Annotated in this window: 47 protein-coding genes and 3 rRNA genes (2 of these 50 only partly in view); 38 read left to right on the forward strand and 12 right to left on the reverse strand. The window is 69.4% G+C overall.

Annotation, left to right across the window (positions count from 1 at the left end):
• Together KV097_RS02945 and secA are read left to right on the forward strand one after the other, a co-directional pair.
• Window positions 1–990: the 3' portion of a DNA glycosylase AlkZ-like family protein gene (locus KV097_RS02945; RefSeq protein ID WP_308289314.1), read on the forward strand. Its footprint begins 255 nt before the window's first position; the window shows 990 of its 1,245 coding nt (coding positions 256–1,245); its start codon lies off the left edge, out of view; it ends in the stop codon at window positions 988–990.
• Between the two features lie 142 nt (window positions 991–1,132).
• Window positions 1,133–3,859 (forward strand): preprotein translocase subunit SecA, encoded by a 2,727-nt coding sequence (gene secA, locus KV097_RS02950; protein ID WP_220365133.1) that lies wholly within the window; start codon window positions 1,133–1,135, stop codon window positions 3,857–3,859.
• Window positions 3,860–4,104: 245 nt separating this feature from the next.
• Here secA and KV097_RS02955 read toward each other — a convergent pair whose 3' ends face one another.
• Window positions 4,105–4,722, reverse strand: a complete 618-nt coding sequence (locus KV097_RS02955) for an Rv3235 family protein (RefSeq protein ID WP_220365034.1) — start codon at window positions 4,720–4,722, stop codon at window positions 4,105–4,107.
• Window positions 4,719–5,561, reverse strand: coding sequence for a LysM domain-containing protein (locus KV097_RS02960; protein ID WP_220365035.1), 843 nt, complete (start codon window positions 5,559–5,561; stop codon window positions 4,719–4,721). The genes KV097_RS02955 and KV097_RS02960 overlap by 4 nt, the downstream gene beginning before the upstream one ends.
• Before the next feature lie 98 nt (window positions 5,562–5,659).
• Here KV097_RS02960 and KV097_RS02965 point away from each other — a divergent pair, with 98 nt between their 5' ends.
• Complete coding sequence (locus KV097_RS02965; protein WP_220341868.1) at window positions 5,660–6,169, forward strand: hypothetical protein; 510 nt, start codon at window positions 5,660–5,662, stop codon at window positions 6,167–6,169.
• Here the strand turns inward: KV097_RS02965 and KV097_RS02970 are convergent.
• Window positions 6,153–6,425 (reverse strand): AlpA family transcriptional regulator, encoded by a 273-nt coding sequence (locus KV097_RS02970; protein ID WP_220341867.1) that lies wholly within the window; start codon window positions 6,423–6,425, stop codon window positions 6,153–6,155. The two genes, KV097_RS02965 and KV097_RS02970, sit on opposite strands and share 17 nt — an antisense overlap.
• A gap of 102 nt (window positions 6,426–6,527) precedes the next feature.
• Between KV097_RS02970 and KV097_RS02975 the strand changes: the two genes are divergently transcribed.
• Genes KV097_RS02975 through KV097_RS02990 form a run of 4 tightly spaced genes read left to right on the forward strand, consistent with a single transcriptional unit; the run spans window position 6,528 to window position 10,254 of the window.
• The gene (locus KV097_RS02975; protein ID WP_220365036.1) at window positions 6,528–7,229 is read left to right on the forward strand and encodes an SAF domain-containing protein; all 702 of its coding nucleotides are present in this window, start codon (window positions 6,528–6,530) and stop codon (window positions 7,227–7,229) included.
• Window positions 7,226–8,461 (forward strand): hypothetical protein, encoded by a 1,236-nt coding sequence (locus KV097_RS02980; protein ID WP_220365037.1) that lies wholly within the window; start codon window positions 7,226–7,228, stop codon window positions 8,459–8,461. The genes KV097_RS02975 and KV097_RS02980 overlap by 4 nt, the downstream gene beginning before the upstream one ends.
• 9 nt (window positions 8,462–8,470) lie before the next feature.
• Complete coding sequence (locus tag KV097_RS02985; RefSeq protein WP_220341864.1) at window positions 8,471–9,928, forward strand: wax ester/triacylglycerol synthase family O-acyltransferase; 1,458 nt, start codon at window positions 8,471–8,473, stop codon at window positions 9,926–9,928.
• On the forward strand, window positions 9,925–10,254 hold the full coding sequence (locus tag KV097_RS02990; RefSeq protein WP_220345221.1) for a hypothetical protein: 330 nt from the start codon (window positions 9,925–9,927) through the stop codon (window positions 10,252–10,254). Before KV097_RS02985 ends, KV097_RS02990 begins: the two co-directional genes overlap by 4 nt.
• A 6-nt stretch (window positions 10,255–10,260) precedes the next feature.
• Here KV097_RS02990 and KV097_RS02995 read toward each other — a convergent pair whose 3' ends face one another.
• Entirely contained in the window at window positions 10,261–11,235 is a 975-nt protein-coding gene (locus KV097_RS02995; RefSeq protein ID WP_220365038.1) for a ThuA domain-containing protein, read from the reverse strand.
• Between the two features lie 303 nt (window positions 11,236–11,538).
• Between KV097_RS02995 and KV097_RS03000 the strand changes: the two genes are divergently transcribed.
• Window positions 11,539–13,884 carry a PQQ-dependent sugar dehydrogenase gene (locus tag KV097_RS03000; protein ID WP_220365039.1) on the forward strand — a complete coding sequence of 782 codons (2,346 nt, stop codon included), beginning with the start codon at window positions 11,539–11,541 and terminating at the stop codon, window positions 13,882–13,884.
• A 39-nt stretch (window positions 13,885–13,923) separates the two neighbouring features.
• Here the strand turns inward: KV097_RS03000 and KV097_RS03005 are convergent, their stop codons facing one another.
• Window positions 13,924–14,955 (reverse strand): LacI family DNA-binding transcriptional regulator, encoded by a 1,032-nt coding sequence (locus KV097_RS03005; protein WP_220365040.1) that lies wholly within the window; start codon window positions 14,953–14,955, stop codon window positions 13,924–13,926.
• A gap of 138 nt (window positions 14,956–15,093) precedes the next feature.
• Between KV097_RS03005 and KV097_RS03010 the strand changes: the two genes are divergently transcribed.
• The 9 genes from KV097_RS03010 to KV097_RS03050 are packed head-to-tail and all read left to right on the forward strand — an operon-like array spanning window position 15,094 to window position 24,136.
• A complete protein-coding gene (locus tag KV097_RS03010) occupies window positions 15,094–16,317 on the forward strand; it encodes an amino acid ABC transporter substrate-binding protein (protein WP_220345217.1) in 1,224 nt (407 codons plus the stop codon).
• A gap of 7 nt (window positions 16,318–16,324) precedes the next feature.
• Complete coding sequence (locus KV097_RS03015) at window positions 16,325–17,209, forward strand: branched-chain amino acid ABC transporter permease (protein WP_220341858.1); 885 nt, start codon at window positions 16,325–16,327, stop codon at window positions 17,207–17,209.
• On the forward strand, window positions 17,193–18,293 hold the full coding sequence (locus KV097_RS03020) for a branched-chain amino acid ABC transporter permease (RefSeq protein WP_255559067.1): 1,101 nt from the start codon (window positions 17,193–17,195) through the stop codon (window positions 18,291–18,293). The genes KV097_RS03015 and KV097_RS03020 overlap by 17 nt, the downstream gene beginning before the upstream one ends.
• Window positions 18,290–19,045, forward strand: coding sequence for an ABC transporter ATP-binding protein (locus KV097_RS03025; protein WP_220365041.1), 756 nt, complete (start codon window positions 18,290–18,292; stop codon window positions 19,043–19,045). Before KV097_RS03020 ends, KV097_RS03025 begins: the two co-directional genes overlap by 4 nt.
• Window positions 19,038–19,817 carry an ABC transporter ATP-binding protein gene (locus KV097_RS03030; protein ID WP_220341856.1) on the forward strand — a complete coding sequence of 260 codons (780 nt, stop codon included), beginning with the start codon at window positions 19,038–19,040 and terminating at the stop codon, window positions 19,815–19,817. The genes KV097_RS03025 and KV097_RS03030 overlap by 8 nt, the downstream gene beginning before the upstream one ends.
• 5 nt (window positions 19,818–19,822) lie before the next feature.
• Window positions 19,823–20,971 (forward strand): Gfo/Idh/MocA family protein, encoded by a 1,149-nt coding sequence (locus tag KV097_RS03035; RefSeq protein WP_220365042.1) that lies wholly within the window; start codon window positions 19,823–19,825, stop codon window positions 20,969–20,971.
• Window positions 20,968–22,137 carry a dihydrodipicolinate synthase family protein gene (locus KV097_RS03040; protein WP_220365043.1) on the forward strand — a complete coding sequence of 390 codons (1,170 nt, stop codon included), beginning with the start codon at window positions 20,968–20,970 and terminating at the stop codon, window positions 22,135–22,137. Before KV097_RS03035 ends, KV097_RS03040 begins: the two co-directional genes overlap by 4 nt.
• Window positions 22,134–23,030 carry a sugar phosphate isomerase/epimerase gene (locus KV097_RS03045; protein WP_220365044.1) on the forward strand — a complete coding sequence of 299 codons (897 nt, stop codon included), beginning with the start codon at window positions 22,134–22,136 and terminating at the stop codon, window positions 23,028–23,030. Before KV097_RS03040 ends, KV097_RS03045 begins: the two co-directional genes overlap by 4 nt.
• A complete protein-coding gene (locus KV097_RS03050; RefSeq protein WP_220365045.1) occupies window positions 23,027–24,136 on the forward strand; it encodes a glycerate kinase in 1,110 nt (369 codons plus the stop codon). The genes KV097_RS03045 and KV097_RS03050 overlap by 4 nt, the downstream gene beginning before the upstream one ends.
• A gap of 25 nt (window positions 24,137–24,161) precedes the next feature.
• On the opposite strand, the gene KV097_RS03055 is transcribed toward KV097_RS03050, so the two are convergent.
• Entirely contained in the window at window positions 24,162–24,659 is a 498-nt protein-coding gene (locus KV097_RS03055; protein WP_220365046.1) for a DUF2505 domain-containing protein, read from the reverse strand.
• Window positions 24,660–24,744: 85 nt separating this feature from the next.
• On the opposite strand from KV097_RS03055, the gene KV097_RS03060 reads away from it, so the two are divergent.
• The gene (locus KV097_RS03060; protein WP_255559068.1) at window positions 24,745–29,520 is read left to right on the forward strand and encodes an NAD-glutamate dehydrogenase; all 4,776 of its coding nucleotides are present in this window, start codon (window positions 24,745–24,747) and stop codon (window positions 29,518–29,520) included.
• 57 nt (window positions 29,521–29,577) lie between these two features.
• Here KV097_RS03060 and KV097_RS03065 read toward each other — a convergent pair whose 3' ends face one another.
• From KV097_RS03065 to KV097_RS03080, 4 genes are read right to left on the reverse strand one after another with little or no spacing between them, the layout of a single operon-like run.
• Entirely contained in the window at window positions 29,578–31,917 is a 2,340-nt protein-coding gene (locus KV097_RS03065; protein WP_220365047.1) for a hypothetical protein, read from the reverse strand.
• 45 nt (window positions 31,918–31,962) lie between these two features.
• On the reverse strand, window positions 31,963–32,721 hold the full coding sequence (locus tag KV097_RS03070) for an amino acid ABC transporter ATP-binding protein (protein WP_220341849.1): 759 nt from the start codon (window positions 32,719–32,721) through the stop codon (window positions 31,963–31,965).
• Window positions 32,721–33,542, reverse strand: a complete 822-nt coding sequence (locus tag KV097_RS03075) for an amino acid ABC transporter permease (protein WP_220345211.1) — start codon at window positions 33,540–33,542, stop codon at window positions 32,721–32,723. The genes KV097_RS03070 and KV097_RS03075 overlap by 1 nt, the downstream gene beginning before the upstream one ends.
• A gap of 42 nt (window positions 33,543–33,584) precedes the next feature.
• Window positions 33,585–34,415 carry a transporter substrate-binding domain-containing protein gene (locus KV097_RS03080; RefSeq protein ID WP_220345210.1) on the reverse strand — a complete coding sequence of 277 codons (831 nt, stop codon included), beginning with the start codon at window positions 34,413–34,415 and terminating at the stop codon, window positions 33,585–33,587.
• A gap of 200 nt (window positions 34,416–34,615) precedes the next feature.
• Between KV097_RS03080 and KV097_RS03085 the strand changes: the two genes are divergently transcribed.
• The 4 genes from KV097_RS03085 (at window position 34,616) to KV097_RS03100 (ending at window position 40,185) form a co-directional block, all read left to right on the forward strand.
• The gene (locus KV097_RS03085; RefSeq protein WP_220365048.1) at window positions 34,616–35,536 is read left to right on the forward strand and encodes an NAD(P)H-binding protein; all 921 of its coding nucleotides are present in this window, start codon (window positions 34,616–34,618) and stop codon (window positions 35,534–35,536) included.
• A complete protein-coding gene (locus KV097_RS19635) occupies window positions 35,533–36,294 on the forward strand; it encodes a CPBP family intramembrane glutamic endopeptidase (RefSeq protein WP_220345208.1) in 762 nt (253 codons plus the stop codon). The genes KV097_RS03085 and KV097_RS19635 overlap by 4 nt, the downstream gene beginning before the upstream one ends.
• A gap of 124 nt (window positions 36,295–36,418) precedes the next feature.
• Window positions 36,419–39,409 carry a M14 family metallopeptidase gene (locus KV097_RS03095; RefSeq protein ID WP_220365049.1) on the forward strand — a complete coding sequence of 997 codons (2,991 nt, stop codon included), beginning with the start codon at window positions 36,419–36,421 and terminating at the stop codon, window positions 39,407–39,409.
• A gap of 62 nt (window positions 39,410–39,471) precedes the next feature.
• Window positions 39,472–40,185 (forward strand): hypothetical protein, encoded by a 714-nt coding sequence (locus KV097_RS03100; RefSeq protein WP_220345206.1) that lies wholly within the window; start codon window positions 39,472–39,474, stop codon window positions 40,183–40,185.
• A 45-nt stretch (window positions 40,186–40,230) separates the two neighbouring features.
• On the opposite strand, the gene KV097_RS03105 is transcribed toward KV097_RS03100, so the two are convergent.
• Window positions 40,231–41,517: a serine hydrolase gene (locus tag KV097_RS03105; protein WP_220365050.1), complete on the reverse strand. Its 1,287-nt coding sequence runs from the start codon at window positions 41,515–41,517 to the stop codon at window positions 40,231–40,233.
• A gap of 71 nt (window positions 41,518–41,588) precedes the next feature.
• Here KV097_RS03105 and KV097_RS03110 point away from each other — a divergent pair, with 71 nt between their 5' ends.
• The 11 genes from KV097_RS03110 (at window position 41,589) to rrf (ending at window position 52,495) form a co-directional block, all read left to right on the forward strand.
• A complete protein-coding gene (locus KV097_RS03110; RefSeq protein WP_220341841.1) occupies window positions 41,589–42,128 on the forward strand; it encodes a PadR family transcriptional regulator in 540 nt (179 codons plus the stop codon).
• Between the two features lie 110 nt (window positions 42,129–42,238).
• Window positions 42,239–43,462 carry a CpaF family protein gene (locus tag KV097_RS03115; RefSeq protein ID WP_220365051.1) on the forward strand — a complete coding sequence of 408 codons (1,224 nt, stop codon included), beginning with the start codon at window positions 42,239–42,241 and terminating at the stop codon, window positions 43,460–43,462.
• Entirely contained in the window at window positions 43,462–44,316 is an 855-nt protein-coding gene (locus KV097_RS03120) for a type II secretion system F family protein (protein WP_220365052.1), read from the forward strand. The genes KV097_RS03115 and KV097_RS03120 overlap by 1 nt, the downstream gene beginning before the upstream one ends.
• Window positions 44,313–45,245: a type II secretion system F family protein gene (locus tag KV097_RS03125; protein WP_220365053.1), complete on the forward strand. Its 933-nt coding sequence runs from the start codon at window positions 44,313–44,315 to the stop codon at window positions 45,243–45,245. Before KV097_RS03120 ends, KV097_RS03125 begins: the two co-directional genes overlap by 4 nt.
• Before the next feature lie 17 nt (window positions 45,246–45,262).
• Window positions 45,263–45,472: a hypothetical protein gene (locus KV097_RS03130; protein ID WP_220341837.1), complete on the forward strand. Its 210-nt coding sequence runs from the start codon at window positions 45,263–45,265 to the stop codon at window positions 45,470–45,472.
• A complete protein-coding gene (locus KV097_RS03135) occupies window positions 45,469–45,873 on the forward strand; it encodes a TadE/TadG family type IV pilus assembly protein (protein ID WP_220341836.1) in 405 nt (134 codons plus the stop codon). Before KV097_RS03130 ends, KV097_RS03135 begins: the two co-directional genes overlap by 4 nt.
• Before the next feature lie 47 nt (window positions 45,874–45,920).
• Window positions 45,921–46,325: a hypothetical protein gene (locus KV097_RS03140; protein WP_308289315.1), complete on the forward strand. Its 405-nt coding sequence runs from the start codon at window positions 45,921–45,923 to the stop codon at window positions 46,323–46,325.
• A complete protein-coding gene (locus KV097_RS03145; RefSeq protein WP_220365055.1) occupies window positions 46,322–46,744 on the forward strand; it encodes a pilus assembly protein TadG-related protein in 423 nt (140 codons plus the stop codon). The genes KV097_RS03140 and KV097_RS03145 overlap by 4 nt, the downstream gene beginning before the upstream one ends.
• Window positions 46,745–47,251: 507 nt before the next feature.
• A 16S ribosomal RNA gene (locus KV097_RS03150) occupies window positions 47,252–48,770 on the forward strand.
• Between the two features lie 387 nt (window positions 48,771–49,157).
• A 23S ribosomal RNA gene (locus KV097_RS03155) occupies window positions 49,158–52,279 on the forward strand.
• A gap of 99 nt (window positions 52,280–52,378) precedes the next feature.
• Window positions 52,379–52,495 (forward strand): 5S ribosomal RNA (gene rrf / locus KV097_RS03160).
• Together the 16S, 23S and 5S rRNA genes form the textbook arrangement of a ribosomal RNA operon.
• A gap of 280 nt (window positions 52,496–52,775) precedes the next feature.
• Here rrf and KV097_RS03165 read toward each other — a convergent pair.
• Window positions 52,776–53,876: a DUF1015 family protein gene (locus KV097_RS03165; RefSeq protein WP_220341833.1), complete on the reverse strand. Its 1,101-nt coding sequence runs from the start codon at window positions 53,874–53,876 to the stop codon at window positions 52,776–52,778.
• A gap of 43 nt (window positions 53,877–53,919) precedes the next feature.
• Here KV097_RS03165 and KV097_RS03170 point away from each other — a divergent pair, with 43 nt between their 5' ends.
• The 5 genes in view from KV097_RS03170 to recN are tightly spaced (at most 28 nt apart) and all read left to right on the forward strand, a layout consistent with a single transcriptional unit that may run on beyond the window.
• The gene (locus KV097_RS03170; protein WP_220365056.1) at window positions 53,920–55,044 is read left to right on the forward strand and encodes an HAD-IIA family hydrolase; all 1,125 of its coding nucleotides are present in this window, start codon (window positions 53,920–53,922) and stop codon (window positions 55,042–55,044) included.
• 28 nt (window positions 55,045–55,072) lie between these two features.
• Window positions 55,073–55,336: a hypothetical protein gene (locus KV097_RS03175; protein WP_220365057.1), complete on the forward strand. Its 264-nt coding sequence runs from the start codon at window positions 55,073–55,075 to the stop codon at window positions 55,334–55,336.
• Window positions 55,333–56,166, forward strand: coding sequence for a TlyA family RNA methyltransferase (locus tag KV097_RS03180; RefSeq protein ID WP_220365058.1), 834 nt, complete (start codon window positions 55,333–55,335; stop codon window positions 56,164–56,166). The genes KV097_RS03175 and KV097_RS03180 overlap by 4 nt, the downstream gene beginning before the upstream one ends.
• The gene (locus tag KV097_RS03185) at window positions 56,163–57,140 is read left to right on the forward strand and encodes an NAD kinase (RefSeq protein WP_220341829.1); all 978 of its coding nucleotides are present in this window, start codon (window positions 56,163–56,165) and stop codon (window positions 57,138–57,140) included. The genes KV097_RS03180 and KV097_RS03185 overlap by 4 nt, the downstream gene beginning before the upstream one ends.
• A gap of 7 nt (window positions 57,141–57,147) precedes the next feature.
• Window positions 57,148–57,671, forward strand: the start of a protein-coding gene (recN, locus tag KV097_RS03190; protein WP_220341828.1) for a DNA repair protein RecN. 1,180 nt of this gene lie beyond the right edge of the window; only the first 524 of its 1,704 coding nucleotides appear in the window; the start codon lies at window positions 57,148–57,150; its stop codon lies off the right edge, out of view.

The raw sequence follows: 57,671 nt of genomic DNA on the forward strand, positions 1-57,671 counted from the left end.
GAGTACTGGGCGCACGTCGCGGCGTACATGCCGGTCGAGCTCTGGCCGACGATGCAGCACCGGATGCGCCGCTATCGCGACCGCGGCCACGCCTGGGGTGGAGACAAGGGCCGGCCGGAGATCGCGGACGACCTGCTGCGGGAGGTCGGGACCCGCGGTGCCGTCACGGCGCGCGACCTCGACCCGGCCACCCAGCGGAGCCGGGACAACTGGGGGTGGAACTGGTCGGAGACCAAGTACGCCCTCGAATACCTCTTCCTGGCCGGCGAACTGACGGTCGCTCGACGCAACACCGCCTTCGAGCGGGTCTACGACCTGCCCGAGCGGGTCCTTCCGCGGGCGGTCCTGGACCTGCCTGAGCCCGATCCCGCCGAGGCGGCCCGCGCACTGTTGCGCAGAGCGGCCGCATCGTCGGGGGTGGCGACGGAGGCGAGCCTGCGCGACTACTACCGGATGGGTGTGGCCGAGACCCGCACGGCGGTCCACGAGCTCGTCGAGGAGGGCACGCTGGAGCCGGTCACGGTCCAGGGCTGGCGGCGACCGGCGTACCGGCACACCGCCGCGACCACGCCCCGCTCGATTCGTGCCGCTGCTCTGCTGAGCCCGTTCGACCCGCTGGTCTGGGAGCGTGCCCGCACGGAGGACCTCTTCGGGTTCCGCTACCGGATCGAGATCTACGTGCCCGCGCACAAGCGGGTGCACGGCTACTACGTCCTGCCGTTCCTCCTCGACGACGCGATCGTCGCCCGGGTCGACCTCAAGGCGGACCGGGCCACGGGACGTCTGCTCGTCCGATCGGCCTGGGCTGAGCCCGGCGCGCCGCGTGACCGGGTGGCGGCAGCGCTGGCCGAGCAGCTGTGGTCGGCGGCGGGCTGGCTCGGTCTCGACACGGTCGAGGTGGAGCCGAAGGGGGATCTGGCCGGGGTCCTGGCAGGGGTCGTCGACCGGGCGGTGCCCGGCAGCGGCGGCGTCGAACCTGCCGCGGTGTGACGGCGATCTCCGACACGGTTACGGTTGGCGCCTCCTGTCGCCTAGGATGGTCGAGGTTCTGCTGTCGGTGGCCGCTCTGTCCGGGCCCCCGTCGACGGCTCGGCGAGCAAGTTCTCAGGAGTGCGATTCCGTGCCCAAGGTGATCGACAAGATCCTGCGCATGGGCGAGGGCAAGATCCTTCGCCAGCTGCAGGCCATCGTCAAGCAGGTCAACGCCCTCGAGGACGACTTCGTCGCGATGAGCGACGACGAGCTCCGTGCGATGACCGACGAGTTCAAGGAGCGCCTGGCCGGCGGGGAGTCTCTCGACGACCTCATGCCTGAGGCGTTCGCGACCGTGCGCGAGGCCGCGAGCCGCGTCCTCGGCCAGCGTCACTTCGACGTCCAGATCATGGGCGGCGCCGCCCTTCACCTGGGCAACATCGCGGAGATGAAGACCGGTGAGGGCAAGACCCTCGTCGCCACCCTTCCCAGCTATCTCAACGCGCTGTCGGGCAAGGGCGTGCACGTCGTCACGGTCAACGACTACCTCGCGAAGTACCACGCCGAGTGGATGGGTCGCGTCTACAACTTCCTCGGTCTGACCACCGACGTGATCCTGCCGTCGATGACGCCGGCGCAGCGGCGCGTCGCGTATGCGGCCGACATCACCTACGCGACCAACAACGAGCTGGGCTTCGACTACCTCCGCGACAACATGGCCGACTCGATCGACGAGTGCGTCCAGCGCGGGCACAGCTTCGCGATCGTCGACGAGGTCGACTCGATCCTCATCGACGAGGCGCGGACCCCGCTGATCATCTCCGGTCCCACCCAGGACGAGGTCAAGTGGTACGGCGAGTTCTCGTCGATCGTCGCCCCGATGGAGCGTGACGTCGACTACGAGGTCGACGAGAAGAAGCGCACGGTCTCCGTGCTCGAGCCGTCGATCACCAAGGTCGAGGACTACCTCGGCATCGACAACCTGTACGACGCCGTCAACACGCCGCTGATCTCGTTCCTCAACAACGCGATCAAGGCCAAGGAGCTGTTCAAGCGCGACAAGGACTACGTCGTGATGGACGGCGAGGTGCTCATCGTCGACGAGCACACCGGTCGCATCCTGGAGGGTCGTCGCTACAACGAGGGACTCCACCAGGCGATCGAGGCCAAGGAGAACGTGAGGATCCGCGAGGAATACCAGACCCTCGCGACGATCACCCTGCAGAACTACTTCCGCCTCTACGAGAAGCTCTCCGGCATGACCGGCACGGCGATGACCGAGGCGTCTGAGTTCGACAAGATCTACAAGCTCGGTGTCGTCCCGATCCCGACCAACAAGCCGATCGCCCGTGTCGACGAGCGTGACCTGGTCTACCGCACCGAGGACGCCAAGTTCGACGCGGTCGTCGACGACATCGCCGAGCGCCACGAGATCGGTCAGCCGATCCTCGTCGGCACGACGAGCGTCGAGAAGTCCGAGCGGCTGTCCTCGATGCTCAAGAAGCGCGGCATCGCGCACAAGGTCCTCAACGCCAAGCAGCACGAGCGTGAGGCGTCGGTCGTCGCGGTCGCCGGTCACAAGGGTGCGGTCACGGTCGCGACCAACATGGCCGGTCGAGGCACCGACATCATGCTCGGCGGTTCGGTGGAGTTCCTCGCCGACCAGGCGCTGCGGGCCAAGGGCCTCGACCCGGTCGAGACGCCCGAGGAGTACGAGGCGGCCTGGCCCGACACCCTGGCCGAGGTCGAGAAGCAGGTCCAGGAGGACCACGACGAGGTCGTCTCGCTCGGCGGTCTGGCGGTCATCGGCACCGAGCGGCACGAGTCCCGGCGCATCGACAATCAGCTGCGCGGTCGTTCGGGTCGGCAGGGAGACCCGGGGTCGACCCGCTTCTACCTGTCGCTCCAGGACGACCTGATGCGTCTGTTCAAGGCCGACTGGGTCGACTTCATCCTCACCACGATGAAGGTCCCCGACGACGTCCCGATCGAGAACAAGCGCGTCACCAACGCCATCGCGTCGGCACAGTCGCAGGTCGAGGGCCAGAACTTCGAGACACGCAAGAACATCCTCAAGTACGACGACGTGATGAACCGTCAGCGTGAGGTCATCTACGCCGAGCGTCGTCGCGTGCTCGAGGGCGCGGACCTCAGCGACTGGGTCCGCGAGATGATCACGGACACCATCGCCGGCTACGTCAACGGCGCGACGCAGGGCTTCCCCGACGAGTGGGACCTCGAGGCGCTGTGGACGGCGCTCAAGACGCTGTTCCCGATCTCGGTGACCATCGCCGGCCTCGAGGACGAGCACGGTGGCCGCTCGGGTCTGACCCGCGACATCCTCGTCGAGTCGATCACGACCGACGCACGGACGGCGTACGAGGCCCGCGAGAAGGAGCTCGGCTCGGAGGTCACGCGCGAGCTCGAGCGTCGTGTGGTCCTCTCGGTGGTGGATCGCAAGTGGCGCGAGCACCTCTACGAGATGGACTACCTGCGCGAGGGCATCGGACTGCGCGCCTACAGCCAGCGCGATCCCCTCGTCGAGTACCAGCGCGAGGGCCACGAGTTCTTCACGGTGATGATGGACGCGATCAAGGAGGAGTCGGTCGGCTTCCTCTTCAACGTCGACGTCCAGGTCGAGCCGGAGCAGGACGGCGACGTCGAGGTGTCCGCCAAGGGCCTCGAGGACAACGTCCCGCAGCAGCTCACCTACAGCGGACCCGACGACGTGGCCGGTGGCAGTGGCGTCGAGGTCGAGACCCGCGACGAGGAGGACGACGACCCGTTGGCGCCGAGCGAGAACGAGAGGGTCCGCCAGAACAACGCCAAGAACAGGGCGCGCCAGAAGGCCAAGGCGCAGCGGAAGTCGCGCAAGCGCAACCGCTGACCGCACCACGACGAAGGACTCGACATCGCAGCCACGAGGTGGTCGCGATGCCGAGTCCTTCGTCGTCGGTGCGGAGGTCGGCGCGGAGGTCGGCTGTGGCGGGCGGCTCGTTCCTCGCCGACCACCTGTGCCTCACTCCTCACACCCAGCGCCTCACACCCAGCCCAGTGCCTTTCGTGCCGGGTGCTGCGGGGCTCGGCTGCGGCGGGCGGCTCGTTCCTCGCCGACCACCTCTGCCTCACTCCTCACACCCAGCACAGTGCCGTGCAGACCCACGTCGGATCACGACGGTCGGTGTCGTGCTCCAGTCGTGCCGCCACGGCGCGTGAGCGCCCGTCTCTCACGACGCGGGCGGTGACCTCGGCGACGTCGTCGCGTGGCTTGTAGACGCGGACGCTCGCCACGCGTGCCGCCGACGGCACGCGGGGGTCACGGCCCCGGACGCGGCTGAGGACGGTGAGCCGGTGCTGCATCTCCTCGTACACGTCCGGACGGACGACCCGCGTCAGCTGCTGGAGAGACCGCGTGCCGGCCGTGACCTCGAGCACCGCCTGGACGAACCGGCCCGCGCGCTGCTCGAGCTCGCGGTCGGGAGCCGGCACGAGACTGAGGCGTGGCCGAGTCTCGGCAACCGGGGAGGCGGGCGGCTCGGCCGAGAGCGCCAGCGAGCCCTCGACCAGCGGCAGGGACCACTGGACGGCCCGCTCACGCACGCGTGTCTCCTGGACACCCTTCTGGTTGGCGGTGCCGTCCTCGGTGACGGTGCGTCGACGGGCGCGTCGGCTCCCGCGGTGGGTCGCTGGTGGGACGGTGTGCAGGCTCGTCGCGTTGGCGTCGCGTGTGTGAGTGGTGTCGGTGGTCATCGGGGTTCTCCTTCGTCGAGTGCGGCGGGTGAGGAGGGGGTGTCGGGTGCGGGGGCGCGACCTGGTCGCCGAAGAACGAGCCCGACCCGTAGTGCGTCCGGGTCGGCGCCGATGAGCGATCGGTTCGCGGCGTACCAGCGGCGCCACGACCGGTCGATCCGTCGCGGACCGGCGACGTCTCCGGCGGAGCGAAGCTCGTCGGCGGCGATGCTCCACAACGTCTCGCCGGCACGGACGCGGCGACCCGAGGGCTCCGCGGTCGATCGCACGGAGGTCGAGGGCGAGTCGATGCCACGAGCGGGAGGGGGAGCGCCCTCGGATGCCCTGCGGATGGTCGGTGCACCCTGTGGCGGTTCACCCTGTGGCCACGCAGGTCGCGGCGCCGCGAGGCGCCCGGGTCGGTCGGGCAACGGCAGCCCCTGGAACGCCGAAGTGGGTGGCCGGACAGCAGCGCCCGAGGCAGACGAGGCACCGGATGCTCCGGGTGACCCCGGGGTCGTGGTTGCGGCGGAGGCAGGCGGGGCCACCAGCACCACCGTCGCCGCCACCGCCGCGACGACCGGCCGCCAGGACGGCGGTGACCAGGCCAGCAGCCTCCGCGGAACCGGCCTTCGGATGACGCGACAGATCAGCGCGACCCCGCTGAGGAACGTGAGCCAGGCTGTCGCGGCGACCGCCAGCAGCACGGCGACGGCGCCGAGCAGGGTCTCCAGGCGAGGAGGGTACGGCGCTGTCGCGGATGCCAGCTGGGTGCAGGCCGCCGGGACCCGTCCGATCAGGAGCACGACGGCCGTCGCGGGCAGGAGGGCGGTCAGTCCAGCAAACGGTCGGGTCTTCATCGGCACCTCCTCTTGATGACGTTTGCCTACGTTTGCGTATGTCTAAGCACACGGTCAACCGTTCGTCCACAGGTTCGTCGGGCGCTAGAGTGCGGCACATGCGGTGGGACGAACGGTTCGACGCGCTCGAGACCGACCTGGCCCTGCAGGCCGACGGCGAGAGTCAGGCGGAGCGCGACCGGCAGATCGAGGACCTCGCCGTGGAGCGGTCGGCCGCCGTCTCCTGGGCAGACCGGTGTCTCGGGCGCGAGATCGTGCTCAGCGTCACGGCGGTCGGTCTGGTTCGAGGTGAGCTCGCGATGGCGACCGCGGACTGGGTGCTCCTGCACCACGACGTCACGACCGACTGGGTGGTCTCGATGGATGCTGTGCTCAGCGTGACGGCGGGGACGGGAGCGCCCCTGACCGCGCGCGGGGAGGTGCAGCGGCGTACGACCTGGCGGCAGGCGTGGGCGACGTTCGTCCGCGACCGCGACGTCGTCGTCGTGGTGCTGGTCGACGGCAGCACCGTGCGAGGCACCCCGACACGAGCGGGCAGCGACTACGCGGAGATCGGCGGCGAGCTGGTGCCGTACACGGCGGTCGCGGCGGTCAGGTGTCCGCGCTGACGTCCTCACCGTCGCGCGACTCGTCGCCCTCCACGAACGGGTGCGCGGCGATGTGGTCTCGCGCGGCGGCGTACTGGTCGGCGATGTAGCGCTCGAGCACGTCGGCCTCGACCCGCCACACCCCTCGGCCGCCGACGCGGATCGCGGCCAGGTCTCCGCGCCGGACCAGCGCGTAGACCTGCCGCTCGGAGACGTTGAGCACCTCGGCCACGTCCGACAGCCGCAGGAACCGGGGTGACTCGGATCCGAGAGGCATGCGTCGATTCTGCCAGCAGCACCGCCCCGAGGTCGCGGCCGCACCGTCGATCTGTGGACAGAGGGTGGACGGATCGGACTCCTTTGCGGCATCAATAGGCGCATGCCCACGCTCCTGCCGGGGTCGTCAGCCTCGGCGACGCCGCACACCGACGCCCGCCGCCTTCACCGACCCCGCTGGACCCACCCCCGTGCGGTGACCGGGGCCGCGCTTGTCGCCGTCTGCATGCTGCTGGGCGGTCTGCTCGTCACCAACGTCGCCAAGACCACGGAGGTGTGGGCGGTCTCGGCCGACGTTCGCGCCGGCGAGCCCGTGCGACCAGGAGACCTCGAGCGGGTCGATGTCCGGCTCGATCGGGTTGCCGCCGGGGCCTACCTGGACGAGCCGGACACCGATTCGCTGTCTGACCGGCTCTCGGGGGCGGCATGGGCACGCGACCTCGCGGCCGGCGAGCTCGTTCCGGTCGCGGCCGTGGCGGGCGAGACCGTGGTGAGTGGCGTTGAGGTGCCATTGCAGGTCACCGGGACCGCGATGCCCGCCGACCTCGGCCCCGGCCACCGGGTTGACGTCTGGGTCGCCGCAGAGCAGCCGAGCGCCGGGACGAGGTCGGAGGCCGCCCGCCGCGTCATCGACGACGTCGCGGTAGTCGCGGTGCACGGTGACGGCAGCGCCTTCGGCGAGGGTTCGGTGCGGAGCGTGGTCGTCCTCGTCGAGGACGAACGCGGCGAGGTGCTCCCGCGGGCGCTGGCGGCGCTCGCGGGAGGGAGCGCCACGCTCGTACGGCGGATGGGGCCGTCCGCGTGAGCGTTCCCGTCCTGATCGCCGCGGGTGGCGAACCCTGGGAGGCCGACCTGGTGGCCGCTGCCGTCGAGGCGGACGGGATCGAGGTCGTACGCCGCTGCGTGGACGTGGCCGACGCCGTGGCGACAGCGGCGAGCGGCGCGGTCGGTGTCGCGCTCGTGTCCCTCGGTCTCGCCGGGCTGGACGCCGACGCCGTCCGCCGCGTCACGGGCACCGACGTCCTCGTGGTCGCGGTCGTCGACGACGCAGCCTCGAGTCCCGACGCCGAGCGTCGTGCCGCCGCACTCGGCATCGACTCCGTGCTGCCGTGGACGCGTCTCTCGACGGTCGCGCACCTTGCCGCGACAGCGCGCACCCCGGGTGCCGAGCACGGGCTCCGGCCCGCACCGTCACGGCGGGACGACGCGATCCGACCCGCAGCCGGTGTCCCTCGCGACGGCGTCGTGACGGCCGTGTGGGGACCGGCGGGTGCGCCGGGGCGGAGCACGGTCGCTCGCGGGCTCGCCGCGGAGATGGCCGCCACGGGGAGACGGACGGTGCTGGTCGACGCCGACGTCGACGGCGGCACGCAGGCCGTGGCGCTCGCACTGCTCGACGAGGTGAGCGGTCTGCTCGCATCCACGCGCGAGGCCAACGCGGGCACGCTCACCCCGGCTGCCCTGACCGCATCTCTGCGCTGGATCGGTCCCGACCTGGCCGTCCTCACCGGCCTGCCACGCGCTGACCGGTGGCCGAGCCTGCGGGCCGCGGCGTACGAGGCGGTGCTCGAGACCGCACGGGAGCTCGCCGACGAGGTGGTCGTCGACCTCGGGTTCGCGGTGGACGACGTCGAGGAGCAGGCGTTCGACTCAGCCGCACCGCGGCGGACGGCCGTCACCCGGCACACGCTCGTGGTCGCCGACCGTGTGCTCGTCGTGGGCAACCCCGATCCGGTGGGTCTGGCACGGCTGGCCCGGGCGGTTCTCGACATCCGCACACGGTTCAAGATCGAGCCGGAGATCGTCGTCAACCGGATGCGTGCCACGCTCGGCTGGAGTGCTCGCGAGGTCGCCGACGCGGTCGAGCGCTTCACGACGTTGCGACCCTCCACCTTCCTCCCAGACGACCCGGCGGCGATCGACCGCTGTCTCGTGCACGGCTACACGCCGGTCGAGGGAGCACCGGAGTCAGCGTTCCGGACGGCGTTGTCCACATTGAGCGGCGGCATCGCCGCCCGCCGCCCCGAACTGGCGTAACCTCTACTCGTGCCCCGACGTCTCGATGCCCTCGATGCGGCGTTCCTCGACGAGGAGACCTCCACGACGCCGCGCCAGGTGATGACGCTTGCGGTGATCGAGCCGGGCGAGCGCACCTTCGACTACGACACGCTCGTGCGGGTCGTCAACGAACGCATCGGCCTGGTCCCTCGCTACCGACAAAGGGTGGCGACCGTCCCGGGTCATGTGGGGCCGCCGGTGTGGGTGGACGACGAAGCGTTCGACCTGACCTACCACGTGCGACGCTCCGGCCTCCCCGCCCCGGGCACGAGTGCCGCCCTGCGCGAGCTCGTCAGCCGGTTGATCGCACGGCGTCTCGACGTGTCGCGACCCCTGTGGGAGGCCTACGTCATCGAGGGCCTCGAGGACGGCCGAGTCGCGGTGCTGATCAAGTCGCACCAGGCGCTGGTCGACGGGTCCGTGACGGTGGACCTCGCTCAGGTGCTGCTCGACGAGACCCCCCGCGACCGTGACGTGCCACCCGACGGTTGGGTCCCCCGTGCCGGTCCAGGCAGCATGTCGCTGGTCGCGAGGTCGGTCATTGACACCGCGCTGAGTCCTCGGCGCGCCGCGAGCCGTGTCACGGCGGGGTTCGACCGCCTCCAGTCCGCGGTCGGCAAGGTCGTGCAGACGCTGCCGGTCGTCGGTCCGGTCGCCGCGGACGCCGCAGGGCCGTTCAACCGACGGCTCAGCCAACACCGCCGCTACGTCACCGTGAGCACGCGGCTCGACGACTACCGCCTGGTCCGCGACGCGCACGGCGGCACGGTCAACGACGTCATGCTGAGCACGATCGCCGGCGGCATCCGTGGATGGATGCTCAACCAGGCCATGCCGGTCAGCGACAGCACGCGACTCCGGGCGATGGTCCCGATGTCGGTCGCCGCCCCGGACGGCGCTCCCACCTCGTACGGTTCCACCGTCCGCGGTCACCTGGTGTCGCTGCCCGTCGGCGAGACCAACCCGGTCGTCCGCCTGCACCAGGTCTCGTACGCGCTCAAGGCGCACAGGGAGACCGGCGTGGCGGTCGCTGCGAACACGCTGGCGGAGCTCCCGGGCTTCGCCCCGACGACCTTCCACGCGGTCGGTGCGCGTGTCGCGGAGACGCAGGACCACCACCCGTACGACCTGGTCGTCACCAACGTGCCCGGGCCCCAGGAGCAGATGTTCATCGCCGGATCCCCGATCGTCCAGACCTATCCGGGGATCCCCCTCATCCCGGGTCGGACGCTGTCGATCGGGGTGACGTCCTACGCCGGCGGCGTCTACTACGGGATGGTGGCCGACCGCGCCGCGGTGGCCGAGCCCGACGTCCTCGGACAGTGCGTCGAGGACGCCCTCGCCGAGCTGGTCGAGACCGCCAGCCCTACCCGCGTGCGCGCACCGCGAGGCGGCGCGCCCGGGCGTCGTGACCGTGCGGCCAGCCCCGGCGAGGGCTCCGCGTGACTCGGCGGGCCTATCTCGCCGTTCGGGCTGCGGACCTGCGGTCCCTCGCCGACACCGGCGAGCTCCCTGGCGACGCGTACGCCTGCGTGGTGGCTGCCAGCGACGACGAGCAGGACGAGTACGACGCGATGGCGGTGGCCGGTGAGATCGCGGAGGAGCGCTGGGGGTCGGTGCTCGTGATCGCGATGCAGGCCGCTGCCGGGCCTGACGGCGAGGTGACCGGTCCGGTCGCGCTGCGCGACGTCGCCGCGATCCACGTCGGCGACGAATTGGCGTGGTATGCAACGCAGGAGCTCGACGCCGTGCTGGAGCAGATCGGCGCCTGACGTCCATCACGCCCGGCAGAAGGGCTTCTTGCCCATCGTGCTGAGAAGCCCGTTGACGACGTGGGTCTTGAACAGGCGTGCCTGCTCGTCGGCGTCCCCATTGCCGTCACCGTCACGCCAGAGCGCGACCTCGTGGCCGAGCGAGGTCACCCAGGCGCGTCCCCCGTCGTAGTACTGGCACCACGTGACCGGGTGCTGGTCGGGATGCCCCGGGTGCCCGTTGAAGCCCTTCCCGCCGCCCTCGAGCGTGTCGGGGTCGACCTCGGCGAGGATGCGGACCCCCGTCGGGAAGGGCGCGAGGTTGTAGAACTCGTCCTTGAGCACGAACCGCTTCGGGAGGTCGGCGACGGAGACGTCGCGACGGCTCGTCTTCTCGACGTGGCCGTTGCGTGACGGCCCGTGGTCATAGAAGGCGGCGCCGCCGAGAAGGCCCTGGAAGTACGGCCAGTGGTACTCGGCGCCCAGAGTGTTGTGCACCGCGACGAACCCGCCGCCGGCACGCACGTACTGCATCAGGGAGGTCTGCGCCGCGTCGTCGAGGATGTCACGCGAGTTGCTGAGGAACACGACAGCGTCGTAGCGGAGCAGCTTGCCGGGGGAGTCGAGCTGGAGCACGTCGTCGGTCCAGTCGACGCTCAGACCGTGCTCCGTACCCCAGCGGCGCATCGCCTGCTGGGCGACGTGGGCGTCGGTCAGCGGTGGGTTCATCCCGGGGGCGAGGCGACGGCCGAGGTGTGCGTGCCGTGAGACGCCGGTGGCGCTGTAGACGAGCACCCGGTCGACGCCATCGGTCTTGAAGGCGGTCTCCCAGTCGTGGTAGCACCCGGGATCGGTGCCGCGACAGACGCCGTAGTCGGCGCGGCTGTCGTCGTCGACCGCCCAGCGCGGCCCGCCCCGGTCGGCGGTCGAGGGCCAGGCAGCGAGCACGGTGGCACCCACGAGCAGGGCGGCGGCGCCCGCCAGGACAGTTCTGATCCTCATGACATCTCCCTCGACGCGGCGGAGCCTCCCGCGACACAGCGGGCGGCGCAAGCGCTTCCAGGAGCGCCAGGGCCCGTACGATCCTCCTCGCCGCCGTCCTCCGTCAAGGCCCGCTTGCGGGCGCCTGGGTCAGCCGGAAACCTATCTTGACGTGACGTACGTCATACGCCTACCGTTCACGAAAGCGTTTACGAAAGCGCTTCCAGCACGTCTCTCGGGGATCCGGGCCGTCAGGACGCACATTCCTGCCGCCGGCTCTCGGGCTGTCCGAGAAACCCTCTGACGACACGGACGGTGGATGGAATGACCCAGCGAAGGTGGAGTCTCCTCGCCGCGGCCGCACTGGTCGCAGCGACGATGACCACGACCACGACAGCCGCGGGCGCGGGCGCGGCAGATCCCGCACCTCCCGCACCTCTCACCGACCCCCTCCCTGAGCCGGTCATGGCCGACTTCGGACTGGTGGTCAAGGAGGTGGCCCAGTTCCCCAAGTCGGAGCCGACGCCAGCCCCGACCGACCCGCGCCTCATGCGGCAGGCGCGCATCAACTATCTCGGCGAGATCCCCGACGGCTCTCGGCGCCTCTCCGTCCCCGATCTCAACGGCACGCTCTATCACCTCGCGCGCGGCAGGGGGAAGCGCGGCACGATCGGCCCGCCGACGCCGTACCTCGACGTCAAGGCGGAGGTCGGTCCCGACTTCTTCTCCGGTGCGGGCATGGGCAGCGGGTTCGGCTTCGTCACCTATCACCCCGAGTTCCGCAAGAACGGGAAGTTCTACACCGTCCACACCGAGGCGTTCGGTGCGCTCACCACCAAGACGCCGGACCTGACGCCTCAGCCCAACACCGCCTTCCACGGGGTCATCACGGAGTGGACGGCCGCGGATCCCAAGGCGCGCACCTTCAGCGGCACGCACCGCGAGGTGTTGCGTCTCGGCTTCGCGACCCGGATCCACGGGATCCAGCAGATCGAGTTCAACCCGACCGCCGAACGCGGTGACGAGGACTACGGCTTGCTGTACGTCGCGGCCGGCGACGGAGGCGTCGGCGTCAACGGCGACGAGCCGCAGCGACTGGCGACACCCCAGGGCAAGCTGCTGCGGATCGACCCCGCGGGCTCCGACAGCGACAACGGGAAGTACGGCATCCCGCCCAGCAACCCGTTCGTCGGGACGCCGGGCGCGATCGGCGAGATCTGGGCGTACGGCTTCCGCGACCCGCACCGGTTCAGCTGGGATACCGGTGGCCGGCATCGGCTGCTCCTCGGCCACATCGGCGAGAAGGATGTCGAGGCGATCTATGATCTCCGCGCCGGTGACAACGCGGGCTGGAGCGAGCGCGAGGGATCGTTCCTGTTCGACAAGTCCGACCGCTGCAACCTCTACCCGCTGCCGGAGAACGACGCCGAGAACGGCTACACCTACCCGGTCGCTCAGTACGACCACAACCCGCCGCCGGGCTTCCCGTGCGGTGCCGACGTCGGACACGCCGTGAGCGGCGGCTTCGTCTATCGAGGCGGGGACGTCCCCAAGCTGCGGGACAAGTACCTCTTCGCCGACCTCGTGGACGGTCGGGTGATGTACACCGAGAACCGCGAGATGCGGCGTGGCAAGCCGTCGGCCCAGATCCACGAGCTCACGCTGTTCGACGAGCGTGGCAACGAGGTGACGACGCCGGTGCTGGCGGGCGACCGTCGTGTCGACCTGCGGCTCGGTCGTGACGGCGACGACGAGCTCTATCTGCTCGCCAAGGCGAACGGCAAGATCTGGAAGATCGTCGGGACCAAGAAGATCACGCGTGATCGTGACGTGCACCCGGCCTTGTCGCCGTACCTGGTCTCGCACTACGACTTCGAGCGCCCTCGCGGTGATGTCGAGCGTGACCGTGGTCCGTCCGGCACGGACATCGACCTGATCAACGGCGGCTCCGACATGCGGGTCAAGGACGGCGCGTTCCGGGGCAGCAGGCGCTCGCTCCAGATCCGCAACGCCGATCCCGTGACCGGTCGGCTGGCGTGGAAGGCGGGCGTGTACGACGACGACGCCGACGGTGTGGAGTCCTTGTCGCGCTTCAACGGAGTCAAGGGAACCACGGTGATGGGCTGGTTCAAGATGACCGGCGAGAACCCGTCGCTCAACACCAACACCCCCGCCCCGGACGACCGCTACAACGCCGTCGGGCTGGCCGGCGTGCTGGCCGGGAACTCCGACGGCCACGGCGTCCGTGCCCTCCTCGAGCTTATCGACGTCGGAGGCGAGCTCCGGCTCGTCGCCCTCGGACGCCGCGTCGACACCGGGGCGTCGCAGACGTTCGCCGCGTCGGAGGACTGGCGCACCCTGCTCCCGCATGGTGAGTGGGTCCACCTCGCCGCGACGTTCGACTACGCCAACGGCACGATGGCGCTCTACAAGAACGGCAGGCCGATCCCGGGCTTCTACACCCGGACCGACGATCCCTGGAGCAACAGCGCACTGGGGGAGGAGACGACGTCGGCGACCAACCCCCGCGGCATCAAGATCGGTGGCAGCTTCCCGCAGGACGGCTCCGAGCGGAATCCGTGCAACTGCCGCATGGACAGCCTCATGTTCCTCGACAGCTCCCTGACGAAGCTGGAGGTGAACCAGCAGTTCCGTCGCGTCGAGCGGTGACGTGACCGGGAGGGCGGCGGTCGACCCGCCGCCCTCCCGTCATGCCCGCGCCGGACCGGTCGAGCTCCGGACCATCAGCTCGTGGCCGGTGTGGCGACGTCGAGGGCGTGACGACGGATCCTTGAGCGCCATCTCGAGCGCCGCTGCTCCCATGTCGGTCATCGGCAGGCGTACCGTCGTCAGGCTCGGGGCGAGGTCGGCCGCGACCGAGACGTCGTCGAACCCGGCCACCGACATCTCCGACGGTACGGCGACGCCGCGGGTGCGCAGGACGGCGAGGACCCCGATGGCCATCGCGTCGTTGAGGGCGATGATCGCGGTTGTCTCAGGGTGCTGCGTGACGATCTGCTCGGCGGCGTACGCGCCTCCGTCACGGGTGAACTCGGCCTCGACCAGGGAAAGCTCATCGAGCTCGATGCCGTTCTCGGCGAGGGCGCGCTCGATCCCCGCGAGGCGGTCCACCACGGTGGTGAGGTTCACGGTGCCGGCGGCGATCGCGATCCGGCGGTGCCCCAGGCCGACCAGGTGCCCGGCGAGTGCAGCCCCCGCGTCCTCGTTGTCGGGGAGCACGGCGTCGGCGCGCAGGGCGTGCCGGCCGATCACGGCGACACGGCCGCCATTGGCCTGGAAGGCGGCAAGCTCGCGCTCGGCAGCGGCCTCGACTCCGTCACCGACGTAGCCGGAACCGGCGACGATGATGGCCCGCACGTTGTTCGCGATCAGGCTGCGGATCTGGCGGAGCTCGTTCTCCGGGTCGCGTGCGGAGTGGCAGATCTGGACCGTGATGCCCTTGTCGTAGGCCACCGAGATGACGCCTGCGGCGATCTCGGAGAAGTACGGGTCGTCGATCTGGTGCACGATCAGCCCGACCACCGACGCCGACCCGCCCGCGAGGGAGCGTGCGTGAGCGTTGACGACGTACCCGAGGGCGTCGGCGACCTGGTGGACCCGCTCGGCCACGCCCGGACTCACGCCCTCGCGGCCGGCCAGTGCCCGCGAGGCGGTCGCGAGCGACACTCCCGCGCGCTCTGCCACGTCGACGAGCCGCGGCGCGGATCGAACTCTCGCCATCCGGATGTCCCCCTCAGAAACGACCAGTGCTGTGACTCTTGCCACACGCGTTCACCCATGTCTATCCTACGAAAGCGCTTACGAAAGCGCTTACGGCGGCCCCCCGGGACACGCGGACCTCGAATCGTAGGAGCGTCAATGTCGACGAAGACAACGAGCATCATCCGAATCGGCGCCTTGCTCGGCGCCGCGACCCTCGCGCTCACGGCCTGCGGCGGGGATGGAGACTCCGGCGGCGACGAGGACGGCCCGATCACCATCGGCGTCTCGCTCCCTCTCACCGGTGACTTCGCCGAGCCCGGCAAGGGCGTCCAGCGCGGGTACGAGGCCTGGGCCGCCGACGTCAACGACGCCGGTGGACTCCTCGGGCGCAAGGTCGAGCTCAAGATCCTCGACGACCAGTCGAATGCCGACCGCGTCGTCGCGGACTACGAGTCCCTGATCGCGCAGGACGAGGTCGACCTCGTGTTCGGTCCGTTCTCCACCCGCCTCGTCGTGCCCGCGGCCCGCGTCGCCGACGAGTACGGGATGCTGTTCGTCGAGCCCGCCGGCGCGGCGCCCGAGGTGTTCGAGCAGGGATTCGACAACCTCTTCTACGCGGCCCCTGCCGTCGCGGACGACCACTACAACTACCTGGCGGAGTGGATCGAGGCCCTGCCTGCGGACAAGCGGCCCAAGACCGCGGCGTACGCGGCGATGGACGACCCCTTCGCGATGGGCACCGCGTACGGCCTCAAGGACAAGATGGAGGCCGCGGGCGTCAAGACCGTCGTCGACGAGAAGTATCCGCCGAACACCACCGACTTCAGCAGCATCGCGGCCAAGATCGAGAGCTCCAACGCCGACATGGTCGTCGGGGGCACGCAGTACCAGGACGCGGTCAACCTGATCGTGGCCCTGCAGCAGCTCGACTACCAGCCCAAGCTGGCCGCGTTCTCGACCGCGCCGACGAATCCCGAGTTCCCCGAGGCGATCGGTGCGAAGACGGAGGGCATCCTGTCGCCCACCGGTTACACGGAGCAGGCGGCGATCCCCACCAACAAGGAGTTCGTCGCGAGCTACACCGAGCGCAACGGCACCCCGCCCGGCGAGGACGAGGCCAACGCCTACACCACCGGCCAGGTCGTGGCTGCCGCCGTCGAGGCGGTCGGCTGCGCGGAGCAGGGCGACTGCCAGAAGGAGCTCATCGACTGGCTCCGTGACAACGAGGTCGACACGGTGGTCGGACCGTTGAGCTGGGACGAGGCGGGCAGGCCCCAGGGCGCCCACATGATCCAGCAGTACGTCGACGGCCAGATCAAGATCGTCCTCCCCGAGGACGTCAAGGAAGCCGACATCGTCTTCCCGAAGCCGGCCTGGTGACGTCCTGATGGATGGCGCCCTCATCTTCCAGAGCCTGGTGCTCGGTGTGCTGCTGGGAGGGCTCTACGCCCTCCTGGCGGCCGGGCTCACGCTCTACTTCGGGATCATGCGTGTGGTGATGATCGCGCACTCGGCGTTCCTCATCCTCGCTGCCTACCTCGCGTGGTACTTCCACCGGGAGACCGGCATCGACCCGCTGTTCTCCCTCTTCATCACCGTCCCGCTGTTCTTCGGTGTCGGCGTGCTCATGCAGCGGCTGCTCGTGGCCCGGCTCCGCCCGGTCACGCTCACGATGATGTCGGTCCTGCTGACGTTCGCGATCGCCCTCACGATCGAGGGCCTGCTCGGGTTCGCGTTCTCGGGCACCCAGCGCCGGATCCAGCTCGACTACAGCGGTGCGAGCCTCGAGCTCTTCGGTGCCCGCTTCGCGGTCGTCAAGCTGATCACGTTCGGGCTCGCCGTCGCCTCGCTCGCCGCGCTGTACGTGATCATGAAGCACACCCGCTTCGGCCAGTCGCTGCGCGCGACCATCCAGCACAGGGACGCCGCCCAGCTGGTCGGCATCAAGACCGACCGGGTCGCCGGCTACGGCTTCGGCCTCGGTCTGGCCACGGCGGCGATCGGCGGCACGGCGCTGTCGCTCGACGCCACCATCTACCCGTCGTTGCACTGGCACTGGATCGGCCCGCTGATGGCGATCATCGTGGTCGGCGGGCTGGGGAGCATCCCCGGGGCCGCGATCGCCGCGATGGTGCTCGGGATCGGCCAGAGCCTGCTGCAGATCCCGATGGGCACGACGTGGGCGCAGACCATCTTCTACGTGGCGCTCTTCGCCACGCTGATGCTGCGTCCGCAAGGATTCTTCGGAGGTCGTCTTGCCCAGCGTTTCTAAGCCCAGCGCTTCTAAGGCCGACGCTTCTCGGGCCCGTGTCTCTCGGACCCTCGTCGCCAAGGCCCTCGCGTTCGCCGCGTGCGCCACGGCGCTGCTGACCTTCCCGGGATGGGCGGCCAACCCCTACATCCTGTCGGCCGGCATCGTCGTGCTCAGCTATGCGGTCCTCTCGACCTCCTGGAACTTCGTCGGTGGCTTCACCGGCTACATCTCGCTCGGCCACGCCGCGTTCTTCGGGCTCGGCGCGTACGGGACGGCACTGCTGATCACCCGGCTCGAGATGCCGAGCTTCGTCGCGTGGGCGCTGGCCGGGGTCGGAGTCGCTCTCTTCGCCGTCCCGGTCGGCTGGGCAGCGCTGCGGGTGCGGGGCGCGTCGTTCGTGATCGTGTCGATCGCGCTCGTGCTGATCATGCTCCTGGTCTTCCAGAGCTGGAGCTCGCTGACCGGTGGCTCCAACGGCCTCGTGGTCCCGCGACCGTTCCCCGACATGCTCCGGCCGCAGCACCACGAGACGTTCTTCTACCTCTTCGTGGCGCTCCTCGCGGTCACGCTCCTCGCCTGGTGGCTGATCGACCGCAGCCGGTTCGGCATGGGCCTGAAGGCGATCCGCGAGGACGAGGACAAGGCGGAGGCGCTCGGCGTCCCGACCTACGCCTACAAGCTCGTCGTCTACGTCGTGTCGGCGTTCTTCACCGCGCTCGGGGGCGGCATGTACGCGCTGTGGTTCGGCGACCTCGACCCGGTGTTCCAGTTCTCGATCCTGATCGGCTCGTACATGGTGCTCATGGCGCTGCTCGGCGGCGTCCGTCAGCTGTACGGCCCGCTCCTCGGGGCGCTCATCGTCGGCACCGCGCTGGAGTACTTCAAGCTCGAGTTCGGGGACACGCAGTTCCACCTCGTCGCCACGGGGCTCCTCCTGGCCGTCGTGGTCCTCTTCATGCCCGACGGGATCATCCCCGCCGGCATGAAGCTCGTCGACCGCTTCACGCCGGAGCGCAGCTCGATCCGGGAGATGACCGCCGCGGAGCTGCTCGAGCGGGACGACGACGAGCGGCCGTACCCCCGAGAGAAGGCGACGCGATGACCACCACTGCCGCACCTCCCCGCGAGAGCCTCGCCACGGTCTCGCTCAGCAAGGCGTTCGGAGGCGTCAAGGCCGTCGACGACGCCACCGTCACGTTCCACGAGGGCAAGGTGAACGCCCTCATCGGTCCCAACGGGTCCGGCAAGACGACGTTCTTCAACTGCGTCACGGGCATGATCCGACCGGACTCGGGGGCGGTGACCTACCGCGGGAGCGACGTCACCGGCCGTTCGCCGCACCGGATCGCCCGCGCCGGGATCGGACGCAGCTTCCAGCTGTGCCGGATCTTCCCCCGCATGACCGTCCTCGAGAACGTCCTGGTCGCCCACCGCACCCACGGGCTCCGTTCGTTGCTCAAGGGCGCGCGCGACACCGACGAGATCGAGCGGGCCCGGCACTGGCTGCGGCGGGTCGGCATCGACCACCTCGAGCACTCCGAGGCCGCCGACGTCTCGTACGGCCAGCAGAAGCTCCTCGAGCTCGCCGGCGTCCTGATGGCCGAGCCGGACCTGATCATGCTCGACGAGCCGGCGGGCGGGGTGAACCCGGCGCTGATCGGCCGGATCGGCACCCTCATCCGCGAGCTCAACGCGGAGGGGCGGACGTTCGTCGTCGTCGAGCACAACATGGAGATGGTGATGAGCCTGAGCGACCACGTCATCGTGTTCGACCGCGGTCGGCCGATCGCCGAGGGACCTCCCTCCCAGATCCAGTCCGATCCTCGTGTGCTGGAGGCGTATCTCGGTGTCTGACTACCTGCTGGAGCTCCATGACATCGAGGCCGGGTACGGGCGAGCAGCGCTCGTCCTCCGCGGCCTCACCGTGAAGGTGCCCGCCGGTTCGGTGGTGTGCCTGGTCGGCCCCAACGGTGCCGGCAAGTCGACCGTGCTCAAGGTCGCGAGCGGTCTGCTCGCGCCGAGGTCGGGCTCGATCGTCGTCGACGGCGAGGACGTCACCGGCAGAGGTCCGCAGCAGATGCTGGCCTCCGGTCTGGCGCATGTCCTCCAGGGGCACAGCGTGTTCCGGGAGATGACGGTCGAGGAGAACGTCATGCTGGGCGCGTTCACCGTGCGCGACAAGGCCACGGTCGCCGAGCGCGTCGCCTTCGTCCGGTCGCTCTTCCCAATCGTCGGTGAGCGCTGGAAGCAGCTCGCCGGCCTGCTCTCGGGCGGGCAGCAGAAGCAGGTCGAGTTCGCGCGCTCACTGATGGTGAGCCCGAAGGTGGTGCTGCTCGACGAGCCGTCGATGGGTCTCGACCCCAAGACGACCGCCACCGTGTTCGACCAGGTGGCGCGCATGCGCGACGCGGGGATCGCTGTCCTCCTCGTCGAGCAGAACGCTCGCCGTGCGCTCGAGACGGCCGACGTCGGCTGCGTGCTCGACCTCGGCCGGGTCCACATCTCGGGCCCTGCGCCGGAGCTGCTCGCGGATCCGCAGCTGAGCGCGCTCTACCTCGGCGGACGACCGAGCGATCCTGCTCCGGCGGCGTCCGTCCCGACCACGAATCCCTCCAGGAACAGGTGAAGCCGATGGCATCGCAGAACGTCCGCATCATCATGAACGGCGTCACCGGCCGGATGGGATATCGGCAGCACCTCCTCCGGTCGATCCTCTCGATCCGGGATGAGGGCGGAGTCGAGCTGCCCGACGGCGGCCGTCTCCAGGTCGAGCCGGTCCTCGTCGGCCGTAGCGCCGACAAGCTCGCCGAGCTGGCGGACCGGCACGGCATCGCGGAGTGGACGGTGGACGTCGACGAGGCGCTGGCCGACCAGAGTGCCCCGATCTACTTCGACGCGCTCGTCACGTCAGAGCGCAAGAAGTCGCTGCTGAAGGCGATCACGGCCGGCAAGGCGATTTACACTGAGAAGCCGATCGCGCAGACGGTGGGCGAAGGGGTGGAGATCGCCCGCGCCGCCGACGCCGCCGGGGTCCTGAACGGTGTCGTCCACGACAAGCTCTATCTGCCGGGCCTGCTCAAGCTCCGGCGACTGGTCGACGCGGGCTACTTCGGTCGGATCCTGTCGGTCCGCGGGGAGTTCGGCTACTGGGTGTTCGAGGGCGACCTGATCGCGGCGCAGCGGCCGAGCTGGAACTACCGGGCCGAGGACGGCGGCGGCATGGTCCTCGACATGTACTGCCACTGGAACTACGTGCTCGAGAACATCCTCGGACGCGTCCGCTCGGTGACCACGCGGGCCGTCACGCACATCCCGCAGCGGTGGGACGAGAAGGGCGAGCCGTACGAGGCGACCGCGGACGACGCGGCGTACGGGATCTTCGAGCTCGAGGGCGGGATCATCGCCCAGATCAACTCCTCGTGGGCGGTCCGCGTGCACCGAGACGAGCTCGTGGAGTTCCAGGTCGACGGCACCGACGGCTCGGCTGTCGCCGGGCTGTTCGGCTGCAAGGTGCAGTCGCGGGTGCAGACGCCGAAGCCGGTGTGGAACCCCGACCTCCCCACCGACGAGGTCTTCCGTGACCAGTGGGCCGACGTGCCCGACAACGAGGAGTTCGCGAACGGCTTCCGCGCGCAGTGGGAGGAGTTCCTCCTGGACTGGCACGCGGGACGTCCGCACCGCCACGACCTGTGGTCGGGCGTCCGCGGGCTTCAGCTCGTCGACGCGGCCCTCGAGTCGTCGCAGGCAGGTCGTACGGTCGACGTCGCGGAGATCGCATGACGGCCACACGCGACACCGTGGCTCTCCCGCGGGCCGACGGCAGCTGGCAGGGGGTCGAGCTCCGGGCGCCGCGGGCGTGGCCGGAGCACCCGGCGCCGTACCGCAGCCGCGCGGTCTTCGCAGCGGCGCACGTCGTCGCCGACCCGTACGGCGACAACGTCCCGGGGGCCCCCGCCGCGATCGACTGGGAGTCCACGCTCGCGTTCCGGCGGCACCTCTTCCGGTACGGGATGGGTGTCGCCGAGGCGATGGACACCGCGCAGCGCAACATGGGACTCGACTGGCCGGCGGTCGTCGAGCTGGTCACCCGCAGCGCTGAGCAGGCGCACGAGGCCGGTGCGCGGATCGCCTCCGGGGCCGGCACCGACCACCGCAGCGTCCTCCGGACGCTCGGCGAGGTCACCGACGCCTATCTGGAGCAGGTCGCGGCCATCGAGAGGGCCGGGTCACAGGTGATCGTCATGGCCTCGCGCCACCTGGCCGCGGTCGCGCGCTCGCCCGAGGACTACCTGACCGTGTACGACGTCGTGCTTCGTCAGGTCGGCGGACCGGTGATCCTGCACTGGCTCGGTGAGGCGTTCGACCCGCAGCTCGCCGGATACTGGGGATCGAGCGACGTCGACGCGGCGACGGCGACGTTCGTGCAGCTCGTCACCGACCACGCCGATCGCATCGACGGAGTCAAGGTGTCGCTCCTGTCCGCCGACCACGAGGTCGCGCTGAGGTCGGCGCTCCCGGAGGGAGTGCGCCTCTACACCGGTGACGACTTCCACTACCCCGAGCTGATCCGCGGTGACGGAACCCACCACTCCGACGCCCTCCTTGGCGCCTTCGCGGCCGTCGCGCCGGCGGCGTCCGCGGCTTTGAGCGCCCTCGACGACGGCGACCTCGCGACGTACGACGCCGAGATGGCCTCGACGCTCGCGCTGTCACGGCACCTCTTCAGCAACCCGACGTACTACTACAAGACGGGGATCGCGTTCCTGGCGTGGCTCTCGGGTCACCAGCCCGGGTTCTCGATGGTCTCCGGCCTGCAGTCGGCCCGCAGCGTCGTCCATCTCGCTGAGGTGTTCGCGCTGGCCAACGAGGCTCGGCTGCTCCCCGACCCCGACCTCGCCGCGTACCGCCTCAACCTGCTGCTCGAGACCGCCGGAGCTCGTCGATGACGGCGTTCCTCGACGTACCGAGCGGGCGGGCCGCGCGGTTCGACACCCCGGCTCCGGGTGACCCGCGGCTCGCGCGGCTGTCCCTCAACCAGCGCACGACGGCGCAGTGGTCCGTGCGTGAGGCTCTGGACGGGGCCCGGTCCGCCGGCCTCGGCGCCGTCGGGCTGTGGCGGGAGCCGGTGGCCGACGTCGGGCTCGCGACCGTCGCCCGCTGGGTCGCCGACAGCGGCTTGCGGGTGTCGTCGCTGTGCCGCGGGGGCTTCTTCACCGCCGAGGAGCCGCAGGCGCGCGAGACCGCGCACGCCGACAACGTGGCCGCAGTCGACGAGGCAGCCGCACTGGGAGCCCCGACCCTCGTCCTCGTGCCGGGAGGGCTGCCCGAGGGCAGCAAGGACCTCGCCGGCGCGCGGGAGAGGGCGACCGAGGCGATCGCCCGGCTGGCGCCGTACGCGGGGGAGCGCGGCGTCCGGCTCGGCATCGAGCCGATGAACCCGATCTTCGCGGCTGACCGCGGAGTGGTCTCGTCGCTGCGCCAGGCGCTCGACATCGCCGAGGAGCACCCGGTGGAGCAGGTCGGTGTCGTCGTCGACACCTACCACCTCTGGTGGGAGCCCGGCGTCACCGAGCAGATCGAGCGCGCCGGGGACCGGATCGTCTCCTATCAGGTGTGCGACTGGATCACCCCGGTCCCGGCCGACAACCTCCTGGGGCGCGGGATGATGGGCGACGGACACGTCGACTTCGCGGCGTTCACGCGGGCCGTCGCCGCTGCTGGCTACGCCGGAGACGTGGAGGTGGAGATCTTCAACGCCGACGTCTGGGCCGCCGACGGTGACGAGGTCGTCGCGACCACGGTGCGCCGCTACGTCGAGCTCGTCGAGCCGTACCTGTGACACGAGTCGTCGTCGCACCCGACAAGTTCAAGGGCTCGCTCGACGCTGCCGGTGTCGCGGCAGCACTGGCACGGGGGATGCGACGGTCGGACGTGGAGGTCGTCGAGCTGCCCGTTGCCGATGGCGGCGACGGGACCGTGGCGGCCGCGCTGGCAAGCGGCTGGCGGCCCGTGCCGGTCACCGTCGCGGGCCCGACCGGCACGCCGGTGTCGACCACGATCGCGCGTCGGGGCGACCAGGCGGTGGTCGAGATGGCCGACGCCTGCGGGCTGGTGCGCCTCGACGGCCCGCCCGCGCCGATGACGGCGAGCTCGCGTGGCCTCGGCGAGGCCGTCGCGGCGGCGATCGCCGACGGCGCGTCCCAGGTCGTCGTCGGCATCGGCGGCAGCGCCTCCACCGACGGCGGCGCGGGGATGCTCAGTGCGCTCGGTGCGCGCCTGCTCGACAGCGAGGGGGCCCTCGTGCCCGAGGGTGGGGTCGGATTGGCCGAGGTGGCGTCGGTCGATCTCGACGGTCTCCGGCTCGGCGGGACCACCCTCGTGGTCGCCTGCGACGTCGACAACCCGCTGACCGGCCCGCACGGTGCTGCCGCCGTCTACGCGCCGCAGAAGGGCGCGCGCCCGGGGCAGATCGAGCTGCTCGACCGGGGCCTCTCCCGGTGGGCCGACGTCGTGGCATCGGTCACGGGACGGGACCTGCGCCAGGTGCCCGGCGCGGGCGCCGCGGGTGGTGTGGGCTTCGCCGCGCTGTCGGTCCTGGGTGCGGAGACCCGCTCGGGGGCGGAGCTCGTCCTCGACCTCGTGGGTCTCGACGCCGCTCTGGCCGGTACCGACCTCGTCGTCACGGGGGAGGGGTCGTTCGACGAGCAGACGCTGCGCGGCAAGGCCCCCGCCGTCGTGGCGGCGAGGGCCGCGCGCCAGGGCGTTCCCGTGGTCGTGGTCTGCGGTCGGACGACGCTGTCCGAGACGCAGGCTCGGCAGGCAGGATTCGCGGGCGTCCACGCGCTCCAGGAGCTCGAGGCCGACCTCGAACGCTGCATCGCCGAGGCGCCCGCTCTGCTTCAGCGCGCCGGGGCCGCGGCGATCGCCGCGTGGATCGGTGTCTGAGAGACCGGTGACGCGCGACCGCGGGTCAGGCCTCGGCGGCGATCCTCGCCCGGCCCTGAGAGGACTCCACGCGCAGGGCCGCCGTGATGGCCTTCGCGACCTCGGGCTCGATCCTGCGGCCGATCAGCGGGATCGCGACCTTGACGTCGCCCTCCACGACGAGCTCCGACCCGTCGGGGGTCGCCCGGATGGCCGTGGTCCCGTTCATCGTCGCCGGCTGGCCCTTGATCGTGAGACGGACCGTCCCGCGACGGGCGCCGTCGGCAGCGGGGGGTCCCCACTCCTCGACCTGGCGCACCTCGACCGTCTCGCCGGTCAGCTTCTTGACGAAGTCGGGCATCTCCGCCGGCATGGTCCGATCGATGCGGACCCGGACCTGATCGCCGTCGTCGTCCACCGTCACCTCGTACGCCAGGGCGTGGATCTTCTCGCAGACCTGCGCGCGGAAGTCGTCGTCGCGGATGATCGCGAAGACCTGGTCGGGGGTGGCGCCGGGGTACTCGGAGATCTCGTGCAGCTTCATCGGGCCATCATGGCAGGCGGCCTCTCGAAGGCAGGGAAGTAGTGTGCAGAGAGTCACAACGATGTGAACCCGAAGGAGTTGGATCTTGTCCGTCGAGGAAGGCGAGCTGTCCGCCGACGTCGCCAAGGTGCTGGTCGAGGCCTACTACCAGCACGTCCCGTCTGCCGAGCGGGAGGAACGGTCGCTCGACGCCCTGCGCGGCGCCGTCCTCAGCCATGCCGAGCTGGCGCGTGTCCGTGAGCCCGGCGAGACGTTGCTGCGCGTCTGGGAGCCGACCGTCGACGAGGACGGGTGGGACGCGCGAGGACGCCTGGTCCTGCAGGTGGTGACCGACGACCGGGCCTTCCTGGTCGACTCCACCATCGCCTACCTGTCCACGGCCGGGTTCGGGGTGGACTGGCTGGTCCACCCTCAGCTCGACGTGGTGCGTGACGAGGACGGAGAGCTGGTCTCGGCCCGTGTGGCCGGATCGACCGGCGAGCCGCACGCGACCCGTGAGTCGTGGATGTACTTCGAGATCGACCACCGAGGCCGGGCTGAGGCGGCCGAGGCGATCGCCGAGGGTGTGCGCCGCGTCCTCGAGGACGTCGCGCTGGTCAACGACGACTGGGCTCCCATGCGCTCCCGGGCGCTGGAGATCGTCGCCGAGCTCCGGTCCGACCCGCCGGCGGGGATCGTGGCCGACGAGTCCGCAGAGGCGGCGCAGCTGCTCGCCTGGCTCGCCGACGACAACTTCACCTTCCTCGGCTACCGGGAATACGACCTCGAGGGTGACGTCGGCGAGGAGCGTCTGCGGACCGTCCCGACGAGCGGGCTCGGGATCCTGCGTGGCGGGCGCAAGGACACGGCCTCGCGGAGCCCGCTGCCCACGCGCTCGCGCGCGCGTGCGCGCGACAAGACGGTCCTCGTCATCACGAAGGCCAACTCGCGCTCGACCGTGCACCGCAACAGCTACCTGGACTACATCGGCATCAAGTCGTTCGACGCCTCCGGTGAGGTGGTGGGTGAGCGACGGTTCCTCGGGCTGTTCGCGTCCTCGGCCTACACCGGGAGCATCACCCGCATCCCGATCCTCGACCGCAAGGTGGAGCAGGTGATCTCGGGCCTCGGCTATGACGCCGACAGCCACGCGGCGAAGGAGATCCTCGACCTTCTCGAGACCTACCCCCGTGACGAGCTCTTCCAGACACCGGTCGATGGGTTGGCCGAGATCGCCGAGGCCCTGATCCACCTGCAGGAGCGCCGGCACGTCCAGCTCTTCGTCCGTCGCGATTCGTACGACCGGTTCCTGTCGTGCCTGGTCTATCTGCCGCGTGACCGCTACACGACCGGTGCACGGCTCACGATCGAGAAGATGGTCGCAGCCCGGGTCGGTGGGGACCCGATGATCGACTACAGCGTCTGGGTGAGCGAGTCACAGCTGGCCCGGGTCCATCTCGTCGTACGCCCGAGGCCGGGGGCGACGCTCGGCAAGGTGGAGCCCGCCGAGCTCCAGACCGAGATCGCGGAGGCGGTGCGCTCGTGGAGCGACGCCGTCGGTGAGGCGATGGAGGTCCGCTTCGGCAAGGCGGCCGCGACCGCGCAGCTGGCCGACTTTCGCGGCGCGTTCCCGGCCGGCTACAAGGAGGACATCAGCGCTGCGAGCGCGGTCGACGACATCCTCTCCGCGCGAGCGCTCCTCGACGGTGACGACCGCGTCAGGCTCACCGTGGAGCCCGACCCCGCCGTCGACGACGAGCACGCGCTGCGTCTGCGTCTCTACACCCGGGAGCCTGCGGCACTGACCGACGTTCTCCCCGTCTTCGCCTCGCACGGCGTCGACATCATCGACGAACGGCCCTACCGTCTCGCCACTCCGGAGCCGGTCTGGGTCTACTGGTTCCGCGCGCGCTCGCGCACGGTCGCCGACGACGACGGTCTGAGGCGGTTGACCGACGGGTTCGTCGCCTGCTGGGAGGACCGGGCGGAGGTCGACGGCTTCAACAGGCTCGTTCTCGCCGCGGAGCTCGAGTGGCGTCAGGTCGTGGTCCTGCGGGCGTACGCGCGCTACCTGCAGCAGGCCGGGACGCCGTTCAGCCTGGAGTCGCTGCAGAACGTCCTCCTGGCCGAGACCGACGTCGTCCGCCAGATCGTCGCCCTGTTCGAGACCCGGTTCGACCCCGCGATCGACGACGCCGACCGGGAGCGGCTCACCGAGGACGTCGAGAGCGACCTGCGCAAGCGGCTCGAGGCCGTCGAAGGGCTCGACGCCGACCGCGTCCTGCGGTCGTACCGGACGTTGGTCCGAGCCACCGCACGCACCAGCTACTACCAGCGGGACGCCGACGGCCGCCCGCGGTCGTACGTCTCGTTCAAGCTCGCGCCACGTGAGATCCCGGACCTCCCCGAGCCGCGACCCGCGCACGAGATCTTCTGCTACTCACCGCGTGTCGAGGGCGTGCACCTGCGCTTCGGTGCGGTCGCCCGCGGCGGTCTGCGCTGGTCTGACCGCCGCGACGACTTCCGTACAGAGGTCCTGGGGCTGGTCAAGGCGCAGATGGTCAAGAACGCGGTCATCGTCCCGGTCGGGGCCAAGGGCGGCTTCTACTGCAAGCGGCTGCCGGATGTGAGCGACCGCGAGGCGTGGATGGCGGAGGGCATCGCCTCGTACAAGACGTTCATCTCCTCGATGCTGGACCTGACCGACAACCGGGTGGGCGACCGTGCCGTGCCCCCTCCGGACGTGGTGCGGCACGACGGCGACGACACCTACCTGGTCGTCGCCGCCGACAAGGGCACCGCGACGTTCTCCGACATCGCGAACCAGATCTCGGCCGACTACGGCTACTGGCTGGGGGACGCCTTCGCCTCCGGCGGTTCCGTGGGCTATGACCACAAAGCGATGGGGATCACCGCTCGCGGGGCGTGGGTGTCGGTGCAGCGCCACTTCCGTGAGATGGGCGTGGACTGTCAGCGCGAGGACTTCACCTGCGTCGGCATCGGCGACATGTCGGGGGACGTCTTCGGCAACGGCATGCTCCTGTCGGAGCACACCCGCCTGGTGGCGGCGTTCGACCACCGGCACATCTTCATCGATCCCGATCCCGACGCAGCACGGTCCTACGTCGAGCGCCAGCGGCTCTTCGCGATGCCCCGCTCGAGCTGGGCGGACTACGACCAGGACCTGATCTCCGAGGGTGGAGGAGTGTTCCCCCGCGCCGCCAAGTCGGTGCCGGTGAGCCCGCAGATGCGCGTGGTCCTCGGCATCGAGGAAGACGTGGCCAGCCTGAGTCCGCCGGAGCTGCTGCGGGCCATCCTGAAGGCGCCGGTCGACCTGCTGTGGAACGGCGGGATCGGGACCTACGTGAAGGCGTCGACGGAGTCGCACGCCGACGTCGGCGACAAAGCCAACAACACTCTCCGTGTCAACGGCAACGAGCTGCGCTGCAAGTGCGTGGGCGAGGGCGGCAACCTGGGGCTCACCCAGCGCGGCCGCATCGAGTACGCGCTGACCGGTGGCCGGATCAACACCGACTTCATCGACAACTCCGCCGGCGTCGACACCAGCGACCACGAGGTCAACATCAAGGTCCTGCTCAACCAGGCCGCTGCTCGGGGCGAGCTCTCGTCGGAGGAGCGCGACTCGTTGCTCGCCTCCATGACCGACGAGGTCGGACGGCTCGTCCTCCGCGACAACTACGAGCAGAACGTGTCGCTCGCGGGCTCGGTCGACGCCGCGGTGAGCCTCCTGCACGCTCACGCGAGCTGGATGACGCGGCTGGAGCGGGCCGGCTACCTCGACAGGGCTCTGGAGTACCTGCCCAACGAGAAGCAGATCGCCGACCGGCGCGCGCAAGGTGTCGGTCTGACGGCTCCGGAGCTCGCGGTGCTGCTGGCGTACACCAAGATCGTGCTCGAGGCGGAGCTGCTCTCGTCCGACATCGCCGACGACCCGTACTACCGAGCCCACCTGTTCCGCTACTTCCCGACGCCGCTCCAGCACGCCTATCGCGGCGACATGGCCGAGCACCCGCTGCGTCGCGAGATCGTGGTCACGGCGATCGTCAACGAGATGGTGAACCGTGGTGGTGTCTCGTACTTCCACCGGCTCTCGGGCGAGACCGGGGTGTCAGCCGACCAGCTCGCTCGCGCGCGGTCGATCGCTGCGGAGATCTGCGGCGAGGGTGCCCTGATCGAACGGGTCGCCGACCTCGACAACCAGGTGCCGGCCGACGTCCAGGAGCAGATGCGAGGTGCGCTCCAGGCGCTCGTCGAGCGGATGTCCCGATGGCTGGTGAACCACCGGCGGTTCGACGACGTGGAGGGGAGCGTCGACTACTTCGGGACGACGGTGCAGCACCTGCTGCGTGACCTCCCGCAGCTCCTGGTCGGGCGCGAGCACGCCAGGTGGCGCGATCGGGCCGACAAGCTCGAGAAGGCGGGGGTCGCCACGCACGACGCCGAGGCGTTCGCTGCGCTCGGACCCGCGTACGGCGCGATCGAGATGGCCGACATCGCCCTCTCGACCGGTGTCGATGCCTCGACCGTCGCCCGGGTGTTCGCCGAGCTCGGTGAACAGCTCGGTCTGGACCGGCTCTCGCACCGCATCCAGGCGCTGCCGCGCGACGACCGTTGGCGGTCGATGGCGCGTGCCGCGCTGCGTGACGACCTGCTGGGCGTCCAGGGGCAGCTTGTCCGCAAGGTGCTCGCGACGACGGACGACGCGCTGTCTCCGCACGACCGCGTAGACGCATGGGGCACGTCCGAGGCCGTGACCCTGAAGCGGGCCGAGGAGACCCTCGAGGAGATCTGGGGAGAGGACACTCCCGACCTCGCCCGGCTCTCCGTGGGGCTCCGGGTCGTCCGGACCCTCCTGACTTGAGCGCCGCGAACAGGGCCGGCACCTCCGCGCGGAGGTGCCGGCCCTGTTCTCTGAGAGTCAGCGCTGCTGGTCGGGCGGGGTGTCGCCCCGCGGACGCAGGGGGAAGACCTGCGCGTCGCCCGAGTCGTCGAGCGTGCCCGCGGCCCCGTTGACGCTGGGGTGGCTCGGACCCTCGGTCGGGTCGTACGCGAGGTCGTAGGCGGTCGGTACGCGAGGGCTCCGCGGGTCCCGCGAGCGTCGAGCTCGGCGGCGAGCGAGGACGTCGTCCTCGTTGTCGGGCAGATCGTGGACGAAGGGCCGATCATCGCGCCCGTCGATGTCGGGATCGTGGTCCCGGCCGATCTCCCGCGGTTCGGGCGGCTCGTTCACCGACTCCGCGAGCGCCGAAGCAGCGAACGGTCCAGGCCCCGGTCCACCGAAGGTGTCGAAGCGGATCGCGGGGTACTCGGTTGTCGGGAGCTCGTCCTCGTCCGGCGCCGGCAGGCCGTGGACGGCGTGCGGGCCGGCGGGGGGTGCAGCCGGGTCGGTCGGACGGGGCTCGTCGACGATGGCGGGCATGTCCCACTGCGTCTCTTCCTGCGCCCGCGCGAGCCGGTACGCCGCGTCGACGTCGGCGATGCCGGCGAAGGGGTTGGTGGGCGGCAAGGTGCCGTTCAGGCCCAACGAGAAGCGTGGAGAAGGCGGCGGCTCGCGGTGGTCGTCACCCTCCGGCGCGGCGCCCAGCGCATCGCCACGGCGCGGGTGGTCGGCGGGAGGGGCGACGAGGTCGTCGTCGGGGCCTCTGACCGGCACGTCTGCGCGCCGGCGGCCGCCGACCGGCCGAGACCGCTCGTCGTCGAACGCCGAGCGCCCCGCCGGCTCGTCCTCGTCGTGCTCGCCTTGCTCGCTGTGGAGGGCCTGCTCGTCGCGGGCGGCGGTCTCGTCGTGGAGGTCCTGCTCGTCCTCCTCGTTCGGCTCGCCCTCGTTGCGGAGGTCCGCCTCGTCCTGGAGGTCCTGCTCGTCGGGCTCGTCGCGGACGTGGGTCTCGTCGTGGACGTCGCGGACGTGGGTCTCGTCGTGGACGTCGCGGACGTCGGTCTCGTCGTGGAGATCCTGCACGTCCGGCTCGTCCTGGGCCGAGCGAGCCAGCCCGGCTGCGTCGTCGTCCACCTCAGACTCCAGCCTGACGGGCGCCGCCTCGACGGGCTCGACAGCAGGCTCCTGGGCGGCCGACTCGACGACGACGCTTCTCTCCCCGTCGAGGCCGAGGCCGAGGTCGACGTCGTCGTGCGTCGGGAGTTCGGAGGACGGCGACTGCTCCGCAAGGCGACGCCGGCGGGCGAGCTCGACGGGCGCGACGACCTCACCCTCGATGAACGTTTCATCCTCCAGCTCCAGCTCCAGGTCCGCTTCCGCCTCGACGGGCGAGTCGACGGGCTCGGGCTCCGGTTCCGGCTCGGCCGCGACCTGCGGCTCAGGCTCCGGTTCGGCCGCGACCTGCGGCTCAGGCTCCGGTTCGGGTTCCGGCTCGGCCACGGCCTGCTGCTCCGGCACCGGTGCAGGCTCGGGCAGGACCTTCTGCTCAGCCGCCACCTCGACCTGGTCAACCTCGATCTCTGCCTGCTGCTGAGCCTGAGCGACCATCCGCTCGGCCTCGTCCGCGATGCGTGCGGCCTCCGCGGACGCCCGCATCGCCAGTGCGGCGACGAGCTCGCCCTCGTCAGGACGCACGAGCTCGAGGCGGCGCTCGACCTCGGGCCGCAGCGCGGGGGCCACGGTCTCGGTGTAACGGCCGTCGAGGTAGGAAGGCTGCTCCACCGTGGACGTCTGCCGCTCGTCCTCGCGCAGGAGCTTCTCCGCGAACGCCCTCAGCTCGGTGTCGGGGTCGAGGACGTGGGGGATCTCGGGGTCGAGGAGGCGCCCGTCCTCGGGTTCGAGGTGGCCGATCTGGAGGTTGCGGCGCTCCTCGAGGACGGCGAGCTCTTCCTTGGCGAGGTCGAGCTGCTCGCGCAGCCGCTCGACGTACGACGCAAGCGCCGCGACCACGCCGGCGGCGTCGGCGACGGCCCGCTCGGTCGTGAGCTGCCGCTCCAGCGCCGTACGGGCGAGGCCGTCGAAGACCGCCGCGCCACTCATGTTGCCTTCGACCCGCAGCTCAGCCGCGTGATAGGCAGCGGTCGCCGCGTGGACGCCCCAGTCGTCGGCGGTCTGCCGGTCCTCCGCACGGTCGTGCTCGGTCAACCGCTTGGCCGCCACCGCGACGGCGAGAGCGTCCTCCGCCTCGGTGATCGTCGTCGCGAACGCGCGCCCGAGCGCGAGGAACAGCTGCTCGGGGTCAGCGGAGTCGTCGATCAGCGTCTGGACGTCGGCCTGCGCGAGTGCGGTGACCCGGCCGAGGACGGACTGCTTCTCAGCCATGACGAGATCCTCCGGTCAGTCGTGGGGACTCCGACTATCCCTCAATCAGCTCGGAGTCACGTGCGTGGGGTCCAGGACGCGGCGGAGGAACTCCTTGGTCCGCGCCTCCTTCGGGCTGCCGATCACCTGCTCGGGGATGCCCTGCTCGACGATCACCCCGCCGTCCATGAAGACGACCCGGTCGGCGACCTCGCGGGCGAACGCCATCTCGTGGGTCACGACGAGCATCGTCATCCCCTCCTCGGCGAGCGTGCGCATGACCGTGAGCACCTCACCGACGAGCTCGGGGTCGAGCGCCGAGGTGGGCTCGTCGAAGAGCATCAGGTTGGGCTCCATCGACAGGGCGCGCGCGATCGCGACGCGCTGCTGCTGACCGCCCGAGAGCTTGGCCGGGTAGGCGTCGTGCTTGTCGGTCAGTCCGACGCGGTCGAGGTTCTTCTCAGCGATCCGGCGAGCGTCCTTCTTGCCCCGCTTGAGCACGGTCTGCTGGGCGACCATGCAGTTGCTGAGGGCGGTGTGGTGGGGGAAGAGGTTGAAGCTCTGGAACACCATGCCGACGTGCCGCCGGGCGGCATCGATGTTGCCGTCGGGGTCGGTCAGGTCCTCGCCCGCGACGAGGACCGTGCCTGCGCTCGGCTGCTCGAGCAGGTTGACGCAGCGCAGGAGCGTGGACTTGCCGGAGCCGGACGGGCCGATGACGCAGACCACCTCGCCGGTGCCGACCGTGAAGTCGATGCCCCGGAGGACGTGGTTGTCGCCGAACGACTTGTGCAGGTCCTTGATCTCGACGAGGGTCTCGGGCATCAGCGGGCCTTCCCGGCAGAGGCCTCCAGGCGTCGGACGATCACCGACAGCGGGAGGGTGATGATCAGGTACGCGAATCCTGCGACGACGAGCGGCGTGACGTTCGCGTACGTCACCGACATGTCGCGACCGAACTTGGTCAGCTCGGCCTGGTCGGCGGTGAGCCCGATGATGAAGACCAGAGAGGAGTCCTTGACGAGCAGGATGAGCTCGTTGGTCAGCGGCGGAAGCATGGTGCGGAAGGCCTGCGGCAGGACGACCTTGCGCATCGCCTGGCCCGACGTCATACCGAGCGAGCGCGCGGCCTCGGTCTGGCCCTTGGGGACGGCCTGGATCCCGCCGCGGATGGTCTCGGCCATGTAGGCGCTCGCCACGATGCCGAGCGCCAGCCAGACGGTGCCGTACGGGTCGAAGGGGATCCGCAGGGCGGGGAACGCCAGCGGCAGCAGCGAGAAGATGAGGAACACGATCAGCGCCGGAAGCCCGCGGAAGAACTCGATGTAGGCCGTCGAGAGCCAGCGGTACGGGCCGACCTCGCTCAGCCGCATGATGGCGAGGATCGTGCCGACCACCAGCCCGAAGGCGAACGCCCCGACGGTGTAGATCACCGTGTGGAACAGCGCGTCCCACAAGCCGCCGGTGATCGCTTCCTTGATCAGATCGGGCTTGAAGAACGCGTCACCGATCGACTTCCAGTCGGCGAAGAAGATCGCCGCAAGGACGAGCCCGATCAGGACGGCGTACTGGACGAACCGGATCCGCTGAGCCCGCTTGCGCGGGCTCAGCGGACGTCGGGTCGCCACCTTCGTGGGGGTGCTCATCGCTCTCCTGTGAGGTGGTCGGACGTGGTGCGAACGGCGAGATTACTCGCTTGCGGGCGCCTCGCCGAAGTACTTCTTGTAGATCTCCTCGTACTTGCCATCTTCCTCGGCAGCCTTGAGGACCTCGTTGACCTTGTCGATCATTTTCTCGCCGTTGGCGTCCTTCGCGGCGGCGAAGCCGTACTCCTCGCCGGTGTCGAACTCGGTGGCGACGGCGAACTCCGGGTTGTCCTTGACGAAGTCGTAGAGGACACCGTTGTCGTTGATGACGGCGTCGACGCGGCCGGCCTGGAGCCCGGTCACCTCGAGCGAGAGGTCGTCGAACGCAGGCATGGAGTAGCCGAACTTGTCGGCGTTGTCCTCGGCGTAGATCTGGCCGGTGGTGTCGACCTGGACGCCCAGCTTCTTGCCCTTGAGGTCGTCGAGCCCGGTGATGCCGGAGTCGGCCTTGACCAGGAGCGCCTGCGTGGCCTCGAAGTACGGGTCGGAGATCGCGATCGCCTTGGCGCGCTCGTCGGTGATCGTCATGCCGCCCATGCCGACGTCGCACTTGCCGGCCTTGAACGCGGCACCGGACGTGACCTGGTTCCAGTCGACGTCGACGATCTTGGTCTTGAGCCCCATGTCGTCGGCGACCAGCGTCAGAAGGTCGGTGTCGAAGCCGATGATCTCGTCGCCCTCCTCGTACTGGAAGGGCTTGTAGGGCATGTTCGTGCAGATGGTGAGCGTGTCGGCCGAGACCAGCTTGATGCCGTCGACCTCGGCGGCCGAGTCGTCTCCGTCGCCGCCGCAGGCGACCATCGTCACGGTGAGAGCGAGTGCCCCGGCGGCAGCAGCAGCTGCGCGTCCCAGGCGTCGTCCGGTGACCTTCATCGGTGGTGCTCCTTGCGCTTGATGGATCATGCGGAACGGATGGTTCCACACGAACAACACAGAATTGTTACGGCCCGGCGGAATCTCCGAGGCTCGGCGGACGTCGCCGGCGATCCGCCCGGCCTGACGCCGCCCGCCCCGTGACGGATGATCGAGAGAACGCAAGGTCAGACGCAGGGCGATCGGCGACGGGGGACTCGATGCGCGTGCTCGTGACGGGAGCGACGGGATTCATCGGGCGGCGACTTGCGCCCGCCCTCGAGGCGGACGGGCACGAGGTCGTCGCGATGACGCGGAATCCCGACCGGTACGCCGGGGTCGGGCGGGCGGTGTTCGGCGACGTCCACGACGCAGGCTCCCTCGCTGACGTCCTCTCCGACGTGGACGCGGCGTACTACCTCGTCCACTCCCTCGACTCCGACGACTTCGTCCGCCGCGACGCCGACGCGGCGTCCGCGTTCGGAGCGGCTGCCGGTGACGCCGGGCTGCGCCGCATCGTCTACCTCGGCGGGCTCGGGGACGACTCCGACGAGCTCTCGGACCACCTGCGCAGCCGCCGTCAGGTCGAGGGCCTGCTGGCCGGTGGCGGTGTCCCCGTCACGACGTTGCGGGCCGGCATCGTCGTCGGGCACGGCGGCATCTCCTGGGAGATGACGCGCCAGCTCGTCGAGCACCTGCCCGCGATGATCACCCCGCGGTGGGTGAGCACACGGACGCAGCCGACCGCCGTGGACGACGTCGTGCGCTATCTCGTCGGGGTCCTGACCCTGCCCGAGGGCACGGACCGGGCGTACGAGATCGGCGGGCCCGACGTCCTCGCGTACGGGGCGATGATGCGTCGGGTCGCCGAGATCGAGGGACGTCACCCGATCATCGTGCCGGTGCCGCTGCTGAGTCCCGGACTCTCGTCGCGCTGGCTCGCCCTCGTCACCGACGTGGACACCCGCACCGGGCGCTCGCTGGTCGACTCGATGGTCAACGAGGTCGTGGTGCGCGACGACGCGATCCGCCAGGCGGTGCCGTTCGAGCCCCTCTCGTACGACGAGGCCGTCCTGCGCGCGCTCGCCGAGCGTGCCCGCGCCCAGGCCCGCGAGCGGGAGGCGGAGGAGGACCCGACGTGACCGGGGCCCTGCGTGCCGCGGTCGGCGCCGTCCGGGCCAGGACCCGTGCGGTGCTGCCCCGAGGTCTGGGGTACGCCGTTCCGTCCCATGCGCCCGAGCCCGAGGCGGTCGTGCGCCGGCGACGCCGTACGGTCGCGGTCGGCTGTCTGGCCGGGACCGGGATGCTCGGCGTCTCCCTCCAGACCAAGCCCGACTCTCCGCAGTTCTATGCGCTCACGGCGGCGACGGCGGCGACGTGGACAGTCGGTGCGCTGGCGTCCGGACCGCTGCACCAGGGCTGGATCGAGATGCAGGACGGCGTCCGCCGGCGGCCGGTCGTGGTGCCGGTCCTGACCGGGGTCGGTGCCTTCGGCTGCTTCGTGGCCGGGGGACTCGTCGCCCAGCGCGTCCCGGTGCTCGACGCCGCGGTCCGCCGCGTCCTGCGCTTCGCCGAGGAGGGCAGCGCTCCGCTCGTGGTGCTGACGACCCTGGCCAACGGCGCGGCGGAGGAGCTGTTCTTCCGCGGCGCCCTGTACGAGGCGGTGGGGGAGCGGCGCGGCGTGCTGGCGTCGACGCTCGCGTACACCGCTACGACCGCGTCGTCGCGCAACCCCTCGCTCGTGCTCGCCGGTGCCGTCATGGGCACGCTCTTCGGGCTCCAGCGGCGGGCGACCGGCGGCATCCAGGCGCCGATGCTGACCCACCTGACCTGGTCCGCCCTGGTGCTGCGCTATCTGCCGCCGCTCTTTCGCGAGCAGCGTTTCCGCCGGGTTTCGTGATCGCGGCTGGGGTTAACAGGACGTCAAAGGGTTCCCCGCTCGTCGAATCTTGGGCAGGATCGGAACGGTTCCGCCGCCGTGTCGCGTGCGCCACGACGGACCGTCCCCTCCGAGAGGACTCCCAGTGCGAACGTCACGTGTGGTGGGTGTCGTCGCGAGCTTCGCGCTCGCCTCGACGACACTCCTGACGGCACCGTCAGCCGTCGCCGAAGAACTCCCCGTCTCACCGTTCAACCAGCGCTCGGCCAAGGAGCCGACGGCGACCGGGTCGCTGACCGCCAAGGCCGCCCGGAACGCCGCGAGGCGCACGACGGTCGGCGACCCGCTGCCGATGCCGTCGTCGTACCCGACGCAGCCGGACCTGAGGGTGTTCCCCGAGGCCGAGACCGACGCGTCCGACAGCGGCAACCTCGTCCGCTTCGACGACATCGCGCCGACGCTGAACGCGTTGATGGACTCGTCCGACCGCGTCTCCACGCAGGTCGTCGGGCAGTCGACGCAGGGTCGTGACCTCTACCTGGTCACGGTGACGGCTCCGGAGAGCCGGAGCGAGACCAGGCGTCAGACCGCGTGGCGGGAGAAGATCAAGAACGAGCCGAGGGCCGCGGCCCGGGACAAGCGGCTCGAGCGGGACTACAAGACCCCCCTCTGGATCAGCGCCAACATCCACGGCAACGAGTGGGAGGGCACCGACGCGGCCCTGCAGTACATCGAGGAGCTGGCGACCGCCCCGTGGAGCGAGGTGAAGTCCCTCCTCTCGGAGCACCGGCTCTACTTCAGCCTCGCTCTGAACCCTGACGGCCGCACCATCGGGCAGCGGGCGACCGCGCTCAACCTCGACGGCAACCGCGACATGATCACCAACACCACGCCGGAGTCGACCTCGTTCATCCGTACCGCCCAGGCCGTTCAGGCGCTGTACGCCGCCGACTTCCACGGCTACACGAGCGTGCTCCAGATCGAGCCCTGCGGCCCGCCGCACGGTGACGACTACGAGTACGACCTGTTCATCCCGCACGCCTACGCGGCGGCGCTCCAGGTCGAGAAGGACGTCGTCGGGGCCGCGATCCCCGGCAACACCTACTACGACGTGACCACCGGACGGGTCGTCCCGGAGGTCACCGGCCCCGAGAACGCGCACATCAAGATCCCGTACCGCGACACCCCGTCGGGGTGGGACGACTTCCCGCCGGTCTTCACCGCGCAGTACGCCGCCTTCTCCGGCTCGGTGACGGCGACGGTGGAGCTGCCGAAGTCGCGTCCCAACGGCAGCAGCCAGACGCCGGCCAGCGCGGTCGTCAACACGGCGGTGGCGCTGAAGACGATGCAGAGCCTGGTCGACTACGTCGGCACGAACGACGCGGCGATGCTCGACGACCAGATCGAGTTCTTCCGCCGGGCCGACGTCGGAGCCCCGCGTACGGCGCTGACCACGGAGAACATCGCCGACGTCCCGGGTCCGCAGGAGTGGAAGGCGGAGTGGGACGCGGCCGACGACCAGAACGCGGTCTCGTACCCGCGGGCGTTCGTCGTCCCCGTGGGCGAGGGGCAGCGGTCGCTGACCGACGCGCGCACGCTCGTGAGCCGTCTGCAGCTGCACGGCATCGAGGTCGACCGGCTGGCGCGGACGGCCAGGATCGACGGCACGGCGTACCCGGCCGGGTCCTATGTCGTCGACATGCACCAGCCGCTGCGCAACCTGGCTCACGCTCTCCTCGCGCCAGGAACCGACATCTCGGCGAAGTTCCCGAGCATGTACGACATCTCGGCCTGGAGCTGGGGTCTGCTGTGGGGCGCCACGGTGGAGCCCGCCGGCACGACGGGCGAGGGTCGACTGCCTCGGACGGTCCCGGCCGCCGGCGCCGGAGCAGTCGACGGTGACGTCCCGGACCGCGGGTCGTACCTGACCTTCGACCTCGCAGGCGTCAACGACTTCCGGGCGCTCAACGCCCTGCTCGAGGACGGGATCGCCGCCTCACAGCTCGCGGACGGGTCGGCCGTCGTCGGTGCCGACAAGGAGACGTACGCCGCGGTCGAGGAGGTCGCCGAGGAGCTCGACGTCGACTTCGCCGAGGCGTCCGCGTCCGAGGTCGCCCAGCTCCGCACGGGCGCCGCGAAGGGCCTGGAGGACCTGACCGTGGGCTACACGGGGTCCCAGGACGACCTGCTGTCGTTGACCCAGCTCGGGTTCGACGACCTCGTGCCGCTGAGCGCGCCGACGATCACCGCGACTCCCGCGGTGCTCGACGATGTGGACGTGCTCTGGCTCGGGTCGGCGCTGACGTTCAACGCCGGGCAGTCCGCCGGCGCTGCGGCGCTGCAGGCGTACGTCGACGGTGGCGGCAGCATCGTCGGCCGCGGCGCGGGTGCGTTCGACACCGCGAGGAGCGCCGGTCTCGTCACCGGCACCGCAGTCACCGGCAACCGCAACGGCAACGGCATCGTCGCGGTGGACACCGCTGACGACGGGGTCCTGGCGCCGTACGCGCAGCCCTACTCGTTCATCTATCCGGCCACCTGGTTCACCGGGCTGGGGGCGGGGACGACGGTCGAGCAGTCGTACGCGACGGGCAACCCGCTGGTCGCGGGCCACTGGCGCCGAGGTGGTGACACCGGGACGAACCCCGACGGGCCGGAGGATGCCGCGGGTCAGCCCGCGGTGGTGTCGGCGGAGGCGGAGTCGGGTGCGAAGGCGCTCGTCTTCGGGACGTCGGTGTTCTTCCGTACCCACCCCAAGGGCGGTCAGAGCCAGGCCGCGCGCGGCCTGTTCTGGGCGGCACCAGAGGGTGAGGGTGTCGCGGCGCCGGTCGCCACGTCGACCACGCTCGAGGTCGGCCGTTCCCGCCCGGGCTCGGTCGAGCTCGAGGTGTCGGTGACGGCGGACGATCCGGCAGCAGCGGGCACGCCGAGGGGCGTCGTCCAGGTCCGCGAGGGCCGGTCGCTGCTGGGCACGGCACGCGTCCGGCGCGACGGCACGGCAGTGCTGACCCTGCGGGGTCTGCGTCCGGGCACCCACGTGCTCACAGCCTCGTACACGCCGAAGGCAGGGTCGGGCTTCGACGCCTCGGCCTCGGGTCCGGTGACCGTGCAGGTGAAGGCGGGACCGCGAGGCTGATCGTCACGGGGACGGGCCGTCGATCGCGCGAGGATCGGCGGCCCGTTCCCTAGACTCGGGCGATGCTCCTGAACGCCGCGACCGTCCTCATGGGCACGGTCGTCAGCCTCGTCCTGCTCGGACTCGTGATGGGGTTCAGCCCGACGCTGATCGCGACCCAGGTGGCGGTCGTCGCGCGGTCGCGTGGGTCGGTGCGCCCGGGCCTCGTGGTCGCCTGCGGGGTCGCCACCGGCGCCCTCGTCCTCAGCCTCGTCCTGCAGGTCGTCAATCCCGACACGTGGGACTACGTGCTGCGCGGGAAGGTCGAGAAGCTCTTCCTCCAGCAGGCCTTCGACGAGATCGCCGGCGTGCTGTTCGTCGTGGCCGGGATCTGGCTCCTGTGGCGACGCCCGACCACCGACGATCGAGCGGTCTCACGCACGGCCGAGCGACTTCTCGACCGCCCTCGGGACCTGTTCACCTTCGCGGTGCTCAACACCGTCGTGGGCGTGAGCGGTGCTGCGACGACGTACCTCGTCGTTCGGCTGGCGCGGGAAAGCACCTCGGTCGTCGCGCTGCAGGTGCTCGTGTACGTCGGCTTCGCGGCAGCCGCGGCGGCGCCGTACGTCCTGCTGGCGTGGGGCCGCCTCCGGATCCCGGCGCTCGCGGGTCCTGCCGACCGCGTGGTCGCGTGGGTCCGCTCGCAGCACTGGCGCAGGATCAGCGCAGTGCTGCTGATCGTCGCCGGGACGCTTCTTTTCGTCGCCGCGCTCACCGACTACTTCGGTCTGCGCTGACGCGCGGTCAGGTGCGCGGTGCCGCCTCGTACGCCGAGCCCGCGTTCAGCGGGGCCAGGTGTAGAGGAGCCGCGCCATCAGCCGGAACGGGATCGCCTGGCCCTTGACCTGGTCGACGGTGCCCGCGAGGTGCAGCCCCCGCTCGGGACAGTGGAACAGCCACGTGCCGGTGGAGCCGGAGTGGCCGACGAGGATGACGGGTCGACGCCCGGCGGACATGAGCCGGCCGACGGTGAAGAACATGGTGCCGAGGCCGTACTGGAGGACGGGGATGTCGCGGAGCCTGTTGCGCCGCTCGGTGAGCAGGTCCACCGTCTTGGCGTCGCGGAAGAGCTCGCCGCGGAGGAGCGCGCGCTGGAACGTGATCAGGTCTCCGGTGGTGCTCACGAGGTCGTTGCTGGACGCGATGACCGAGGGCAGGTCGACCCGCCGCTGCTTGGCGTACATCGGGAACGGTTCGCGCCTTGCGCACCCTGGCAAAGCGCGCCGGCGATCGTCGACATGAGCCCCAGCTCGCGGGCCTCTCGGATCATGCCGTCGGTGACGACGACTCCCGGGCTGACCGACGCGATGCGGACGGGGCCGCCCGCGGTCTCGCTGCGCCGTCGTGGCGGTGGGGCGGTGCCCGGGGAGCCAGGTCTCGGTGAGGCGGAGGGAGTCGATGATCCGCTCGGTGAGCAGGTCGCTGAAGCGTCGACCGGTCACCGACTCGAGGATGCGGATGAGCAGCTGGAAGCCGGTGTCGCAGTAGCGCGCCTTCTGTCGTGGAGCGGCGAGGTCTTGCGGCGGGAAGTGCGGGCGGTTCGCGCGGGTGAGCCGGAGGATGTCGTCGAAGGTCCAGCCGGCATCCTCTGCGGCCTCGAGACGCTGGTGGAGGCTCGGCCCGCCGTCGCGTACCTCGAAGTAGTCGGGCAGCCCCGACGTGTGACTGAGAAGGTGGCGCACGGTGATCGCGGCTGTCCGGTCGACGCCGTCGAGGACGTGAAGGCCGGCGGTCGTCTCCGTCGGCAGGTACGCGGTGATCGGTGCGTCGATGTCGAGCTCTCCACGCTCGTACGCCTGCAGCACGAGCGTCACGATGAAGCGTTTGGTGATGCTCGCGGTGAAGAACGGTGTCTCGGGCTGCGACCGGAGGTCGCTGGGCCCGGCGGGTCCGATGGCCGCCGACCAGTGCTGACCCTCGTCGGTGGCGATGGCGACGCGGGCGTGGTGGAGATCGCGTCGTACGACGAACGTCTCCAGCAGGCGCACCAGGCGTCGGTCGAGCTCGGCGGGGACACGGTTGTCGGGTCCCGCGGTCGTCGTGGGCGTGGGGGCAGGCGATTCAGGCACGGCATCCTCATCTCTCTTTGAGACATGTCTAGTAGATGGGTCTCAAAGAGTCAATGGACTAGGGTCTGCGCATGGCGAACGTGATCCTCGGCCTGCTGCTGATCGCTCCGCAGAGCCTGTACGACCTGGTCCGGGCGTTCGAGGCCGGCGTCGCGCTCTTCTACAGCGCGAGCTCGGGCAGCATCAAGCGCGCCCTCGACGTCCTGCTCGACCGGGGGCTCATCGAGGTGGCGAGCGTCGAGGCGGGCGGGCGCGGCAAGAAGGTGTATCGCGTGACCGACGCCGGCCGCGAGGAGTTCCACGCCTGGATGACGGGTGACCTCGTCGGCTCAGATCTCGAGGGTGCGGCGCTCTCGCGGCTCTACTTCCTCGGGCTTCTGGATCCTGCCGACCGTCCGTCGGTCCTGCGCCGCATCGAGACGCGCGTCGAGGCCGACCTCTCCAGGCTCACGAGCCTCGACTCTCACCTCGAGACGGTCGAGGTCCCCGACGAGCTCGCCGACGTCGCCACCTATCAACGCGCGACGCTCGACTACGGCATCGCGTCGCACCGCTTCATCCTCGACTGGTTCCGTGACCGAGTGGAGCGCGCAGAGGCCGACGCGCACTGACGGCGGGCCCTGTCGAGGGCCGGGGTTGTCCACAGTGTGGCCACGGGGTCTGTTGTGGTCGCCCTTGTTTGCGGCAGGATTCCGGGACGACAACCGCCGTGGGGAGTCCCGTGACGACGAGCAGCCTGGCCGACGAGGTGCGTGCCCACGTGCGTGCGCAGGGCGTCGATCCCTTACGGGATGCCGCGACGGTGCGGCGGATCGCCGAGGAGGTTGCTGCGGCTCACGACCAACGCAGCCTGACTGGCGCCGTGGCGGCGTTGACCGATCCTGACGCGACGGTCGGCGAGCTGGTCGCCGCGGTGTCCGGCCTCGGGCCGCTCCAGCCGTACCTCGATGATCCGGAGGTCGAGGAGATCTGGATCAACGAGCCGTCGCGGGTCTTTGTGGCGCGTGGGGGCAGGCACGAGCTGACATCGGTGATCCTCGGCCCGGTCGAGGTGCGTGAGCTCGTCGAGCGGATGCTGGCGACCAGTGGCCGGCGGTTGGATCTGAGCCAGCCGTTCGTGGATGCGACGCTTCCGGGAGGTCATCGCCTGCATGTGGTGCTGGAGGGGATCTCGCGCGGATTCGCCGCGGTCAACGTCCGCAAGTTCGTCGCGCGCTTCCGCGGTCTGGGGGACCTGGTCGCCGCCGGCGCGCTGAGCGAGCACGCTGCGGCCTTCCTGAGGGCGAGCGTGGTGTCGGGGCACAACGTGCTCGTCTCCGGAGGCACCCAGGCCGGCAAGACGACGTTCCTCAACGCACTCGCCGCCGAGGTTCCGGGGACGGAGCGGATCGTGTCGGCCGAGGAAGTCTTCGAGCTGCGGTTCGCCCATCCCGACTGGGTCGCGCTCCAGACGAGACAGGCCGGGCTGGAGGGCACGGGAGAGATCCGGCTCCGGACGCTGGTGAAGGAAGCGCTGCGCATGCGCCCGTCACGACTGGTGATCGGGGAGGTGCGCTCGGAGGAGTGCTTCGACCTGCTGCTCGCACTCAACGCAGGTCTTCCGGGGATGGCGACCTTGCACGCGTCGTCGGCACGGCAGGCGCTGGTCAAGATGTGCACGCTCCCCCTGCTCGCTGGTGAGAACATCTCTGCGCGGTTCGTCGTGCCCACGGTCGCGACCTGCGTGGACCACGTGGTCCATCTGGGCATGGACGCGCAGGGACGGCGGACGGTGCGGGAGATCGCGGCCGTCAGTGGGCGGGTCGAGAACGACGTCATCGAGACGGAGTCCTTGTTCGTCCATCGCGACGGGGTGCTGGTCCGGGCGAGTGGCACGCCGGCTCGCACCGAGCGGTTCGTCCAGGCCGGGATCGACGTGTCGGCGCTCCTGCGGACGGAGGGCTGATGGGCTACGTGCTCGGGCTCGGGATCGGGGTGGGGGCGCTCCTGGTCTGGTCCGGCGTGACCGCCCCCGTCCGGGACGCCGCGCGGGGTCGCCGGAGGGGAAGCCTGGATGAGCTTCTCGCGCGGGCGGGCGCCCCCGGCACCACCGCACGAGGGCTCATTGCGGTGTGTGCCGCGTGCGGTCTGGTCGGACTCGTCCTCGCTCTGCTCGTCACGGCGACGCCCACGGTGGCACTGGTCGCCGGCATCGGCGCGGCGTATGTCCCGCTTGCCGTGATCCGCGGTCGCGCCGGCCGGGTAGCCGAGGAGCGGGCGGCGGCCTGGCCGGAAGCCGTCGATCATCTGGCGTCGGCGGTGCGCGCGGGCATGTCCTTGCCGGAGGCGATCTCGGGGCTGGGGGAGCGCGGCCCCGAGCCGCTTCGAGAGCCCTTCGTTGCGTTCGCCCGTGACTACCAGGCGAGCGGCAGGTTCGCCGAGTGCCTCGACGGACTCAAGGCACGGCTTGCCGATCCGGTCGGAGACCGCGTCGTCGAGGCGTTGCGCGTGGCTCGAGACGTCGGTGGCGGCGATCTCGGGAGGATGCTGCGGACATTGTCGGGATTCCTGCGCGACGATCTACGCACGCGCGGTGAGCTCGTCGCACGGCAGGCCTGGACCATCAACGGCGCGCGTCTGGCGGTGTCGGCGCCCTGGATCGTCCTCGGACTGATGTCCTTGCAGCGCGACGCGATCACCCGGTTCGGATCCGGCACGGGACTCGCGCTGCTCGTCGTCGGCCTCGCCGTGTGTGTCCTCGCCTATCGGTTGATGCTGCTCATCGGGCGTCTTCCACGTGAGCCGCGGGTGCTGCGGTGACGGCGCCGCTTCTCGGTGCGCTCCTCGCCGCCGGCGTCGCGATCGGGCTGCTCGAGCTCGTGCGCGTCGCGCGGTTGCGGCAGCGCCCCTCCCTGGTGAGCCGCATCGAGCCCTTTGTCCGCGACGTCACGGTCGGCATGCCGGCCCCCCGCGAGGGGGCCGAGTCGTGGGCTGCCGGTCGAGCAGTGTTCGGCCCGGCAGTGCGCCGTACGGCGGGCGTGGTCGAGCGGGTGCTGGGAGGCAGCGCCTCGGTCCGAAGGCGTCTCCGCAGACAGGCGTCGACGAGCACGCTCGAGGAGTTCCGGGCGAGCCAGGTCGTGTGGGGGGTCGCGGCCTTCGGGGCGTCGGCGGCGGTCCTTCTCTCCTGGGGGATGGTGGCCGACGTCCGGCCTCTTGCGGGGCTGATCCTCTGCGTGGCCGCCGGGGTCGCCGGTGTTCTCGCCCGCGACCTTGCGCTCACCCACGAGGTCCAGCGCCACGAGGAACGGGTCACCCGTGAGTTCCCGACTCTTGCGGACCTGCTCGCACTGGCCGTCGCCGCAGGAGAGGGGCCTGTCTCAGCCCTGGAACGCGTCGCAGACGTGAGCAACGGCGCCATGTCGCGGGACCTTCGCACGGTCGTCGCCGACGTCCGGACCGGACGACCGTTGGCCGATGCGCTCGACGACTTGTCTGCTCGTACGGGCGTGCCCGCGGTCGCACGGTTCGCCGAGACGCTCGCCGTCGCGGTCGAGCGGGGGACGCCGCTGGTCGACGTCCTGCACGCACAGGCCGCGGACGTCCGAGAGGCCGGCCGCCGCGAGCTGGTCGAGTCCGGCGCACGGCGTGAGGTGCTGATGCTCGTGCCGGTGGTGTTCCTCGTTCTGCCCGTCACCGTCCTCTTCGCCTTCTATCCCGGTCTGGTCAGCCTGTCCGTCACCACGCCATGAACTCCAGAGGAGTGCCCATGCAGCTCGCAACCCTGCACCGTCGTCTCGGATGCCCGCCGCGCCCGGGGGTGCGTGAGCGCGTCCGCCGTCGCGGCGAACGCGGCGACGTCCCGGGGTGGGTGATGATCACCGTCATGTCGGCCGGTCTCGTCGCCGGATTGACCGCCTTGGCCGGGCCACAGCTGAAGGCGATGCTCCAGGCTGCTCTGGCTTCCGTCGGGGGATGAGCGTCGCGCGCCGCCGCGGCGATCCACGTGGGGACGAGGAGGCGTCGGCCGTCGCCGAGTTCTGTCTCGTGATGGTGGTGCTGGTCCCGCTCGTGCTGGCGATCGTCCAGGTGGGGCTCGTCCTCCACGTCCGCAACACGGTCACCGCTGCTGCTGCCGACGGTGCTCGCGCGGCATCGCGAGACGGCGCCTCACTCCAGACGGGGGTGTCGCGAGCCCGGTCACAGATCACTCGAGCGCTCTCCGCCCGGTACGCCGGTGACGTCCGGGCGGAGCGGGCCTCCGTCCACGGACAGCCCGTCGTCATGGTCCGCGTACGCGCCAGCGTCCCCGCGCTGGGGATCTTCGGGTCCACCGTCGACGTCGAAGGCGTCGGCCGGGCCGTGACGGAGATCGGATGAGGACGCGAGGGAGGACTCGTGACCTCGGACGAGAGAGCGGGTCCGCGGTGGTCGAGACCACGTGGCTCGCGCTCCTTCTCCTGGTTCCGCTCCTGTACGTGGTCCTCTCCGTCTTCGAGGTCCAGCGGTCTGCGTACGGCGTGAGCGCCGCCGGCCGGGCGGCCGGGCGCGCGTACGTCCAGGCGCCGAGCCCGCCGGTCGCCGAGCGGCGTGCCCGCCGGGCGGCGCAGCTGGTCCTCGAGGACCATCGGATCGAGACCGACATGATTGACGTCCGCCTGCGGTGCACCGGGGGCCCGTGCCTCAGTCCCGGGTCGTCGATCGTCGTCAACGTGACGGCGCGTGCCCAGCTGCCGTTCATCCCTGATGCCCTCGGGGGCGCTCGGCCGGCCGTGCGCGTGGACGGCACCCACACGGAGCCGTACGGCCGCTTCCGGGAGGACCGGTCATGAGTCGGTCCGAGGGTGGGCAGGTCACCGTGATGATCGTCGGATTCTTCGTCGTCGCTGGCCTGGTGGTCGCCATAGCGGTCAACGCGTCGGCCGCGTACCTCGGCCAACGCCGCCTCGCCGACCTCGCGGACGGCGCCGCACTCGCGGCGAGCGAAGGAGTGACCCGCTCCAGCCTGTACGCGGCGGGTGACGGGACGATCGCGCTCGACGCGGCCGCCGCGCGCGCCGCCACCGAGGACTACCTCCGCGAGAGCGGGGCCGGAGCAACGGTCCGAGGGCTCACCTGGCAGGTCGACCAGCGAGGTGACGCGGTCCGCGTGCGTCTGCGAGCTGGCGTCCGGATGCCGTTGGTGCCACCGGGGTGGGGTGAGACGGCGAGAGTGGAGGCGGATGCCGTCGTGGAGCTCCGCGTCCGGTGAGGGGCACCGGAGGCGGTCAGTGCGCACATCGCCGCAGGTCAGAGCGGGTTTTAGCGCTAAGGGGTACCCCCGGTTTGACCCTCCGAAACCGACCCTGTAATGTTCTTCTTGTTGCCGGGGACGGCGGCGGGCAAGGCCGAGAGGCCGGGCACGCGGCCCTGGTGACCACCACCTCCAGAAGAACCTAGCCGGTTCCGCACGTTCGGGACTAGTCAAGGTCACTGCCGAGCGCTCGAGGGGCCCAGGTTTGGGTCTCTGTCGGACGCCTGGTAGGTTTGGGGGTCGCGCCTTGGTCTGATGCTCCTGTGTGGGGTTGAGGGTTTTGTGTGTCTGATGTTTGAGAACTCAACAGTGTGTCAAAAGTCGACGAGATAATCAGCGACCTTGATGATGGCCTGGTTTTGCTGGGTTGTTGTTTTGGTCAAATTCCGTGACAGAATTATTTGTCAGCAAATAGTGATGTCCGGGGTTGAACGTTTTTGTTGTGCCTGACCGTTTGGTTGGGTTTCGATGGAGAGTTTGATCCTGGCTCAGGACGAACGCTGGCGGCGTGCTTAACACATGCAAGTCGAGCGGTAAGGCCCTTCGGGGTACACGAGCGGCGAACGGGTGAGTAACACGTGAGTAATCTGCCCTCCACTCTGGGATAACCTCTGGAAACGGTGGCTAATACCGGATATGACCTCCTGCCGCATGGTGGGTGGTGGAAAGTTTTTCGGTGGGGGATGAGCTCGCGGCCTATCAGCTTGTTGGTGGGGTGATGGCCTACCAAGGCGACGACGGGTAGCCGGCCTGAGAGGGTGACCGGCCACACTGGGACTGAGACACGGCCCAGACTCCTACGGGAGGCAGCAGTGGGGAATATTGGACAATGGGCGAAAGCCTGATCCAGCAACGCCGCGTGAGGGATGACGGCCTTCGGGTTGTAAACCTCTTTCAGTAGGGACGAAGCGAGAGTGACGGTACCTACAGAAGAAGGACCGGCCAACTACGTGCCAGCAGCCGCGGTAATACGTAGGGTCCGAGCGTTGTCCGGAATTATTGGGCGTAAAGGGCTCGTAGGCGGTTTGTCGCGTCGGGAGTGAAAACTTGGGGCTTAACCCCATTCGTGCTTCCGATACGGGCAGACTAGAGGCAGGCAGGGGAGAACGGAATTCCTGGTGTAGCGGTGGAATGCGCAGATATCAGGAGGAACACCGGTGGCGAAGGCGGTTCTCTGGGCCTGTTCTGACGCTGAGGAGCGAAAGCATGGGGAGCGAACAGGATTAGATACCCTGGTAGTCCATGCCGTAAACGTTGGGCGCTAGGTGTGGGATCCATTCCACGGGTTCCGTGCCGCAGCTAACGCATTAAGCGCCCCGCCTGGGGAGTACGGCCGCAAGGCTAAAACTCAAAGGAATTGACGGGGGCCCGCACAAGCGGCGGAGCATGCTGATTAATTCGATGCAACGCGAAGAACCTTACCTGGGTTTGACATACACCAGAAGCCTGCAGAGATGTGGGTCTCTTTGGACACTGGTGTACAGGTGGTGCATGGCTGTCGTCAGCTCGTGTCGTGAGATGTTGGGTTAAGTCCCGCAACGAGCGCAACCCTTGTCCTATGTTGCCAGCACGTGATGGTGGGGACTCATAGGAGACTGCCGGGGTCAACTCGGAGGAAGGTGGGGATGACGTCAAGTCATCATGCCCCTTATGTCCAGGGCTTCAAGCATGCTACAATGGCCGGTACAAAGGGCTGCGATGCCGTAAGGTGGAGCGAATCCCAAAAAGCCGGTCTCAGTTCGGATTGGGGTCTGCAACTCGACCCCATGAAGTCGGAGTCGCTAGTAATCGCAGATCAGCAACGCTGCGGTGAATACGTTCCCGGGCCTTGTACACACCGCCCGTCACGTCATGAAAGTCGGCAACACCCGAAGCCGGTGGCCTAACCCCTTGTGGGAGGGAGCTGTCGAAGGTGGGGCTGGCGATTGGGACGAAGTCGTAACAAGGTAGCCGTACCGGAAGGTGCGGCTGGATCACCTCCTTTCTAAGGAGCATTGCTCATCTCCTGCATCCTGGTGGTGTGGGGGGTGTGTTCCCGGCTTGATCACGCGAGTGTCGTGGTGGTCGGGTGCTCAGATGGTGGAACGTCGATTATTCAGCTGGTTCTGCCGGCCTGGTCTTAGTACTGCCTGTCTCCTTTGGGGGGTGGGTGTGGAACGGGGTTGGTTGGTGGGGCGGGTTGGGCACACTGTTGGGTCCTGAGGCATCAGGCGCTTCTGCTGGTCTCCCTTGTTTGGGGGGTTGGTGGGGGTGCTGTTGTCTTGGTTCCGGCCATGTCGGCTGCGGAGGTTTCTTCGTGGTTCGGGGTGGTTGCGGGTTGTGGTTTGAGAACTTCACAGTGGACGCGAGTGTCTTTGTAGTGTGTGTAATTTTACAAGCTACTAAGGGCACATGGTGGATGCCTTGGCATCGAGAGCCGATGAAGGACGTAGGAGTCTGCGATAAGCCCTGGGGAGCTGACAACCGAGCTGTGATCCAGGGGTGTCCGAATGGGGAAACCCGGCCAGAGTTATGTCTGGTCACCGGCGCCTGAACACATAGGGCGTTCGGAGGGAACGTGGGGAAGTGAAACATCTCAGTACCCACAGGAAGAGAAAACAAAAGTGATTCCGTGAGTAGTGGCGAGCGAAAGCGGATGAGGCTAAACCGTGCAGATGTTAAAGACGGCGGTCGTTGTCTGTGCGGGGTCGTGGGAACGTGCTTGCTGGTTCTGCCGGACTAGCGGGAAGTGATAAAGCTCAGTTGAAGTCGAAGGGCCTGGAATGGTCCGGCGTAGAGGGTGAGACCCCTGTAGACGTAAACCTGAGCCTTCCTTGTGCGTATCCCGAGTAACGCGTGACTCCTGGAATTGCGCGTGAATTTGGCGGGACCACCCGTTAAGCCTAAATACTCCTCGATGACCGATAGCGGACTAGTACCGTGAGGGAAAGGTGAAAAGTACCCCGGGAGGGGAGTGAAATAGTACCTGAAACCATGTGCCTACAATCCGTCGGAGCCTTGACTTCGGTCGTGGTGACGGCGTGCCTTTTGAAGAATGAGCCTGCGAGTTAGTGGTACGTGGCGAGGTTAACCCGTTGTGGGGTAGCCGTAGCGAAAGCGAGTCCGAATAGGGCGTTTGAGTCGCGTGCTCTAGACCCGAAGCGGAGTGATCTATCCATGGGCAGGTTGAAGCGCGGGTAAGACCGCGTGGAGGACCGAACCCACTTAGGTTAAAAACTGAGGGGATGACCTGTGGATAGGGGTGAAAGGCCAATCAAACTCCGTGATAGCTGGTTCTCCCCGAAATGCATTTAGGTGCAGCGTCGTTTGTTTCTTGCCGGAGGTAGAGCACTGGATGGTCTAGGGGGCCTACAAGCTTACCGAAATCAACCAAACTCCGAATGCCGGCAAGTGAGAGAGCGGCAGTGAGACTGCGGGGGATAAGCTCCGTAGTCGAGAGGGAAACAGCCCAGACCATCAGCTAAGGCCCCTAAGCGATTGCTAAGTGGAAAAGGATGTGGAGTCGCACAGACAACCAGGAGGTTGGCTTAGAAGCAGCCACCCTTGAAAGAGTGCGTAATAGCTCACTGGTCAAGTGATTCTGCGCCGACAATTTAGCGGGGCTCAAGCAATCCGCCGAAGCTATGGCATTCATACGTGTACTCGGCTCGTCTCCTTCGGGTGGCGGGTCCAGGTGTGTGGATGGGTAGGGGAGCGTCGTGTGGCGTGTGAAGCGGCGGGGTGACCCAGCCGTGGATGCCACACGAGTGAGAATGCAGGCATGAGTAGCGAATGAAGAGTGAGAAACTCTTCCGCCGAATGACCAAGGGTTCCAGGGTCAAGCTAATCTGCCCTGGGTAAGTCGGGACCTAAGGCGAGGCCGACAGGCGTAGTCGATGGACAACGGGTTGATATTCCCGTACCGGCGTTGGTGCGCCCATGCTGAATCAGTAATGCTAAGCACCCGAGCCGAGCGTGACTGCCCTTCGGGGTGGCGTGTCTTGGTAAGCGTGTGACCCGAGCTGGTAGTAGGCAAGTGATGGGGTGACGCAGGAAGGTAGCTCATCGCGGCGATGGTTGTCCGCGTGTAAGGATGTAGGACGAGGGATAGGCAAATCCGTTCCTCATGTGTCTGAGATCTGATGCCGAGCCGTTTCAGGCGAAGTGAGTGATCCTATGCTGTCGAGAAAAGCCTCTAGCGAGTACCAGAGCCGCCCGTACCCCAAACCGACACAGGTGGTCAGGTAGAGAATACCAAGGCGATCGAGTGAATCGTGGTTAAGGAACTCGGCAAAATGCCCCCGTAACTTCGGGAGAAGGGGGGCCCGACTCGTGAACACCCTTGCGGTGGGAGCGATGACGGCCGCAGAGACCAGGCCCAAGCGACTGTTTACTAAAAACACAGGTCCGTGCGAAGAAGTAATTCGATGTATACGGACTGACTCCTGCCCGGTGCTGGAAGGTTAAGGGGACGTGTTAGCACTTCGGTGCGAAGCGCTGAACTTAAGCCCCAGTAAACGGCGGTGGTAACTATAACCATCCTAAGGTAGCGAAATTCCTTGTCGGGTAAGTTCCGACCTGCACGAATGGAGTAACGACTTGGGCGCTGTCTCAACCACGAGCTCGGCGAAATTGCACTACGAGTAAAGATGCTCGTTACGCGCGGCAGGACGGAAAGACCCCGGGACCTTCACTACAGCTTGGTATTGGTGTTTGGTTCGACTTGTGTAGGATAGGTGGGAGACTGTGAAGCAGCCACGCCAGTGGTTGTGGAGTCATCGTTGAAATACCACTCTGGTCGTACTAGATATCTAACTTAGGTCCGTGATCCGGATCAGGGACAGTGCCTGGTGGGTAGTTTAACTGGGGCGGTTGCCTCCTAAAATGTAACGGAGGCGCCCAAAGGTTCCCTCAGCCTGGTTGGCAATCAGGTGTTGAGTGTAAGTGCACAAGGGAGCTTGACTGTGACACCGACGGGTGGAGCAGGGACGAAAGTCGGGACTAGTGACCCGGCGCTGGCATGTGGAAGCGGCGTCGCTCAACGGATAAAAGGTACCCCGGGGATAACAGGCTGATCTTCCCCAAGAGTCCATATCGACGGGATGGTTTGGCACCTCGATGTCGGCTCGTCGCATCCTGGGGCTGGAGCAGGTCCCAAGGGTTGGGCTGTTCGCCCATTAAAGCGGCACGCGAGCTGGGTTTAGAACGTCGTGAGACAGTTCGGTCCCTATCCGCCGCGCGCGTAGGAAACTTGAGAAAGGCTGTCCCTAGTACGAGAGGACCGGGATGGACGAACCTCTGGTGTGTCAGTTGTTCTGCCAAGAGCACTGCTGATTAGCTACGTTCGGGAGTGATAACCGCTGAAAGCATCTAAGCGGGAAGCACGTTTCAAGATGAGGTTTCCCACCCCTTGTGGGTTAAGGCCCCCAGTAGACCACTGGGTTGATAGGCCGGAAGTGGAAGCGCAGCAATGCGTGTAGCTGACCGGTACTAATAGGCCGAGGGCTTGTTCTACACACACTTCAACGACACTTATGCGTCCACTGTGAGGTTCTGGGACCACAACCCAGAACCCGAAACACACCAAAGTTTTGGGGTTGTAACCCGAAGGGTTACGGCGGCCATGGCGAAGGGGAAACACCCGGCAACATTCCGAACCCGGAAGTTAAGCCCTTCAGCGCCGATGGTACTGCACGGGAGACTGTGTGGGAGAGTAGGACGCCGCCGGACAATATTTAGGCCGAAGGCCGTCACCACTGGTGACGGCCTTCGGTCATTTTTGCGTTCACCCTCGCGTCTTCAGAGCCGGAACGCCATGATCCTTTCGGCAAGCGCTCGCCCGCGCGCTTGGCCGGCACGCGCAACGTCAGGGCGCCGTGAGAGATCCCTCTCCGTGGGCCCGAACAGGTGCTCCGAGCCGCTCATCGGTGTCGCCTTCCGCGAAGCGCCGGGCGGGCGCTCCCGGTGGCGACGAGCTCGGTCGCCCGATCGTGGGTGTGCAGCGGGGAGGTCAGCCCCAGCGGCGCATGATCATGCCGACACGCGGCTTCGGGCGGAACCACGATGACTTGTGCGGCAGGAGCCGACCGGTAGTCGCCGCCCGTGTCACGGTCTCCAGAGACGGCGTCGCCAGCAGGAGCGAGACGCCGCCCTCCTCCTTGGCGATGCGCGCGGCCGCGTCCAGGTCGGGCTCGTAGCTGACCGCGTCGGACTCCAGCCCGTGGTGGGGGGTGAAGACGTCCTCGACCCAGCACGATGCGCACTCGTACGCGTCGACGCCCAGGAACCGTCGCCCGTCCGTCAGCACGCAGCGCGTCTCGCTGACGGCGATGAACTCCGCAGCGGCCTCGACGCCGGCAAGCTCGAGGGCGGGCAGCGGCAGGCCCAGCAGCGCTTCGTCGAGGTTGAGCTGTGCGACGAACCGGTGGATCGGGCCGACCGTGAGGACGGGCTGGTCGAGCACGAGCGTGAGCGCGAGTCGGCCCTCACGCTCGGGGGCGGTGCGCCACGCGGCATAACGGTGGTGGCCGTCGGCGATGACGAGCTGCTGGTCCGCGAGGCGCTCGCTGACCGCTCGAAGAGTCTCCGGGTCGGTGATCGCCCAGATCTCGTCCGACCGGCCGAGGTCCTCCGCCACGTGGTCGGCTGGGCGGTCCGTCGCCGCCGCCAGCAGGGGACCGATCGGCTCCCGCGTGGTGTAGGCGGTGATCGGCTCCCACTGGGCCCGCGTCGCCTCGGCGAGGCGGGCCTGCCGGATCGCGTACGCGGCGATCACGTCCTCGTGCGGGCGAAGGTTGCCCGCCTCGAGGTCGACGAGCACGACGACGCCGAGGGCCTCGTGGCCGTCCTCGACCGTGCGGTACGCGTAGAAGGCGGGCTCCGCGTCGATGCCGAGCGTGCCGTCGTCCATCCACTCATGGGCGACGCGCGTCGCCTGATGGGGGTCGTCGCTCCTGAACGCAGGCTCGAGCAGCCGGAGCACGTGGTGCTCGGGCAGGTCTCGAGGGGCCCGTGACCAGGACGCCGACGGCACGTAGGTACGGGTCGAGACGACGGCGGAGCCGCCGCGGAAGCCCACAGCCCGGAACGGTCGGATGACGGCGTTGTCCACCGGTGCATCGTAGGCCAGACGTCGTGGCCCTACGCTGGTCGCGATGCCCGACCACACGCTCAAACCTGCCGCCGCCTCGTGGGCGGACGCCTCCTCCGACTCCCGCCGGCGCCCGACCGTGCGCCTCTCCGCCTGCGACGACCCGCTCCGGGAGCGCTACGACGTCGCGATGCTCGATCTCGACGGCGTCGTCTACCGCGGCGAGGACGCGATCGAGCACGTCGCCGAGAACCTCGCGGAGGCCCACAAGGCGGGCCTGCGACTCGCCTACGTGACCAACAACGCTGCGAGGACGCCCGACGCTGTGGTGGCCAAGCTCCGCGGGCTCGGCATGCCGACCGACGACGACGGCGTGGTCACCTCGGCCCAGGCGGCGGGGCGACTTCTCGCGGGCCTTGTACCGGCGGGCTCCCGCGTCCTCGTCGTCGGCGGCGAGGGCCTGAGGCGCGCGGTCGAGGAGCACGGTCTCGTCGTGGTGACGTCTGCTGACGACGAGCCGGCAGCCGTGGTCCAGGGCTTCTCGCCCGACCTCGGATGGAAGCAGCTGGCAGAGGCAGCGTACGCGGTCTCGACCGGCATCCCCTGGGTCGCGAGCAACACGGACGGGTCGATCCCGACCGCGCGCGGTCTCGCTCCCGGCAACGGCACCCTCGTCGCTGCCGTCGCCACCGCCACCGGGCGTCGGCCGGAGGTTGCGGGCAAGCCGTACCCGCCGCTCTTCGACGAGACGGTCCTCCGCGTCGGTGGGTCGCACCCGCTCGTCGTCGGCGACCGGCTCGACACCGACATCGAAGGCGCCAACAACGTCGGAGCCGACAGCCTCCTCGTGCTGACCGGCGTCAGTGATCTCGACGCCGTGGTCACCGCAGCGCCTCCCGTGCGTCCCACCTACGTCGCGCCGGACCTGCGCGCCCTTTCGCTGCCGCAGACCGCGGTGGAGGTCGTGGACGGCTCCGCACGCTGTGGCCGGCACACGGTCCGTGCCGAGCGAGGCGCCCTCGTCGTGGACGGCGCGCCGGGGGTGGACGAGCCGCTGTCGGCCGTCGAGCTGCTGCGTGCCGTCGTGGCGTTGTCGTGGCACCACCACGACGAGGTGGCGGGGGAGTCGGGGTCGCGGCTCGACCTCTCTGCCGTCCGTGCCGCCCTCGGGGGCTGGGGAGTGCGATGATCGATCCGGTGACACGAAGGAGCGCGAGATGACCGAAGGCGCCTCCGAGCGCGAGACCCCGGGCCTGCGACCGGGTCCCCGTCCAGGATCTCCGAGCCCGCGACCGGCCCCGCCCCAGGCGGTGCCCGCCGACGAGGACGGGCCGGACCCCCGTGTCCAGGCGGTCCTCTCCGACCTCGAGAAGCTCGCCGAGCTGCCGGTCGGCGAGCACCTCGCGGTGTACGAGCGGGTGCACGCCAAGCTCCGCGAGGTCCTGCAGACGGCCGGCCAGCAACCACCCGAGACCCCGTGAGCCGACGGATCCGGCTCGACGCGGAGCTCGTACGCCGTGGGCTCGCGCGGTCGCGCGAGCAGGCGAGCGACCTCATCACCGCGGGACGGGTGACGGTGGACGGCGCTCGAGCGTCGAAGCCGGCGACCCAGGTCACCACCGATCAGGCGGTGGTCGTCCGCGACGTGGAGAACGACCCGGGGTACGCCTCCCGGGGCGCCTACAAGCTGCTGGGTGCGCTCGAGGCCTTCGAGCCGCTCGGCCTCGCCGTCGACGGACGCCGGTGCCTCGACGCCGGTGCCTCGACGGGTGGCTTCACCGACGTCCTGCTGCGGCGTGGTGTGAAGGAGGTCGTGGCCGTCGACGTCGGCTACGGCCAGCTCGTCTGGGCGCTCCAGACGGACCCTCGCGTGGTGGTCCACGACCGGACCAACGTGCGCGAGCTCGAGCGGGAGACGATCGGTGGGCCGGTCGACCTGGTCGTGTCGGACCTGTCGTTCATCTCGCTCACGTTGGTGATGCCCGCGTTCGCGCGGGTCTGCGTCGACGACGGCGACCTGGTCCTGATGGTGAAGCCGCAGTTCGAGGTGGGCAAGGACCGCGTCGGCAAGAAGGGCGTCGTCCGTGACCCGGCGCTCCACGTGGACGCGGTCGTGGGGGTGTGCCGCGCGGCGGAGGGCGTCGGATGGGGCACCCGAGCGGTGGCCGCCAGCCCGTTGCCTGGCCCGAGCGGCAACGTCGAGTACTTTGGGTGGTTCCGGCGGGACGCTCCGCCCGTCGTCGAGGACGACGTCCGCGCGGCGGTGGACGCAGGACCGTTGGGATCACCGAGCGGACGGGAGCACCAGTGAGCACTGCACCATCGACCAGCGGTGGGCGGCGCGTGCTGATCCTCGCCCACACCGGCCGCGACGAGGCCAGCAAGGTCGCCGCTGAGTTCGCCCGAGCGATGGTGTCCGAGGGCATCGCCGTCCGCGTCGTGTCCGAGGACGCACCTGCCTTGGAGCGCTGGGGTCTCCCGGACGCGGAGATCGTCCCGGTCGAGCCCGCAGCGGGACGTGGCTGCGAGCTCGCGGTGGTGTTCGGTGGCGACGGGACCCTGCTGCGCGCTGCCGAGCTCGTCCGCGAGTGCGGCACGCCGCTGGTCGGTGTCAACCTCGGCCACGTCGGCTTCCTGGCGGAGGCGGACGTGGACGATCTCGACCACACGGTGCGACGGGTCGTCGAGCGCCGCTACACCGTCGAGGAGCGGATGACCGTCGACGCGCGCGTCTTCGTCGACGACCAGGAGGTCGCCCACAGCTGGGCGCTCAACGAGGCCACCGTGGAGAAGGCGTCCCGGGAGCGGATGCTCGAGGTCGTCGTGGCGATCGACGACCGCCCGGTCTCGCGCTGGGGCTGCGACGGCGTGGTCTGTGCGACGCCCACCGGCTCCACGGCCTACAACTTCAGCGCCGGCGGCCCGGTGGTCTGGCCCGAGGTGCAGGCGCTCCTCATGGTGCCGATCAGTGCGCACGCGCTGTTCGCCCGCCCGATGGTCGTCTCACCGACGTCGCTCCTGGCGATCCAGGTGATCCCCGAGGCACCGTCCTCCGGAGTCCTGTGGTGCGATGGACGACGGACGTACGACCTGCCGCCCGGTGCGCGCGTCGAGGTCCGGCAGGGCGACAAGAACATCCGCCTCGCCCGCCTCCACCAGGCACCGTTCACCGACCGCCTCGTGCGCAAGTTCGACCTGCCCGTGAGCGGCTGGCGGGGGTCCGCGGCGAACCGCATCAGCGCGGAGGACCGGCGGAGCCCCTACGGCGGATCGAAGGAGGGCTGAGGCGCTCGTGTGGCAGGAGATCAGGCTGTCGTCGCTGGGCGTGATCGCCGACGCCGAGCTCGAGCTCGGTCCCGGGCTCACGGTCATCACCGGCGAGACGGGTGCGGGCAAGACCATGGTCGTGACCGCACTCGGACTGCTGCGCGGGTCGCGCGCGGACTCCGGGCTGGTCCGGCACGGCGCGGACCGGCTGCGGGTCGAGGCGACCGTCGACGTCGGGGCGCTGCCCGGGGTCCGGGCGCTCCTCGACGAGACGCCTGCGGAGACCGAGGGCGACGAGCTCGTCCTGGCCCGGACGATCGGCAAGGACGGCCGCTCCCGGGCGTACCTCGGCGGCGCGTCGGTGCCCGCCGGGATGCTGGCCCGCCTGAGCGAGCAGCTGGTGGCGGTCCACGGACAGTCGGACCAGCACCGGCTGCTGCGGACGGGTGCCCAGCGTGCGGCGCTCGACCGCTTCGGTGACGTCGAGGCGCTGCTGGAGGACTACCGACCGGCCTACTCCCGGCTGCTCGAAGCACGCCGCACGCTCGA

It is taken from the genome of Mumia sp. zg.B17, from assembly GCF_019550915.1.
Taxonomy (GTDB): Bacteria; Actinomycetota; Actinomycetes; order Propionibacteriales; family Nocardioidaceae; genus Mumia.

Bases quoted from the DNA above. Each gene is read 5' to 3' on its own strand.
- KV097_RS02955 (WP_220365034.1), bottom strand. From the start codon at position 4,722: ATGACCACCGACACCACTCACACACGCGACGCCAACGCGACGAGCCTG.
- KV097_RS02960 (WP_220365035.1), bottom strand. From the start codon at position 5,561: ATGAAGACCCGACCGTTTGCTGGACTGACCGCCCTCCTGCCCGCGACG.
- KV097_RS02965 (WP_220341868.1), top strand. From the start codon at position 5,660: ATGCGGTGGGACGAACGGTTCGACGCGCTCGAGACCGACCTGGCCCTG.
- KV097_RS02970 (WP_220341867.1), bottom strand. From the start codon at position 6,425: ATGCCTCTCGGATCCGAGTCACCCCGGTTCCTGCGGCTGTCGGACGTG.
- KV097_RS02975 (WP_220365036.1), top strand. From the start codon at position 6,528: ATGCCCACGCTCCTGCCGGGGTCGTCAGCCTCGGCGACGCCGCACACC.
- KV097_RS02995 (WP_220365038.1), bottom strand. From the start codon at position 11,235: ATGAGGATCAGAACTGTCCTGGCGGGCGCCGCCGCCCTGCTCGTGGGT.
- KV097_RS03000 (WP_220365039.1), top strand. From the start codon at position 11,539: ATGACCCAGCGAAGGTGGAGTCTCCTCGCCGCGGCCGCACTGGTCGCA.
- KV097_RS03005 (WP_220365040.1), bottom strand. From the start codon at position 14,955: ATGGCGAGAGTTCGATCCGCGCCGCGGCTCGTCGACGTGGCAGAGCGC.
- KV097_RS03010 (WP_220345217.1), top strand. From the start codon at position 15,094: ATGTCGACGAAGACAACGAGCATCATCCGAATCGGCGCCTTGCTCGGC.
- KV097_RS03015 (WP_220341858.1), top strand. From the start codon at position 16,325: ATGGATGGCGCCCTCATCTTCCAGAGCCTGGTGCTCGGTGTGCTGCTG.
- KV097_RS03025 (WP_220365041.1), top strand. From the start codon at position 18,290: ATGACCACCACTGCCGCACCTCCCCGCGAGAGCCTCGCCACGGTCTCG.
- KV097_RS03035 (WP_220365042.1), top strand. From the start codon at position 19,823: ATGGCATCGCAGAACGTCCGCATCATCATGAACGGCGTCACCGGCCGG.
- KV097_RS03040 (WP_220365043.1), top strand. From the start codon at position 20,968: ATGACGGCCACACGCGACACCGTGGCTCTCCCGCGGGCCGACGGCAGC.
- KV097_RS03045 (WP_220365044.1), top strand. From the start codon at position 22,134: ATGACGGCGTTCCTCGACGTACCGAGCGGGCGGGCCGCGCGGTTCGAC.
- KV097_RS03055 (WP_220365046.1), bottom strand. From the start codon at position 24,659: ATGAAGCTGCACGAGATCTCCGAGTACCCCGGCGCCACCCCCGACCAG.
- KV097_RS03065 (WP_220365047.1), bottom strand. From the start codon at position 31,917: ATGGCTGAGAAGCAGTCCGTCCTCGGCCGGGTCACCGCACTCGCGCAG.
- KV097_RS03070 (WP_220341849.1), bottom strand. From the start codon at position 32,721: ATGCCCGAGACCCTCGTCGAGATCAAGGACCTGCACAAGTCGTTCGGC.
- KV097_RS03075 (WP_220345211.1), bottom strand. From the start codon at position 33,542: ATGAGCACCCCCACGAAGGTGGCGACCCGACGTCCGCTGAGCCCGCGC.
- KV097_RS03080 (WP_220345210.1), bottom strand. From the start codon at position 34,415: ATGAAGGTCACCGGACGACGCCTGGGACGCGCAGCTGCTGCTGCCGCC.
- KV097_RS03085 (WP_220365048.1), top strand. From the start codon at position 34,616: ATGCGCGTGCTCGTGACGGGAGCGACGGGATTCATCGGGCGGCGACTT.
- KV097_RS03100 (WP_220345206.1), top strand. From the start codon at position 39,472: ATGCTCCTGAACGCCGCGACCGTCCTCATGGGCACGGTCGTCAGCCTC.
- KV097_RS03110 (WP_220341841.1), top strand. From the start codon at position 41,589: ATGGCGAACGTGATCCTCGGCCTGCTGCTGATCGCTCCGCAGAGCCTG.
- KV097_RS03120 (WP_220365052.1), top strand. From the start codon at position 43,462: ATGGGCTACGTGCTCGGGCTCGGGATCGGGGTGGGGGCGCTCCTGGTC.
- KV097_RS03130 (WP_220341837.1), top strand. From the start codon at position 45,263: ATGCAGCTCGCAACCCTGCACCGTCGTCTCGGATGCCCGCCGCGCCCG.
- KV097_RS03135 (WP_220341836.1), top strand. From the start codon at position 45,469: ATGAGCGTCGCGCGCCGCCGCGGCGATCCACGTGGGGACGAGGAGGCG.
- KV097_RS03145 (WP_220365055.1), top strand. From the start codon at position 46,322: ATGAGTCGGTCCGAGGGTGGGCAGGTCACCGTGATGATCGTCGGATTC.
- KV097_RS03170 (WP_220365056.1), top strand. From the start codon at position 53,920: ATGCCCGACCACACGCTCAAACCTGCCGCCGCCTCGTGGGCGGACGCC.
- KV097_RS03175 (WP_220365057.1), top strand. From the start codon at position 55,073: ATGACCGAAGGCGCCTCCGAGCGCGAGACCCCGGGCCTGCGACCGGGT.